This is a genomic window from Streptosporangium sp. NPDC002721, from assembly GCF_042888905.1.
In the GTDB taxonomy this organism is placed as follows: Bacteria; Actinomycetota; Actinomycetes; order Streptosporangiales; family Streptosporangiaceae; genus Streptosporangium.
Window position 1 is genome coordinate 1 of record NZ_JBIAQI010000008.1, and the last position, 55,215, is coordinate 55,215.

58 protein-coding genes and 1 pseudogene (1 of these 59 only partly in view) are annotated in these 55,215 nt (G+C 70.8%); 29 read left to right on the forward strand and 30 right to left on the reverse strand.

The features are described from left to right. Positions 1–810 precede the first annotated feature (810 nt). Positions 811–2,280: a group II intron reverse transcriptase/maturase gene (ltrA, locus tag ACFYWM_RS12265; protein ID WP_389912752.1), complete on the forward strand. Its 1,470-nt coding sequence runs from the start codon at positions 811–813 to the stop codon at positions 2,278–2,280. Positions 2,281–2,423: 143 nt separating this feature from the next. Here the strand turns inward: ltrA and ACFYWM_RS12270 are convergent, their stop codons facing one another. After that, positions 2,424–3,926 (reverse strand): ISL3 family transposase, encoded by a 1,503-nt coding sequence (locus ACFYWM_RS12270; RefSeq protein ID WP_389913599.1) that lies wholly within the window; start codon positions 3,924–3,926, stop codon positions 2,424–2,426. A gap of 334 nt (positions 3,927–4,260) precedes the next feature. On the opposite strand from ACFYWM_RS12270, the pseudogene ACFYWM_RS12275 reads away from it, so the two are divergent. Together ACFYWM_RS12275 and ACFYWM_RS12280 are read left to right on the forward strand one after the other, a co-directional pair. Beyond that, positions 4,261–4,752: pseudogene (locus ACFYWM_RS12275) on the forward strand (transposase); the annotation flags it as partial. Then, positions 4,641–5,066 carry a transposase gene (locus ACFYWM_RS12280; RefSeq protein ID WP_389912755.1) on the forward strand — a complete coding sequence of 142 codons (426 nt, stop codon included), beginning with the start codon at positions 4,641–4,643 and terminating at the stop codon, positions 5,064–5,066. The pseudogene ACFYWM_RS12275 and the gene ACFYWM_RS12280, both read left to right, overlap by 112 nt. A 293-nt stretch (positions 5,067–5,359) precedes the next feature. On the opposite strand, the gene ACFYWM_RS12285 is transcribed toward ACFYWM_RS12280, so the two are convergent. The 12 genes from ACFYWM_RS12285 to ACFYWM_RS12340 all read right to left on the reverse strand — a co-directional run bounded on the left by ACFYWM_RS12285 (position 5,360) and on the right by ACFYWM_RS12340 (position 15,898). Then, positions 5,360–5,818 (reverse strand): hypothetical protein, encoded by a 459-nt coding sequence (locus ACFYWM_RS12285; RefSeq protein WP_389912758.1) that lies wholly within the window; start codon positions 5,816–5,818, stop codon positions 5,360–5,362. Positions 5,819–5,986: 168 nt separating this feature from the next. Next, on the reverse strand, positions 5,987–7,171 hold the full coding sequence (locus ACFYWM_RS12290; RefSeq protein ID WP_389912760.1) for a helix-turn-helix domain-containing protein: 1,185 nt from the start codon (positions 7,169–7,171) through the stop codon (positions 5,987–5,989). A gap of 405 nt (positions 7,172–7,576) precedes the next feature. Beyond that, positions 7,577–7,879, reverse strand: a complete 303-nt coding sequence (locus ACFYWM_RS12295) for a hypothetical protein (RefSeq protein ID WP_389912762.1) — start codon at positions 7,877–7,879, stop codon at positions 7,577–7,579. 176 nt (positions 7,880–8,055) lie between these two features. Beyond that, positions 8,056–9,297 (reverse strand): hypothetical protein, encoded by a 1,242-nt coding sequence (locus tag ACFYWM_RS12300; protein WP_389912764.1) that lies wholly within the window; start codon positions 9,295–9,297, stop codon positions 8,056–8,058. 19 nt (positions 9,298–9,316) lie between these two features. Beyond that, positions 9,317–9,601 carry a hypothetical protein gene (locus ACFYWM_RS12305; RefSeq protein ID WP_389912767.1) on the reverse strand — a complete coding sequence of 95 codons (285 nt, stop codon included), beginning with the start codon at positions 9,599–9,601 and terminating at the stop codon, positions 9,317–9,319. 371 nt (positions 9,602–9,972) lie between these two features. Further along, complete coding sequence (locus ACFYWM_RS12310) at positions 9,973–10,347, reverse strand: hypothetical protein (protein ID WP_362684189.1); 375 nt, start codon at positions 10,345–10,347, stop codon at positions 9,973–9,975. Positions 10,348–10,875: 528 nt separating this feature from the next. Further along, positions 10,876–11,025, reverse strand: coding sequence for a hypothetical protein (locus ACFYWM_RS12315; protein WP_389912770.1), 150 nt, complete (start codon positions 11,023–11,025; stop codon positions 10,876–10,878). A 142-nt stretch (positions 11,026–11,167) separates the two neighbouring features. Beyond that, positions 11,168–12,640, reverse strand: a complete 1,473-nt coding sequence (locus ACFYWM_RS12320) for a recombinase family protein (protein WP_389912773.1) — start codon at positions 12,638–12,640, stop codon at positions 11,168–11,170. Then, positions 12,637–13,179, reverse strand: a complete 543-nt coding sequence (locus ACFYWM_RS12325) for a recombinase family protein (protein WP_389913602.1) — start codon at positions 13,177–13,179, stop codon at positions 12,637–12,639. Before ACFYWM_RS12325 ends, ACFYWM_RS12320 begins: the two co-directional genes overlap by 4 nt. 270 nt (positions 13,180–13,449) lie before the next feature. Beyond that, complete coding sequence (locus ACFYWM_RS12330; protein ID WP_389912776.1) at positions 13,450–14,244, reverse strand: ABC transporter substrate-binding protein; 795 nt, start codon at positions 14,242–14,244, stop codon at positions 13,450–13,452. Beyond that, entirely contained in the window at positions 14,241–15,098 is an 858-nt protein-coding gene (locus ACFYWM_RS12335) for an ABC transporter ATP-binding protein (protein WP_389912779.1), read from the reverse strand. The genes ACFYWM_RS12330 and ACFYWM_RS12335 overlap by 4 nt, the downstream gene beginning before the upstream one ends. Then, positions 15,071–15,898 carry an ABC transporter permease gene (locus tag ACFYWM_RS12340; protein ID WP_389912782.1) on the reverse strand — a complete coding sequence of 276 codons (828 nt, stop codon included), beginning with the start codon at positions 15,896–15,898 and terminating at the stop codon, positions 15,071–15,073. The genes ACFYWM_RS12335 and ACFYWM_RS12340 overlap by 28 nt, the downstream gene beginning before the upstream one ends. 166 nt (positions 15,899–16,064) lie before the next feature. On the opposite strand from ACFYWM_RS12340, the gene ACFYWM_RS12345 reads away from it, so the two are divergent. After that, positions 16,065–16,547, forward strand: coding sequence for a cation:proton antiporter regulatory subunit (locus ACFYWM_RS12345; protein WP_389912785.1), 483 nt, complete (start codon positions 16,065–16,067; stop codon positions 16,545–16,547). Positions 16,548–16,555: 8 nt separating this feature from the next. Next, complete coding sequence (locus ACFYWM_RS12350) at positions 16,556–17,713, forward strand: cation:proton antiporter (RefSeq protein ID WP_350967605.1); 1,158 nt, start codon at positions 16,556–16,558, stop codon at positions 17,711–17,713. 73 nt (positions 17,714–17,786) lie between these two features. On the opposite strand, the gene ACFYWM_RS12355 is transcribed toward ACFYWM_RS12350, so the two are convergent. The 5 genes from ACFYWM_RS12355 to ACFYWM_RS12375 all read right to left on the reverse strand — a co-directional run bounded on the left by ACFYWM_RS12355 (position 17,787) and on the right by ACFYWM_RS12375 (position 23,237). After that, a complete protein-coding gene (locus tag ACFYWM_RS12355; protein ID WP_389912789.1) occupies positions 17,787–18,158 on the reverse strand; it encodes a VOC family protein in 372 nt (123 codons plus the stop codon). A 255-nt stretch (positions 18,159–18,413) separates the two neighbouring features. Continuing rightward, entirely contained in the window at positions 18,414–19,547 is a 1,134-nt protein-coding gene (locus ACFYWM_RS12360; RefSeq protein WP_389912792.1) for an MsnO8 family LLM class oxidoreductase, read from the reverse strand. Continuing rightward, on the reverse strand, positions 19,544–20,710 hold the full coding sequence (locus ACFYWM_RS12365) for an LLM class flavin-dependent oxidoreductase (protein WP_389912795.1): 1,167 nt from the start codon (positions 20,708–20,710) through the stop codon (positions 19,544–19,546). Before ACFYWM_RS12365 ends, ACFYWM_RS12360 begins: the two co-directional genes overlap by 4 nt. Then, positions 20,707–22,032 carry an NtaA/DmoA family FMN-dependent monooxygenase gene (locus ACFYWM_RS12370; protein WP_389912798.1) on the reverse strand — a complete coding sequence of 442 codons (1,326 nt, stop codon included), beginning with the start codon at positions 22,030–22,032 and terminating at the stop codon, positions 20,707–20,709. The genes ACFYWM_RS12365 and ACFYWM_RS12370 overlap by 4 nt, the downstream gene beginning before the upstream one ends. Continuing rightward, positions 22,029–23,237 (reverse strand): LLM class flavin-dependent oxidoreductase, encoded by a 1,209-nt coding sequence (locus ACFYWM_RS12375; protein WP_389912800.1) that lies wholly within the window; start codon positions 23,235–23,237, stop codon positions 22,029–22,031. The genes ACFYWM_RS12370 and ACFYWM_RS12375 overlap by 4 nt, the downstream gene beginning before the upstream one ends. Before the next feature lie 270 nt (positions 23,238–23,507). On the opposite strand from ACFYWM_RS12375, the gene ACFYWM_RS12380 reads away from it, so the two are divergent. After that, a complete protein-coding gene (locus ACFYWM_RS12380; protein WP_389912803.1) occupies positions 23,508–24,500 on the forward strand; it encodes a hypothetical protein in 993 nt (330 codons plus the stop codon). On the opposite strand, the gene ACFYWM_RS12385 is transcribed toward ACFYWM_RS12380, so the two are convergent. Continuing rightward, positions 24,484–24,846: an MmcQ/YjbR family DNA-binding protein gene (locus ACFYWM_RS12385; protein ID WP_389912806.1), complete on the reverse strand. Its 363-nt coding sequence runs from the start codon at positions 24,844–24,846 to the stop codon at positions 24,484–24,486. The two genes, ACFYWM_RS12380 and ACFYWM_RS12385, sit on opposite strands and share 17 nt — an antisense overlap. Beyond that, positions 24,843–25,274, reverse strand: coding sequence for a MarR family winged helix-turn-helix transcriptional regulator (locus ACFYWM_RS12390; protein ID WP_389912808.1), 432 nt, complete (start codon positions 25,272–25,274; stop codon positions 24,843–24,845). The genes ACFYWM_RS12385 and ACFYWM_RS12390 overlap by 4 nt, the downstream gene beginning before the upstream one ends. A 79-nt stretch (positions 25,275–25,353) precedes the next feature. Between ACFYWM_RS12390 and ACFYWM_RS12395 the strand changes: the two genes are divergently transcribed. After that, on the forward strand, positions 25,354–25,770 hold the full coding sequence (locus ACFYWM_RS12395) for an organic hydroperoxide resistance protein (protein ID WP_389912811.1): 417 nt from the start codon (positions 25,354–25,356) through the stop codon (positions 25,768–25,770). A 21-nt stretch (positions 25,771–25,791) separates the two neighbouring features. On the opposite strand, the gene ACFYWM_RS12400 is transcribed toward ACFYWM_RS12395, so the two are convergent. Further along, on the reverse strand, positions 25,792–26,154 hold the full coding sequence (locus ACFYWM_RS12400) for a DUF2203 domain-containing protein (protein WP_389912813.1): 363 nt from the start codon (positions 26,152–26,154) through the stop codon (positions 25,792–25,794). A gap of 118 nt (positions 26,155–26,272) precedes the next feature. On the opposite strand from ACFYWM_RS12400, the gene ACFYWM_RS12405 reads away from it, so the two are divergent. Then, positions 26,273–26,500, forward strand: coding sequence for a helix-turn-helix domain-containing protein (locus ACFYWM_RS12405; RefSeq protein ID WP_389912815.1), 228 nt, complete (start codon positions 26,273–26,275; stop codon positions 26,498–26,500). Positions 26,501–26,502: 2 nt separating this feature from the next. Further along, positions 26,503–27,114 carry a hypothetical protein gene (locus tag ACFYWM_RS12410; protein WP_389912817.1) on the forward strand — a complete coding sequence of 204 codons (612 nt, stop codon included), beginning with the start codon at positions 26,503–26,505 and terminating at the stop codon, positions 27,112–27,114. 37 nt (positions 27,115–27,151) lie between these two features. Here the strand turns inward: ACFYWM_RS12410 and ACFYWM_RS12415 are convergent, their stop codons facing one another. Together ACFYWM_RS12415 and ACFYWM_RS12420 are read right to left on the reverse strand one after the other, a co-directional pair. Further along, entirely contained in the window at positions 27,152–27,994 is an 843-nt protein-coding gene (locus ACFYWM_RS12415) for an amidohydrolase family protein (RefSeq protein WP_389912820.1), read from the reverse strand. Between the two features lie 190 nt (positions 27,995–28,184). Further along, on the reverse strand, positions 28,185–29,549 hold the full coding sequence (locus ACFYWM_RS12420) for a cation:dicarboxylate symporter family transporter (protein WP_389912823.1): 1,365 nt from the start codon (positions 29,547–29,549) through the stop codon (positions 28,185–28,187). 87 nt (positions 29,550–29,636) lie between these two features. On the opposite strand from ACFYWM_RS12420, the gene ACFYWM_RS12425 reads away from it, so the two are divergent. The 3 genes from ACFYWM_RS12425 to ACFYWM_RS12435 all read left to right on the forward strand — a co-directional run bounded on the left by ACFYWM_RS12425 (position 29,637) and on the right by ACFYWM_RS12435 (position 32,611). After that, on the forward strand, positions 29,637–31,517 hold the full coding sequence (locus tag ACFYWM_RS12425) for an ATP-binding protein (RefSeq protein WP_389912826.1): 1,881 nt from the start codon (positions 29,637–29,639) through the stop codon (positions 31,515–31,517). Then, entirely contained in the window at positions 31,514–32,185 is a 672-nt protein-coding gene (locus ACFYWM_RS12430; protein ID WP_389912829.1) for a response regulator, read from the forward strand. Before ACFYWM_RS12425 ends, ACFYWM_RS12430 begins: the two co-directional genes overlap by 4 nt. 81 nt (positions 32,186–32,266) lie before the next feature. Then, a complete protein-coding gene (locus tag ACFYWM_RS12435; protein ID WP_389912832.1) occupies positions 32,267–32,611 on the forward strand; it encodes an anti-sigma factor antagonist in 345 nt (114 codons plus the stop codon). On the opposite strand, the gene ACFYWM_RS12440 is transcribed toward ACFYWM_RS12435, so the two are convergent. Together ACFYWM_RS12440 and ACFYWM_RS12445 are read right to left on the reverse strand one after the other, a co-directional pair. Then, positions 32,612–32,839 (reverse strand): HGxxPAAW family protein, encoded by a 228-nt coding sequence (locus ACFYWM_RS12440; protein ID WP_389912835.1) that lies wholly within the window; start codon positions 32,837–32,839, stop codon positions 32,612–32,614. It lies immediately after the preceding gene. A 37-nt stretch (positions 32,840–32,876) separates the two neighbouring features. Next, entirely contained in the window at positions 32,877–33,323 is a 447-nt protein-coding gene (locus ACFYWM_RS12445; RefSeq protein WP_389912838.1) for a MarR family winged helix-turn-helix transcriptional regulator, read from the reverse strand. A gap of 79 nt (positions 33,324–33,402) precedes the next feature. Between ACFYWM_RS12445 and ACFYWM_RS12450 the strand changes: the two genes are divergently transcribed. The 17 genes from ACFYWM_RS12450 (at position 33,403) to ACFYWM_RS12530 (ending at position 50,781) form a co-directional block, all read left to right on the forward strand. Beyond that, entirely contained in the window at positions 33,403–33,585 is a 183-nt protein-coding gene (locus ACFYWM_RS12450) for a hypothetical protein (protein ID WP_362873986.1), read from the forward strand. Positions 33,586–33,897: 312 nt separating this feature from the next. Then, entirely contained in the window at positions 33,898–34,101 is a 204-nt protein-coding gene (locus ACFYWM_RS12455) for a DUF5302 domain-containing protein (protein ID WP_389912841.1), read from the forward strand. 147 nt (positions 34,102–34,248) lie between these two features. Further along, a complete protein-coding gene (locus ACFYWM_RS12460; protein ID WP_389912844.1) occupies positions 34,249–34,692 on the forward strand; it encodes a type II toxin-antitoxin system PemK/MazF family toxin in 444 nt (147 codons plus the stop codon). A 175-nt stretch (positions 34,693–34,867) separates the two neighbouring features. Next, the gene (locus tag ACFYWM_RS12465; protein ID WP_389913605.1) at positions 34,868–35,410 is read left to right on the forward strand and encodes an RNA 2'-phosphotransferase; all 543 of its coding nucleotides are present in this window, start codon (positions 34,868–34,870) and stop codon (positions 35,408–35,410) included. Between the two features lie 331 nt (positions 35,411–35,741). Further along, positions 35,742–36,503, forward strand: coding sequence for a DeoR/GlpR family DNA-binding transcription regulator (locus ACFYWM_RS12470; RefSeq protein WP_389912847.1), 762 nt, complete (start codon positions 35,742–35,744; stop codon positions 36,501–36,503). A gap of 139 nt (positions 36,504–36,642) precedes the next feature. Further along, positions 36,643–37,584 (forward strand): 1-phosphofructokinase, encoded by a 942-nt coding sequence (pfkB, locus tag ACFYWM_RS12475; RefSeq protein WP_389912849.1) that lies wholly within the window; start codon positions 36,643–36,645, stop codon positions 37,582–37,584. Between the two features lie 64 nt (positions 37,585–37,648). Further along, positions 37,649–38,755, forward strand: coding sequence for a mannitol-specific PTS transporter subunit IIC (gene mtlA, locus ACFYWM_RS12480; protein WP_389912852.1), 1,107 nt, complete (start codon positions 37,649–37,651; stop codon positions 38,753–38,755). Positions 38,756–38,758: 3 nt separating this feature from the next. Continuing rightward, positions 38,759–39,067 (forward strand): PTS lactose transporter subunit IIB, encoded by a 309-nt coding sequence (locus ACFYWM_RS12485; RefSeq protein WP_389912854.1) that lies wholly within the window; start codon positions 38,759–38,761, stop codon positions 39,065–39,067. Further along, complete coding sequence (locus ACFYWM_RS12490) at positions 39,060–39,518, forward strand: PTS sugar transporter subunit IIA (RefSeq protein WP_389912857.1); 459 nt, start codon at positions 39,060–39,062, stop codon at positions 39,516–39,518. The genes ACFYWM_RS12485 and ACFYWM_RS12490 overlap by 8 nt, the downstream gene beginning before the upstream one ends. Next, positions 39,515–40,546, forward strand: coding sequence for a zinc-dependent dehydrogenase (locus tag ACFYWM_RS12495; RefSeq protein WP_389912859.1), 1,032 nt, complete (start codon positions 39,515–39,517; stop codon positions 40,544–40,546). Before ACFYWM_RS12490 ends, ACFYWM_RS12495 begins: the two co-directional genes overlap by 4 nt. Positions 40,547–40,739: 193 nt before the next feature. Further along, positions 40,740–41,024, forward strand: a complete 285-nt coding sequence (locus ACFYWM_RS12500) for an HPr family phosphocarrier protein (RefSeq protein ID WP_389912862.1) — start codon at positions 40,740–40,742, stop codon at positions 41,022–41,024. Then, on the forward strand, positions 41,017–42,696 hold the full coding sequence (gene ptsP, locus ACFYWM_RS12505) for a phosphoenolpyruvate--protein phosphotransferase (RefSeq protein ID WP_389912865.1): 1,680 nt from the start codon (positions 41,017–41,019) through the stop codon (positions 42,694–42,696). The genes ACFYWM_RS12500 and ptsP overlap by 8 nt, the downstream gene beginning before the upstream one ends. A 318-nt stretch (positions 42,697–43,014) precedes the next feature. Continuing rightward, a complete protein-coding gene (locus tag ACFYWM_RS12510; RefSeq protein ID WP_389912868.1) occupies positions 43,015–45,903 on the forward strand; it encodes a LuxR C-terminal-related transcriptional regulator in 2,889 nt (962 codons plus the stop codon). Positions 45,904–46,216: 313 nt separating this feature from the next. Then, entirely contained in the window at positions 46,217–47,089 is an 873-nt protein-coding gene (locus ACFYWM_RS12515) for an alpha/beta hydrolase family protein (protein ID WP_389913609.1), read from the forward strand. A gap of 450 nt (positions 47,090–47,539) precedes the next feature. After that, positions 47,540–48,361 carry a DUF3152 domain-containing protein gene (locus ACFYWM_RS12520; RefSeq protein WP_389912870.1) on the forward strand — a complete coding sequence of 274 codons (822 nt, stop codon included), beginning with the start codon at positions 47,540–47,542 and terminating at the stop codon, positions 48,359–48,361. Positions 48,362–48,511: 150 nt separating this feature from the next. Then, positions 48,512–49,561, forward strand: coding sequence for an SDR family oxidoreductase (locus ACFYWM_RS12525; RefSeq protein ID WP_389912873.1), 1,050 nt, complete (start codon positions 48,512–48,514; stop codon positions 49,559–49,561). Between the two features lie 149 nt (positions 49,562–49,710). Continuing rightward, a complete protein-coding gene (locus ACFYWM_RS12530) occupies positions 49,711–50,781 on the forward strand; it encodes a DUF72 domain-containing protein (RefSeq protein WP_389912876.1) in 1,071 nt (356 codons plus the stop codon). Here the strand turns inward: ACFYWM_RS12530 and ACFYWM_RS12535 are convergent. The 5 genes from ACFYWM_RS12535 to ACFYWM_RS12555 form a co-directional block, all read right to left on the reverse strand. After that, on the reverse strand, positions 50,774–51,046 hold the full coding sequence (locus ACFYWM_RS12535) for a WhiB family transcriptional regulator (protein ID WP_389912879.1): 273 nt from the start codon (positions 51,044–51,046) through the stop codon (positions 50,774–50,776). The genes ACFYWM_RS12530 and ACFYWM_RS12535 overlap by 8 nt on opposite strands. A 276-nt stretch (positions 51,047–51,322) precedes the next feature. Beyond that, complete coding sequence (locus tag ACFYWM_RS12540; protein ID WP_389912882.1) at positions 51,323–52,981, reverse strand: catalase; 1,659 nt, start codon at positions 52,979–52,981, stop codon at positions 51,323–51,325. Between the two features lie 277 nt (positions 52,982–53,258). Next, a complete protein-coding gene (locus ACFYWM_RS12545; RefSeq protein ID WP_389912885.1) occupies positions 53,259–53,651 on the reverse strand; it encodes a ChaB family protein in 393 nt (130 codons plus the stop codon). A gap of 35 nt (positions 53,652–53,686) precedes the next feature. After that, positions 53,687–54,727: a DNA topoisomerase IB gene (locus tag ACFYWM_RS12550; RefSeq protein WP_389912887.1), complete on the reverse strand. Its 1,041-nt coding sequence runs from the start codon at positions 54,725–54,727 to the stop codon at positions 53,687–53,689. 264 nt (positions 54,728–54,991) lie between these two features. Then, positions 54,992–55,215 carry the end of a DUF2268 domain-containing protein gene (locus ACFYWM_RS12555; protein ID WP_389912889.1) on the reverse strand. The gene runs 688 nt beyond the window's last position, so only the last 224 of its 912 coding nucleotides appear in the window; the start codon falls outside the window, past its right edge; it ends in the stop codon at positions 54,992–54,994.

Sequence of the window (55,215 nt, forward strand, 5' to 3'; positions counted from 1 at the left end):
GGAGCTTCGGCACTGCCTCACCGCCCATCAACGACCTACTGGGCACTGATCGTACGCCTGATCTTGCCGCCCAAAAAGGAACAAAGCACTAGACGACCTGTCAAGGTGACACCGCTTCCAGGAAGGCCCGGACCACCCCAGGACATGGCAAGGCCCCCACCGCTGCGGACGCTGTTGGTAAATCCGGGGCCTGCGTGATGAGGGACTGTACGGTTTTCGGCGTGCGCCGTGAGGCGTTGTGTTTCGAGTGGAGGTGAAAGACCTTCGCCGCTTGCCCTGTCGTAGCAGGGAAGTGGAGCTGGGGGCAGCCTGATCCGGGTGGTGCCGGGGAGGGCGGGAGCAGCCCCGACAAAGCCGGGACGTGCCAGTACTGCCAGATGGTGCGGGTCTGGTGAGCGGGATGGAGAGGAGTACGCGAGGAACCGGCGTCGTAACGTCCCTCAAAAGTACACCGGCTCGAACCTGGCGGATCAGGGCCGGAGGCGGTGCGCACCCATCTTCGTGTGGGATGGGGAACTCCTGGGGTGCTTGCCGATGGCACCAGGGAGGCCATGAGGAAGGACTACGGCGTACTCATGGCGATGCCGCTGGGACAAAGCCGGGCTCCTCCTTCATCGAGCGAATCACAGCGAACACGGGAACCGTCCCGGATCTGGCCCGCAACCTCGTGACCAGCGAGGAGAGACGGGCTGAGCGCACCGACCGCCGATCGGTCCGGGACGGGGCGGAGCCGCCGTAGTAGTCCGAGGCCGGGAAAGCCGGTCACATGGCCAAGGGCGGCAGCGGGAACGCGAAGGGATGGATGCTGCAATGCCGAAAGACGCGCCACCGAATGGCGGCGCCTGGCCGGAGGCGGTCCCGCTCGGGCCGCGCCGTCGGGTATCGGAGATGCAGGCCAAGCTTCACCGTTGGGCGGCGGCCGAGCCCGGCCGCAGGTTCGACGACCTGTTCAACCTCGTGCACGATCCGGCGACGCTGCTGGTGGCGTTTGACCGGGTCGCGGGCAATGCCGGGTCCCGCACTCCGGGCGTCGATCGTCTGACGGTCGCCGACGTCGAGGAATGCATCGGGATCACGGGGTTGCTGGACGACCTGCGAACTCGCCTGAAGCAGGGTTCGTTTCGGCCACTGCCGGTGCGAGAGCGCGTGATTCCCAAGCCCGGCGGGTCAGGGAAGGTGCGCCGCCTCGGGATTCCGACGGTGACTGACCGGGTCGTGCAGGCGGCGCTGAAACTGGTGCTGGAACCCATCTTCGAGGCCGACTTCCAGCCGGTCTCGTTCGGGTTCCGGCCCCGGCGACGAGCCCAGGACGCAATCGCCGAGATCCATCATTTCGGCACCCGCGGCTATCAGTGGGTGCTGGATGCCGACATCGAGGCGTGCTTCGACTCGATCGAGCATGCGGCCCTGATGGACCGCGTGCGCGGCCGGGTGAAAGACAAACGCGTTCTGGCGCTGGTGAAGGCGTTCTTAAAGGCCGGCATCTTCACCGAGCTTGGCCAGCTCAAGGACACCCCCACCGGCACGCCGCAGGGCGGCATCTTGTCCCCGCTGCTGGCCAACACCGCCCTGTCGGCGCTCGATGAGCGCCTGCACGGGCCATGGGCCGATGGTGGGGCGATGTCTACCGAGAGTCGGCGCGCGACCCGCCGCCGAAAGGGCCTGCCGACCTGGCGGATCGTTCGTTACGCGGACGATTTCGTGGTCTTGGTGCATGGCAGACGGCAGGACGCCGAGGCGCTGGGTGAGGAAGTCGCCAACGTGCTCGCACCTTTGGGGTTACGGCTGTCACCGGCCAAGACCCAGGTCGTGCACCTGAGCGACGGGTTCGACTTCGTCGGGTTCCACATCCGGTGGCGCCGCAAGCGAGGGACGAACACCTGGCACGTCTACACCTTCATTGCTCAGCGGCCCATCCGCTCGGTGAAGGCGAAGATCCGTGCCCTGACATACAGGAAATCGCAGCAGGATCTGGGGTCCGTGCTGAGACGACTTAATCTGATCATGCGCGGCTGGGCCAACTACTTTCAGCATGCCGTGGCCAAACGCGTCTTCGAAGACCTTGCCCGGTTCACCTGGCGCAGGCTCATCACGATGCTGATGGTCCGGCACCGCTGGAGGTGGAAGGACGTACGCCGATGGCTGATAGCTCCCGGCGGGAGCTGGCGGCCCATCACGGCGGCCGGGATCGAGCTGTTCAATATCGCCAGCACGCCGGTCACCCGATACCGCTGGCGCGGCAGCAAAATCCCCAATCCCTGGATCCCCGACCACGCCTGAACGGCAGATCCCGTGGAGAGCCCGTTGCGTTGAAAGGCGCACGGCGGGTTCGGCGAGCGGCCTGGAGAAACGGACCGGGAGCAATCCCGGCACCGCGCTCCAGGCCGACTCAACTCTGTCTCTCTTTCGGTGGTGACGGAGCGTTAGGCCAAGAGGATGCGGTGGCGGAGCAAGGTGAAGCCGGCTCGGCCGTGCATCTGGCGCATGATTCGCTTGGTCTTGGTGTTCACGCCTTCGGTGCCGCCGTTGTGGAAGGGCATGGTGACGGCCGCGCGGACGGCTTCGTGGTCCTGGTCGAGGCCGCGGGTGAAGGCGTGCAGATGAGGTAGATCGGCGCCGCGCGCGGTGGTGATCCACGCGTCGAGGTGGTCAGCGTTGTCCTGGCGTGGCCGGAGCAGGTCGGCGAAGGTGCGCACCAGCCCGGCCAGGTCGATCATCTCGGGGCAGGTGGTGATGAGGTCGTCGTGCAAGCGCCGTTGGTCGTCGGTGAGGTGGTCGGGCCGGGTGAGCAGGAGTCGGGCCAGGCGGCGTGGGGAGATGGGAAGCCGATCGGCTTCGACCCTTCCTTGGGTGATGTAGCGGTAGAGCAGGTTGAAGCTGCCCTGGTAGCCGAGGGCTTTGATCTCGGTGAACAGGTGCAGGACGGGGACGGCGGGCTCATCGCCGCGGCGGCGCCGAAGGTGGTCGCGGTAGGGGTCGACAAGGGTGGGCCGGTATTGCGGGGCGCGTTGCAGCCGCTCTGGCTCGCGGGCGCGGGCGTAGCGTTTGACGGTGTTCAGACCTAGGTTCAGTCGGCGTGCGCACTCCAGCAGGCCGACGCCTTTGCCGAGGAGGTCGTGGATCTGGTGCCAGCGCTCGCGGGTGGTCTGGGCGCGTTTGCCGTCCTGCAGCGGCGGTCCGGCTTTGGCCCAGCAGGCGCTGTGTCCGGCGACTTCTCTCAAGACGGCCTCGCTGAAGTTGTGCCATAGGTGCCAGCGGTCGGCGACCTGGATGGCCTCTGGCAGGGCGCGGCGGATCGCTTCGGCGTAGGTGGCGGAGCCGTCCCGGCACACGATCTGCACTCCGGGATGGGCCTGCAGCCAGGCTGCCAGGAGATCGGCGGTGCGGCCGGGTAGGACGTCGATGCGCTCGCGTGTTTCGGCGTCGATGAGCACGGTGGCGTAGCGGTGGCGCCGGCGCAGGGCGAAGTCGTCTACTCCCAGCACTCGAGGTACCCGCGGCTGAGGTAGCGGCAGGCGCAGCAGGATGCGCAGGGCGGTATGCCGGGACAGGTGCACGGCCAGCGCGGACAAGGCGCGAGCGCCGGCACGGCCGGCCAGTTCACGGACCACCACGCCGATCTGCGAGGTCAGGCGCGGAGTGCGCCGCTGGTAGCGCTCCAGCACACCGGGAAGCTGTTCGCGGAAGGTCTGGCGGCAGCCGGGCGTGGGGCAGATGAGACGGCGAATCCGCACCAGCACCACAACGCGGCGGGCATCGATCGGGATGTCGGCCACGCTCCGCTCGTAATAGCCGTGCACCCGCGCCGCCTCGGCCCCGCAAGCCGGGCAAGTGACTGATCCATCTGGGGTCCGCGCCCACACCCGGATCTGCTCGCCCTCGTCTGCGACGTCTTCAATGACCAGCGGCGATAAGCCCGAAAACACCGTATGCACAAGCTCATCGACATCACGCACGACTCAGCGTGACCTATCGGCACCTTCCGTCACCACCGAATACGAGACAGAGCCGTTAACTGGACAGACCCTCTCATTGGTCTGGGCGGTGCTGGAGCGCGCCGCCCGCGGCTGGCGCGGTTTCACCATGACCTCCAAAGGCCTGCGCACCCTGCAGGACCTGCGCCGAGCCCTGCTTACCCCACCCAGCCTGCTCCGCCCGACAGCCACCCCGGCCACCGACTCGACACCCCAAACGGCAGCCGCTTAAGATCAACCCACGGCACCTACCTCGTCGAGCCTTTTACACCGCTCCGAGGACGCGACCACCGGGGCGAAGCGGGACCTGGGCTGGTCCGGCTACAAGGTCCACTTGAGTGAGACCTGTGAGCCCGACGCTCCGCACCTGATCACGCATGTCCACACCACCCCGGCGCCGGTCAACGACGACGCCGTCTTGGAAGACATCCACTCGGCCCTGGCCGAGCAGGGGCTGGTGCCCGGTGAGCACCTGGTAGACGCTGGATACGTCGATGCCGAACAGATCCACCACGCCCGCCGCGATCACGGCATCAACCTCGTCGGACCAGTCGGGAAGAACACCAACCGGCACCAGGCCAGCGGTGACTTCTTCGACAGCACCCGTTTCACCATCAACTGGGACCAGCGCCAGGCCATCTGCCTCGGCGGCCAGACCAGCGTTCAATGGCGCGAAGCCCAAAGCCACCGGGGTACCCCGTCCGTTTCGCCGCCCGGCACTGCGGCCCTTGCGAACTGCGGCCCTCGTGCACCGACTCACAAACCGGCCGCAACCTGACCTTGCGGCCGAGGGCCGAGCACGACATCCTCCAGCAAGCCCGCACCGAGCAGGACACCGACCACTGGCGTCGCCGTTACGGCCACCGCGCCGGCGTCGAAGGCACCATCTCGCAGGCCGTCCAGGTGTTCGGTCTTCGCAGATCTCGCTATCGCGGTCTCGCCAAAACCCGGCTGCAACACCACCTCACCGGTGCCGCCATCAACCTCGCCCGCCTTGATGCCTGGCTTACCGGCGTACCCCTGGCCCGCACCCGAACCTCACCCTTCGCAGCCCTCCGCCCCGTTGGATGCGATCCAACGGGGCAGAATTAACCAACAGCGTCCGCTGCGGTGGGGGCCTGGATTCCGTGGCGGCGCCTCCGCGCCGAGGCAGCGATCGAGCCGCGGAACCCTACGAGCATCAGCTGCCATGTCGGCTCCTGGAGGCTCGCACGTTCATAAGAGGAAGAGCAGATTTCCTGTTTCGTGGGAAACCCGCCAGCGGATGTGACACGAATGCAAAGGGAGGGCGGCGCCCTGCCGCACATCAGGTGTGGATCTGGGAGATCCCAAGGCGTCGCCCTTCCCTCGCCGTGCCCTGGACGCGCAGCAGGCGCTCGACGTACTCAGACGGTGGACGGCTCGCCGTCAAGGCTCAGGACGTACGCAATCTGGTCGGCCGCCGCCTCGATGTCGTCCGCGTCGGCGAGACGCTCCAGCTCGTCGGATGTCCCTGTTTCAGGAAGGCGATCGCCCTTCCACCACCAGTACCAGGCCAGGCCGACCGGCTTGCCGTCGGCCCGCGGCCGAGCGTCCTTCATGAGGACGACCAGCTGAGACAGGCCGGTGAAAAACGATCGGGCCACCGCCTGGTCCTGGGCTCCGGCGGCTTCGCTGTAGTCGGCCGGCCGGGAGAAAAGCAGGATCGCGTTGGCGACCTGCCGGACGGTCAGGCCACGCGCGTGGGCGGCTTCGGTGAGCCGCTGGGTCAGCTCCGCAGGACTAGGGGGAACCTGCGGCGCTTTAACATCTTTCACATGTTTTTTTGTCATATGTCGGCTTTCGAGGGTGGTGGATGTATACACGACCTTTCGATCAGCTCAGCGTCACGTCTCGTCGACGAACGGATCGCGCCGACGATGACCGCAGAGTGATGTGGAACACATTCCGACCGTAGGTCGTCCACCACCGAACGTCACTGACAGTTTGGTTCAGCGAAAAACGCAACTGTCAGTGGCTGTTATCTTCCCTGGTCAGTAGGCCAAACCGACAGCATCGGCAAGCTCACGCATCTCCGAGCTGAGCTTCCGCTTGCGCTTGGCGACGAGGCGGCCAACGATGTCGTGGGCGTACCGCTGCTTGGCCAGCCACTCAGGCGAGACGCGGACGAGATCCTGCAGCACAGCGAACGACTCGTTGGTCTTCCTCATGGACAGCAGCGCTGAAGCGACATCGAGCCGGTGGCGGTTCCGGCTGGCCGAGTGCGCGTACGGCAGATCAGCCGGGATGCGCTCGGCGATCGCCAGCACCCGATCCGGCTGGTTCAGCACCGCGGCATTCTCCGCAGCGATCATGGCGACCGTCACCGGCCCGAACGTGCGGGTCGTCGAGGTGTCCGACAGCGCCTCGTGGCCGATGCCGGCGGCGGCCGCCCGTGCCAGCCTTATCGCGTCCGCGGCCTCCCCGGGCCGGTTGTCGCGCACCCCGGCGTTGGAGATGCCGAGCAGCAGACGCCCCCACAGGGCCAGTTCGGTCGTCGTCGCCCGCGAGAACCGCGGCTCGATGTCGTCGGCCCACCGCGTCGCGAGGGTCCGCGCCTGGTCGAGCTGGCCTTGCCGCAGGTGCAGCCAGACCCGCGTGTTGACGGCGGCGGCCGCGTCAAGCCGGTCGTCGGCCAGGTCGATCGCCCGGTCCAGCGTGGGCTCGGCCATGCCGAACTGCCTGGTCTGGGTGAGAACCCAGCCGGTCGCGTTCAGCAGCCGCGACCGCACGGCGCGGCCGTTGCCGTTGAGCGCCTCCGCGTCCCGCAGCAGCGGCGGCAGCAGCGTGGCCAGCTCCTTGTACCGGTTGTCGGCCAGGAGCGGCTTGAGCGCCCTCAGGCCGTCGGCCACGCCGTCGACGGTCGGTTCCTCGTCCGGCTGCTGCATCCGGCCGAGCAGCGCCCGGTAGGTCTGCTCCCACACGACCCGGTCAGGTGCGGCTTCCTGCTCGGTGTCACCTCGCCCACCGATCAGGAGACTGGTGGTCACCTGCAGCGCCTCCGCGATCTTACGGACGGTCTCTACGCGCACTTCACCATGGTTGCCCTGCTCCAGCTTGGCCACGTAACTCTCTGACAGGCCACTCAGTTCGGCGAGAGCTTTCTGAGACAGCCCGCGCCTTTTCCTGACCTCGCGTACCCGTGTCGGAAGCTCGCTCACCGTGTTACGTTCGGGCATGGCCCCGCCCTTTCCTGTGACGTAGACACTCTCAGGCTAAGCGTGCGGGGCTCACTTGTTGGCGGAGACGCCCAGGTGTTTCCCCACCGCGCAGCCCCGGCACTGCCGCGGGATACCTCGCATCTGCCCGTCCGGAGTCATCCGGTTCCATCCGGAGATAGGGCACCGCCTCCCGAGCGCTGTCGGCGGAAGCTACGCTGAAAGCGCTCCTCACCGCGTGCGAGGGGTGGGCGATTCCGCCAAGAACGCTGTGTGCGGCCTGACATGCACCAGGCCACTAGGGGGCTGGTGCATGTCAGGCCGTTCGCATTCCCGCCGCCCACCTAGCCGTTCACACCGCCCCCTTGACGTGCTCCAGACATGGCGACCGACGTGCGAGCTGCTGGCCATGCGGGAGGTGTGCCCCTACGGCGCGACGGCGCGAGCGGCGAGTTCCTTCTGGCGCCGCTCCTCAAGCACGCGGCGCATCTGTTCGGTGTTGGCGCTTTCGATGTAGCGGCTCAGGCTCTTGCCCACGCCCAGCCGACATTCGACCTCGCTACGCGCACCGGGGCGAAGCAGGCCGTCCGGCTGCCTCAGCAGTCGCTGCGCCAGCTCGTAGAACGCGATCTGGTCCAGGTCCGCCTGGTAGCGGCTGTCCTGCTTCTTCTGCAACGCGTCACGGGCTTTCTGCCACTCCTGCTCGGAGGGCTCGGGCGGCAAAATCACGATCGGATTGTAACGGTGGTGGTGCGCGGCGCCCACGGACTGTCACCGCCCCTGCGCAGCGGTGAGGACGCTCGCCGCCTGGTCGGCCGACGTGCCGCAGGCCGCGACGAGCGGCTGGGCCGCCGCGGTGCTTGCTTCGCACGGGGCGGCATGGGCCGCCAGGGTTCCGACGGTCGTCATTGCGCCTGCCCCTCGGTCTCGTCGCTTTCGCTGTCGTCGAGCTGGCCTCGCATGACCGCTCTCACCTTCTGGGTGCGGGCCCTGCCCCACGACTCGGACATGCCGTAGTGCGTGCCGAGCAGGCTGCCGGGGATGGTGACCCCGTCGAGGCGGGCCTGCCGATAGGCGTCCTCGGCTGACTCGCGCTTTTCGTGATCACTGGCCATCGCCGCGACCTCGTCGCGCGTCGGCAGGTACCGGCCCGGGTTCGGGGCGCCGCTGGGGAGTTCCTGCTGTTGCTTACGGTCCAGCGCCTCGGCCCGCTTGGCGGCGGTCTTGGCGTCGCGTCTCCTCTGTTTGTCGGTGAGGTGCTCGACGGCGACACGGTACGCGCTCTCAGCGTCGGCGATCTTGTAGCGGACGGCTTGCCGCTTGGCCGCGAACGTCTCGGGGAGCCACAGGAGCCATTGCAGGGCGTCGAACGAGGCGACCGGCTTGCCGCCCGCGTGCTGCTGCGTGGCGGCGCTTGGCGCACGCCCGTCAACCTCCAGCATGGAGGCTGTTTCGGCGTAGCGGGCGGCGGCGTACCAGGCCCACAAGACCGGCGACAGAAGCGACAGGATGGCAAACGGGATCGCGAGGGCTTGCTGCCCCTGCGTCGCCGACCAGTGCCCGTAGTTCAGGCCGGCGACAACCCCTGCGAGCAGGGCGGCCGCGATGAACTGGAGCCTGTAGGGGCGCCCCTGGCGGCGGGCGGCGAGGCCGTAGTCCAGCACCGTGACGGCGACCAGTTCCAGCCCTGCGGCGAGCATGACGGCCGCCAGCACGGGCAGCTCCTGCTGCTCGATGAAGAAGCGGGCCTGCCCGAATCCTGCCGCCCCGTTCACGATCAGGTTGACGATCAGCCGCCGGGCCCGCCCGCTGTACTCGGCGATCAGGGTGCGGGTGTGGTTGCCGCTTTCGCGGCGCTTGCTGCGCTGTGCCGCAACCTTCGCCACCCGTGCTGCTTCAGCGTCACGGATGCGCTTGGCTTCGGCCGCGCGCTGCCGTTCGTCGGTGTGCAGCCTGGCTCGGTGGGTGATCGCCGCGATTTTCGCGTCGGCCTCCGCCTGGGCGACGGCGGCCGCCGCGAGGATCTTGCAGCGCTCGGAGTCGGCGCGTGCGGCAAGAGCAGCAGCCTCGGCATGCTCGGCCTCGACGAGCGGGTCGACCGGCTCGGGGGCGGGTTGTCGGCGCAGCCGCGCCAAGAGAGGGATCATGTTGAATCCTCGGGACGGGTCAGAGGGCGATGTAGGCGATGAAGGCGCCGGCCGCGCAGAGGTAGCGAAGAAGCCGGAGCGCGACCGGGTTCGTCGAGTGGGTGCAGGCGTACAGCGCGGAGACAGCGGCACACCCCATGCCGATCAGGAGGAGGAGCGACAGGGCTGCGAGGTGGAGCGGGTGCTGGGAGTAGGGGAAGCGTGTGGCGGCGACGCATGCGGCGGCCAGGGCCAGCAGCGTCTCCAGCCATGAGACCGCCAGGCGTCTTCCGTGGATCTCGGCGGCCTCCGGCGTTCGGTGCATGAGCGCCCTTCCGTTGGTGGCAGTCGGTGATGGTCGGCGTTCGGTTCCGGCCGGGGGGACCGGGCGGCTGGGCCCTGCCCGGCAGCTGGGGAATCGCCGGTGCGGGGAGGTCCTGGTGAGGTGTGAGCGGGGCCCGGACGGGCTCATCGCTCGTGTGGTGCCTGAGCCGGTCTGTGCCGGCGGGCTCGCTCGAAGGGGCATCCCTTAGGCAACGAGTATGGGATCAGTGCATCATTGTTCCCTCCTAGGTGTAGGGCGCAGCATACTACGCAGCGTGGCCGGGAGGTCACGATTGAACATGACGGGGTGAGACACAGAAAGCCCCGCCGCTGCGGCGCGACAGCGGCGGGGCTTTCGAGATCGAGGCCAGGTCAGCCGGTGGCTACGAGCCTTCCTTCCAGGCGGTTGCTCGCGGGACCTCCGGCGACAGGGGTGGCCCCGGCGGCCCCGGCGGCCGCGGCGGCCTGGGCCTCGATCGTCTGGCGGCTCCCGGCGGCCGGGTACGGCGCAGCGGGAGCGGGACCACGCAGTTCACCACCGAAGGTGGGAACGTGCGGAGCCCAGTGGGCGGCGCTGTGGAGGGGGGTGGCGAACACCTCGCCGCCGCGGTCGTCGAAGAACGACAGGATTCGCCCCTCATGCGTCAGGCTGTAGCTGGCCGCAGTGATCTGTGTGTCCTTCACGCTCGGGTCGCGGAAGCTGATCGTCCAGAGCACCATGAGCATTTCTCCTCTTCCCCTGTCCATGTCATGATCCATTCGCGGAGCCATGCTCCTGGGGGTGGGAACATGTGGCGCGAGACATAGGGAGACGGATCGTCACTGTCACCCCATTGCTGTAGCTGGCTACACACGGTACAGATCCAGCAACTGCCTGCGATGGAGTTCGAGGAAGACAGAACATCCCTTGCCTCTTCGGCCAGCCTGTTCGCACGTCCCGGCCTCACGCTCGCGCCGGCCGCGGCAGCGGCAGCGGCAAGGGAGTCGCCTGCGCCGCGGCGGCGACCGGCGCGACGGGAGAGCCCTGAAGATGGAGGGGGCACGATCTGGACGTGGCGAGATCGCGCCACCTGTCACGCTCGGCGTGATGGAACTCCGCAACGAACGCAACTCTTATACGACAGGTAGATGTCTAGCAATAACGTCCGTTACATTACGGGTGCTGAGGTGAGTGAGCGCGCAGAAAAGGCCGCGGAACCTTTCACAGGTTCTGCGGCCTTCCGCGTGTCGCGCTCCACCAAGGGGTGGACCGAGCGGGGTGGTCTTCCCGCAGGTTCACGCCACGGCGGGAAAGGCCGACGTAGGGGCCGCATCGGCTCCGATGATCAGGGCCGCAGCTTCCACCACGCTGTCGCTCATCTCGATATCCGGCTCACAGGCCAGGAGCTCTGCGATTCGGGCGGCGAGGCGGTCGACGTCATCCACAGGACCCTCCGGTACGTACGGTGAGGGCAACCCTACGGGCGATCTCCCAGGATCACTGTCACCCACGGTAGGCGTACAAGCGCGCAGCGCGCAGCCGAAGAGGCAGATTCACGACACCTGATCGTGTTCGCCCCGATCGTCGTCAATCACGCCACACCCAGTTCAGCCGCGCCAGGTCCAATCCCCGGAATCCCACTCTGGTCGTCGGCCCGACGGAGATGTGGTCGAGCACCGCCGCCACCAGGTCTCGGCGCCGCTCCAAGGGAGCGTCGGCCCACCACTGGGCGAGTTCACGCGGGCCGAGGCCTTCGGGCAGCGTTGAAAGGCGGTTGGCCTGGTTGATCTGCGCGCGCAGTTTGGTGATCTCGTTTTGCGTGGTGCGGTCAGCCGCCTGGAACGCCTCCTTGGAAATCTTCCTCGCGACCCAGTCGCTGGCGAGGCTGACGATGTTCTCCTCGTGTTCCTTGATCTGGTCGAGGATCTGCTCTTCGCTTTGCGCGCTCATCGCGCTGTGAAGGCGGCGTGCGACGACCGGTGAGGCGAATCGGGCCATGACACGCGCGGCCACTTCCTCCTCCAGCGCCTCGGCGGCGATTCGGATACGGCCGCACCCGCCGTTGGGCGGGTTTTTGCGGCACACGTAGCCTCGGGATCCGGCGTTGCTCGGCTGGGACTGCAGGGGTTTTCCGCAGCCGGGCATGCCGCAGGCCAGCAGGCCACCCGACAGCAGGTACTTGCGGACCGAGAGGTTTCCGCCGCCACCTGTGTTGCGGATGGGGTCGGCGAAGAGGGCCACGAGTTTCGCCTGGGTCTCGTCGTCGATGATCGCGTCCCATGTGCCTTTGGCGACCTTCTCGCCGTTGAGGGTGCGCCAGCCGGCGAGCTTCGGATTCTGCAACGCCCGGCGCAGTGTCACCGCCTGCCACGGCCCGCCGGTTGACGTGCGGATCCCCCGGGCGTCCAAATCGGTGACGATCGAGCGCAGCGATTGCCGTTTCAAGACACGCTTCGCGACTTCGCGGAGTACCTCGGCTTCCGATTCAACGACGGTCTTGCCGTCTTTCTCATATCCGTAGGTGCGCATTCCGCCGTACCAGCTTTCACCTCGTAGTGCTTTTTGCCGATTGGCAGCCTTCTGCCGCTCGGCTTTGTGCTCGACCTCTCGGCGGGACGCCGCCGCGAACATGCGGGCCGACATTCTGCCCGTCGACGTTCTCAGGTCGATATCTCCGTGAACCGCACTGAACAATGTGCCGAGTTTCTCGGCGTAGGTGCACAGGTGTTCCAGTTCCAGGTTGCGTCGCGTTACCCGGTCCAAATGCCAGCAGCCGACTGCGGTGACCGCGCCCGCTTCGATGTCGGCAAGCATGCGCTCGTAATTCTTGCGGCGCTTTCGCGTATTACTGGCGCTCATGTCGTTGTCGTCGTAGACATCGACGATCACGGCGTCCGGGTCGAGGCGGTGGATCATCTCGCGGATCTCGGTCTCCTGGCGCTGCACGCCGAGCCCGGCACCGATCCGGTCCCGTGAGATCCGCACGTAGATCGCCCAGCGGTGGCCGGTGTAGCCCAGTGTCATCGACGCGTACGGTGCGCCGGTCCACAGCATGCTCATCGGCCGCTCCGAGGTCGGCGGCGCGGCCGGGCCGCAGCCGCGCCGAGCCGGGCGGCTGCGCTGGTCAGGGCGATGAGGGGGTCGTCGACGTCCTGGCCGGTCTTCGCGAGGGTCACACCGACGCCGAGGCCGCGCAGGGTCTCCACCGTCTGCGCCGCGGCATCGTGCTGACGGCCGAGCTGGTGCAAGTCCCACACCATGACACGGTCGACCCGGCCCTGGCGGGCGGCGTCGATCAGCTGGCTCCTGCCGGCCCCCGCCAGGCCCAGGTCACTGAAGCGGGAGACGATCGTGCCGCCAAGCCGGGCGACGGCGTCCTCCATGACGGCGAACTGCTGCGCGGCCTGTGCCAGATCTCCGCCCCCAGATCGCGCGTAGAGCGCCCAGCGAACACCTGGGGAAGGCAGATGACCCGCCGGGAGGGTTTTGGCGCTCTCCGGCGGCCTCAGAGGCGCAGGAGGGCTATGGGGACGATGGTCGTCGGTTCCCCTGATGGTCGCTCCCAAGACGAGGCGCCCGCGTCCGCGTGAGGCGCGCATGAAGATACCCACGCCTGTGTGCCCCCTCCCAGACAGCGCAACGCCCCCGCGCTGTGGCCGGGAGCGTCCATATGTCAGCCAGCTGTATGGCGTCGTGACAATCGCGGCCACGAGATCCAGCGGGTCATACAGCGAAGTTATTCCGTGCTGGACGACGACAAGAGTACGACGGCAACTCACCCCTGGCCAGTCGCTCACTGTCCCCCGACAGCTCCCCGGTCAATCACCCACGTCGAACACGCCACATCGTGGCAGGTCAAACCTATATGACTAAATGACAATCGCGCACTCGTCCTGGTTGTCGTTGGCCCACTTGTGCGCCTTGCGGATCCGCGTCACCCAGTCGCCCAGCGCCGCCGTGCGGGCCGGGTCGGCCAGGGTGTCCCTGCCGGTGATCTGGAACTCGAAGCCGTTGGCGTAGCCCTCGCCGTCGATCAGGATGCGCGCCTTGGTCTGGACCTCGGCCTGGGCGGTGTAGGGGTCCCAGATGGCCCAGGCGTCGATCTTGCCGGAGGAGAGCGCGGCGAGGGCGTCCGGCGGCTGGAGGTACTGGGGCTGGATGTCCTCGAAGCTCAGGCCCTCCTTCTTCAGCACGGCCAGCAGGTGGAAGTTCGAGGAGCTGCCCTTGGCGACGGCGACGCGCTTGCCGCGCAGGTCGGCCGGGGCCTTGATGGGCGAGTCGGCCGGGACGACGATGGCCTGGCCCCCGACCTGCTTCTCCGAGACCGCGACGATGGAGATCTTCGCCCCGGCGGACGCCGCGAAGACCGGCGGGGCGTTGCCCACCGCGCCGAAGTCCAGGGAGCCGGCGTTGATGGCCTCCAGGAGCGGCGGCCCCGAGGTGAACTGGGACCAGGTCACCTTGTACTTGACGTCGTCGAGCTGGCCGGCCGCGGTCAGCAGCGCCTGCAGGCCCGTGCCCTTCTGGTCGCCGACGCGCAGCGTCACCTGGGACAGGTCGACCGAGCCGTCGGCGCGTACGGCCTGCTCCTCCCCCGCCCCGCAGGCGGCGGTGACGGTCAGGAGCAGGGCCGCGGCGATCAGGGCGGTGATGCGATGTTTCATGCGGTTCCCTCCGGGATGACGCCTAACCGGTCGAGCAGGGTGGAGCGCAGTGCGACGAGATCGGGGTGGTCACGGTGGCGGGGCCGGGGCAGCTCGACCCTGGACTCGTGGGCGATGACGCCCCCGTCGAGCACCAGGACACGGTCGGCCAGCAGCATGGCCTCGTCCACGTCGTGGGTGACGAGCAGGATTCCGGGCCGGTGCCTCGCCCACAGGTCGAGCACGAGCCGGTGGATGGTGATGCGGGTCAGCGCGTCCAGGGCGCTGAACGGCTCGTCCAGCAGGAGCAGGCCTGGCTCGCGGACCAGCGCCCTGGCCAGGGAGGCCCGCTGGGCCTCGCCGCCCGACAGGGTGAGCGGCCAGGCGCCGCGCAGCGCGCCGAGGCCGACCTCCTCCAGCGCGGCCAGCGCGGCGGCTCCCGGGTCGGGGGCGCGCAGGCCGAGGGCGACGTTGGCCAGGACCCGCCTCCACGGCACGAGCCGGGGCTCCTGGAAGGCCACGGCGACCGTGCCGCCCACCTCGACCCCACCCTCGGCGCCGGGGTCGAGCCCCGCGAGCACCCGCAGGAGGGTGGACTTGCCAGAGCCGCTCCGGCCGAGCAGGGCGACGAACTCGCCCTGACCGATCTCCAGGTCGATCCCGTCGAGGACCTTCCGCTCGCCGAACGCGCGGGTGAGCCCCCTGACCGCCGCCGCCGGAGCCACCGTACGGGACGGGATCTCGCCGGAGGGCCGGCCCCCCGCGGCGGACCGGGCCTCGGTACGGGCAGAGGTCCCGGTGCGGGCGGGGATCTCGGTGTGGGACGGGGTCTCGGTGTGGGGCGAGGTCAGCGTGACAGGAAGTTCTGCCGCCATGACAGGGCCCTCCTCTCCAGCAGGCGTACCACGGCGTCGGTGAGCAGGCCGAGGATCGCGTAGACGATCAGGCCGACGACGACCACGTCGGTGCGCAGGAACTCCCGGGCATTGTTGATCATGTATCCCAGCCCGGCGTCCGCGTTGATCTGCTCGGCCACGATCAGCGCCAGCCAGGCCACGCCCAGGCTCTGCCGCAGGCCGACGAGGGTCTGCGCCAGCGCGCCCGGCAGGACGATCTGGGTGACCGTCTCCGTGCGGCTCAGCCGCAGCACCCGGGCCACCTCGGCGAGCTTGCCGTCGACGCCGCGGATCCCGGAGAAGGTGTTGAGGTAGAGCGGGAAGAGCACGCCGAGGGCGACCAGGGCCACCTTGGGGATCTCCCCGATGCCGAACCAGAGGATGAACAGCGGGATCAGCCCGAACAGCGGGAGCGCCCGCAGCATCTGCAGCGGGGGGTCGACGGCGTTCTCGCCCACGCGGCTGAGCCCGGCGACCAGGGCCAGCCCGATCCCGGCGACGGCGCCCAGGGTGAAGCCGATCGCGGCCCGCTGGAGCGAGACGGCGATCGCCTCGGGCAGGACACCCTCCTGGACGAGCCCCGCGGCGGTGGTGAGGATCTTCAGGGGTGAGGCGAGGAGCCGTTCCGGGAGGAGCCCGGTGGCGCTGGCGACCTGCCAGACGACGACGATGACCAGGGGGCTGACGAGACGCTGCCAGGCGGCGGAGGACAGGGGGACGCGCGACCGTGCCGGCACGGCCCGCTGTCGCATCCCCGCGTCGACGGCGGGAGCGGACAAGGAGAACCTCATTCACGGCGGGAGGTTGGATTCCCGTTCATCGTGCGGCAAATAACCCACAAAGTCAATCGGAAATACAGGGTTTAGTCGGTAACGTGGCTCCGGCCCATGATTGGTAGGTTTTCGGTAAAGGACGAACGCACACGCAAGCGGAGGAGCTGGCACGGTGGAGGTCGAGCAGACGGCACTGCCCGGTATAGGACTGCGGCACGAGTTCACGACGCGGTCGGGCAGGCGCATCGGGATCGTCTCTCACCGCACCGGACGGCGTGACCTGGTGATATACGACCCCGACGATCCCGACCGCGCGTGCGAGACCGTCAAGATGAACGACGAGGAGGCCGACGCGCTCGCCGAGCTGCTCGGCGCCCCGCGCATCGTGCAGCGCCTCAACGACCTGCACCGCGAGGTCGAGGGCCTGGTCAGCCTGCAGCTGCCGATCCTGCCCGGCTCCCCGTACGCCGGCCGCCCGATGGGTGACGCGCGCGTCCGCACCCGCACCGGCGCCTCGATCGTGGCCGTGGTGCGCGACGGCCAGGTGTTCGCCAGCCCCGCCCCCGACTTCGGGCTGGCCGAGGGCGACGTGGTGGTCGTGGTGGGCAGCCCCGAGAGCACATCCGCCGTCTCCGACATCCTTTCCGGCGGGTAGGGCACCGGGTGCACACTGCGATTCTCTTCCTTGAGCTCGGTGCTGTCCTTCTCGGGCTCGGCATACTCGGAGCACTCGCCCTGAAGGTGGGCATCTCGCCCATCCCCCTCTACCTCATCGCCGGCCTGGCCTTCGGCACCGGCGGCATCCTGCCCCTCGCCACCAGCGAGGAGTTCATCGCGGTCGGCGCCGAGCTCGGCGTCATCCTGCTGTTGCTCACCCTCGGCCTGGAGTACAACGCCGACGAGCTCGTGACGAGCCTGAAGGGCAACGCGCGCGCGGGCGTCGTCGACCTGGTGCTCAACGCCGCGCCGGGCGCGATCGCCGCGCTGCTGCTGGGCTGGGGTCCGGTGGCCGCCATCGCGATGGCCGGTGTCACGTACGCGACCTCCTCGGGCATCACCGCGAAGGTCCTGTCCGACCTGGGGTGGATCGGTAACCGCGAGACGCCGGTGGTGCTGTCGCTGCTGGTCTTCGAGGACCTCACGATGGCGATCTACCTGCCGGTCCTCACCGCGGTGCTCGCCGGGCTGAGCCTCGCCAGCGGCGCGGTCACCGTGGCGATCGCGCTGGCCGCGGTCAGCGTCGTGCTGCTGGTCGCGCTCCGCTACGGCAAGGCCATCGAGGCGTTCGTCTCCAGCCCCAACTCCGAGGTGCTGCTGCTGAAGGTCATCGGGCTCGCGCTGCTGGTCGCCGGGGTGGCCCAGCAGCTGCAGGTCTCGGCCGCGGTCGGCGCCTTCCTGGTCGGCATCGCGCTCTCCGGGGAGCTGGCCGAGGACGCCCAGGCGCTGCTCACCCCGATCCGCGACCTGTTCGCCGCGGTGTTCTTCGTCTTCTTCGGCCTGCAGACCGACCCGACCAAGATCCTGCCGGTCGCCGGGCTGGCCGCGCTGCTCGCGTTGATCAGCATGATCACGAAGCTGCTCACCGGTGCCTACGCCGCCCGCCGGGCGGGTATCGCCAAGGCGGGCCAGGCGCGGGCCGGCATCGCGCTCATCCCCCGGGGCGAGTTCAACATCGTGATCGCCGGGCTCGCGGTGGCCGCCGGGGTCCATCCCGACCTGGGGCCGCTGGCCGCCGCGTACGTGCTCATCCTCGCCGCGTTCGGCCCGCTGGCCGCGCGGCTCGTCCAGCCCTTCATCACCGCCATCGCCAAGCGCGCCTGAGATCCGCCGGGCCCGCCGTCCCGGCGGGCCCGGCGGGATCCGTCAAGGGCCGGCGGGATCCGTCAAGGGCCGGTCATCGCCGCGCGGCGGCGAGATACTCGCGGCTGAGCTCGATGATCTGGAGATAGTTGCCGTCCGGGTCGACCAGCGTGCCGAACAGCCCGGCCTCCCGTCTCTCGACCTCGACCAGCCAGGTCACCCCCAGACCGTCGAGGTGCGCGGCCGTGGCGCGGGCGTCCTCCACGTGGAAGTTGAAGATCACCCGTCCGGGCTCGGCGGCCGCCGGGGCGACGTCGTCGCGGGCCTCGAAGAGCACCCGGACACCGCCGAAGTCGATGAAGCCGTCCCCGAAGTGCTCGGGTCGCAGCGCGGCGAGATACCAGGCGTGCAGCCTGGCCGGGTCGGCGCTGCCGAACAGGATGCTGCCGAGGGCAGGGGTCTTCACGGCACTGTCCTTTCCCGCCCCCGAGGGGACGGTTCCTCCGGTTCTCCTCCGCTGACGGAGATCTCCCCCGATCGGGGATTCCTTCCGGTCAGGGACTCTCTCCGGTGACTGATCGGGCGTCCCCGGCGGGGCGCCTCACCGGGGACGTCGGAGCCCGCGACGCGTTCTCGACGTCTTTCGTACCGGATTCCCGGAAAAACTTCCGGCACCCGGCGGTGACCGCCGGGTGCCGGAAGAGGCGTGGGTGGAGCGGGTTCAGTCCGTGACGGTGCCTCCTTCCCATTCCGCGGCGAGCAGTTCGTAGGAGCGGACCCGGTCGGCGTGGTCGTGGGTGATGGTGGTGACGAGCAGCTCGTCGGCGCCGGTGACGTCGCGCAGCACGCGCAGCCTCTCCGCGACGGTCCGCGGGGAGCCGACGAACTGGGTGGCGAGCCGGTCGGCGACCAGCGCGCGGTCCTCCTCCGTCCACTCGTGGGCCGCCGCCTCGGCCGGTGTCGGGAACGGGATCGCCCCGGCGCCGGTGCGGATGCTGCGGACCCAGAGCCCGTACGGGGAGGCGAGCTCCCTCGCCGTCTCGTCGTCCTCGGCCACGACGACGTCGGCCGAGACGACCAGGTAGGGCTCGGCGAGGACCTCCGAGGGCTTGAACGCCTCCCGGTAGGCCTCCGCGGCCTCCAGCACCCCGGACGGGCTGACATGGTAGTTCGCCGCGAAGGGCAGTCCGCGCTCCCCCGCCACCTGCGCGCTCTGCCCGCCGCTGCTGCCCAGGATCCACAGCGCCAGGTCCGCGCCCTCGCCCGGCGTGGCGTGCGCGGCCACCCCGTCGGGGGAACGGTAGGTCCCGGCCAGCAGTGCCGCGATGTCGTCGACCTGGTCGGCGAAGTCGGGGCTCTCCGCGCCGGGCTGCTGCAGCAGCGCGCCGTACAGGGAGAACAGCGGCGACCTGGCGAGCGCCGCGAAGGAGAAGGGCTCGGGGATGAGCAGCCCGTCCACGACCCTGGCGGGCTTCAGCGGGGGCGGGGCCTTCCTCGCCAGCTCCGCGAACTCGGCCTTGCGCTGGCCGGAACGGCCCAGGCCGAGGTCGATGCGGCCCGGGTGGAGGGCGTCGACGAGACCGAACTGCTCGACCACCGACAGCGCGGTCTGGTGACCGAGCTGGACGGCTCCCGAGCCGACCCTGATCGTGCTGGTCGCGGCGGCCACCAGGGCGATGAGCACGGCGGGGGCGGCGCTGGCGACGCCGGGCGCGAGGTGGTGCTCGGCCACCCAGTAGCGGTGGTAGCCGAACCCCTCGGCCCGCCGGGCCAGGTCCAGGGTGTTGCGCAGCGCGTCGCCCGCGGTGCCGCCGGAGGGGATGGGGGCGAGGTCGAGGATCGACAGGGAGGTCATGCCCGTCCCCCGTCCCGCGCGTCCTCGTGCCGCGAACCCTCGGGGCTCGGGCTCCCGGATTGTTCGGCGTTCCCGTGTTCGGCGTTCCCGTGTTCGGCGTTCCCGTGTTCGGCGTTCCCGTGCCGGGGGAACGGCCTGCTGGGGATCTCCGCGCGCAGCACGGGGGCGATGTCGCTCTGGAAGAGTTCCAGGGCCGCGCGGTGCTGCTTGTCGGTGAGGCCGTCGGCGTCGGCGTGCAGGTGCATCACCTCGTGCCCGAGCCGCTCGTGGTAGCGGTGGACCTTGTCGATGATCTGCTGCGGGCTGCCGACCAGGATGGAGCTGCGTTCGATCGCGTCCTCCAGGGTGTGGAAGACCGGGGTCACCCCGACCTTCTTGAACAGCTCCAGCCGGGCGTTGAAGATCGGCCGGTAGGTCTCGATCGCGTCCTGGGAGTTCTTCGTCGCGTAGTAGCCCGCGGTGCCCGCGCCCACCAGCGCGTCGGCGGGGTCGTGGCCGTGGAACTCCCAGCGCTCGCGGTAGTGGCGGACCAGTTCCTCGTACGGCTCGACGGGGTTGCTGACGTTGGCGGAGAAGAGGGGGTCGCCGTACAGGGCGGCGAGCTCCACCGACTCCTTGCTGGTGGCGCTGCCGTGCCAGACGCGGATGGGCCTCTGCAGCGGGCGCGGCCAGGTCTCCGCGTCGGTCAGGGACGGCCGGAACCTCCCCGACCAGGTCACCCTGTCCTCCCGCCACAGGCGGCGGAACAGCTCGTAGCCCTCCCGGTTGCGGTCCCACTGGTCCTCGCCGGTCACGTGGAACAGCTGGGCCTGCGCGGCGCCGTTGCCCTTGCCGATGATGAGTTCCAGACGGCCGCCGGAGAGGTGGTCGAGGGTGGCGTAGTCCTCGTAGGCGCGTACCGGGTCCAGCAGGCTCAGCGTGGTGACCGCGGTGAACAGCCTGATCGCCGACGTCCTGGCCGCGATGTGGCTGAGCACGACCGGCGGGGAGGAGGAGATGAACGGGCGCTCGTGCCGCTCCCCGACGCCGAAGCCGTCGAAGCCGAGCTCCTCGGCGAGCACGGCGTTCTCGACGACCTCGCGCAGGCGCGCGTTGGTCGACTTGAGCTCGCCGGTGATGGGGTCGGGGCCGTGGACGATCAGGGTGATGGCCAGAAATTTCATCGTTCGTTCTCCAGGCCCAGGTGGCCGCGCAGCGTGGTGGTCTCGTACTCGGCGCGGAGGACCCCGCGCTCCTGCAGCAGCGGTACGACCCGGTCGACGAAGTCGTCCAGGCCGCCGGGGGTGAGGTGCGGCACCAGGATGAAGCCGTCGGAGGCGTCGCCCTGCACGAACTCGTTGATCTCCTCGGCGACGCGCGAGGGCGAGCCGATGAAGGACTGCCTCCCGGTCACCTCGATGATCAGGTCGCGGATGCCGAGCTTCTTGGCCTCGGCCAGGGCCCGCCACTCCGCCGCGGTCTTGAGCGGGTCGCGGGACATCCGGGTCCGGCCCTTGATGATCGAGTCGTCCGAGACGTCCGGGTCGATCTCGGGCAGCGGGCCCTCGGGGTCGTAGGCCGACAGGTCTCGGTTCCACAGCTGCTCCAGCAGCAGGATCGCGGTCTGCGGGCTGACCTGCTGGCGGCGGATGTGGTCGGCGTTCTCCTGGGCCTCGGCGTCGGTGTCGCCGAGCGCGAACGTGGCGCCGGGCAGGATCTTCAGGGAGTCGGGCGACCGGCCGTGCGCGGCCAGCCTCGACTTGACGTCCCGGTAGAAGGCCTGCCCGTCCTGGAGCCTGCTGTGCCGGGAGAAGATGGCGTCGGCGGTGGCCGCGGCGAAGGCCCTGCCGCCCTCGGAGTCCCCGGCCTGGATGGTGAGCGGGCGCCCCTGCGGGCTGCGCGGCACGGTGAAGTGGCCGCCGATGTCGAAGTGGGTGCCCCGGTGGGCGAACTCCCCCGCCTCCCGCCTGGCGAACGTGCCCGCCCCCGGGTCGGCGACGAGGTCCTCGGCGGCCCACGAGTCCCAGAGCTCGTTGACGGTCCGCACGAACTCCTCGGCCCGCTCGTAGCGCTGCGCGTGCTCCAGGAAACCGCCCCTGCGGAAGTTCTCCCCGGTGAACGCGTCGGAGGAGGTGACGACGTTCCACCCGGCCCGGCCGCCGGACAGGTGGTCGAGGGTGGCGAGCTTGCGGGCGAGCTCGTACGGCTCGTTGAAGGTGGCGTTGATCGTCCCGGCCAGGCCCAGGTGGTCGGTGACCGCGGCGAGGCCGGAGAGTACGGTGAGCGAGTCGGGGCGGCCGACCACGTCGAGGTCGTGGATCTTCCCGCGCTGCTCGCGCAGCCGTTGCCCGTCCGCGAGGAAGAAGAAGTCGAACCTCCCGCGTTCGGCGGTCCGTGCCAGGTGGGTGAAGGAGGCGAAGTCGATCTGGCTGCCCGAGGCGGGATCGCTCCAGACCGTGTGGTTGTTCACGCCCGGGAAGTGGGCGGCGAGGATGACCTGCTTCATCGTCGGCTCCCTGCGTAGCGGCTGGCGGGTCGGGGCAGGCGGAGGTGGCCGCGCAGCGTGTCCGCCTCGTACGCGCGGCGGAAGGCGTCGCGCGCCTGGAGCTCGGGCACCAGGCCGCGCGTGATGGCGTTCAGGTCGGTCGGCAGCACGGCGGGCCGCAGCCTGAAGCCCTCCAGCCCGGCCGCGCGCCACTCCAGGAGCAGGTCGGCGAGCTCGCCGGGCGTGCCCGCGAAGACGGCGGCGTCGGAGGTGTAGGCGGCACCGTCGAGCTCGTCGAGCCGGGCCCTGCGCTCGCGGGCGTCGTCCCCGCCCTCCCCCAGGAACACGACGAGGTCCGCGAAGATCTTCAGCTCTCCGGCGTCCGGGTCACGCACCTCGCCCTCGATCTCGCGCACCTCACCCACGATGGCCCGTACCTGCCCGGTGTCGTGCGGCGTGACGTAGACGACGTCGGCGCCGCGAGCGGCGAACTCGTACGGCAGCCGGGCGTGGGCCAGCGCGGTGACCAGCGGCTGGCCCTGGGGCGGGCGCGGCACGATGGAGGGGCCCTTGACGGTGAAGCGCTCGCCCTCGAAGTCGACGTAGTGCAGCCTGTCGCGGTCGACGAACCGGCCGGTGGCCACGTCGCGGATGACCGCGTCGTCCTCCCAGCTGTCCCACAGGCGCCGCACCGCCTCGACGGCGTCGGCGGCGTCGCCGAACAGCTCTCGCACCAGGGGGGACCTGGCGATGTCGGCGAGGTCCTCCGGTCTCAGCTCGGGAACCTCCCGGCGGCCGAAGTGGGCGGCCTCGGTGTGGCGCCCGGAGATCTGGGGGCGCCATCCGGCCCGCCCGGAACTGACGTAGTCGAGGGTGGCGATGGAGGCGGCGACGTGGAAGGGCTCGGTGTGCGTGGTGGTGGCCGTGGGCACCAGCCCGATCCTGCTCGTCAGCGGGGCGATCCTGGAGGCCACGAGGACGGCGTCGAGACGCCCGCGTACCTGGTCGGTACGGCCGTCGTGGCCGTCCAGGCGCGTGGTCTGCAGGGCGAGGGAGTCCTCGATGGTGACGAAGTCGAGGAGGCCGTGCTCGGCCTCGGCCACCAGGGCGGCCCAGTAGGCGGCGGTGAACAGGTCTTTCGGGGAGGCGGCGGGGTCACGCCAGGCCGCGGGATGCCATCCGGCGCCGTCGAGCGCGACGGCGAGATGCAAGGGAACTGCCGACATATGACGACAATAACACCAAAACCCTTAATCTCTACATGTTTAGTCGGTTATATCGCCGGAGCCTGCTCGCCGAAGCTTGTCGAAGCCTGTCCGCCGGAGCGCTCGCGTCCGGGACGGGGAGATCCGAGGAGGGCGTCTCCCTGACGTCGGCACCGGGATCTGATAGGCATTTGTCCCGTGACGCGTCTTCTGGCAGTACTCGCACTGACTCTTCCCCTCATCGCGGCCACGGCCCCGGCTTCGGCCACGGCCCCCGCTTCGGCTTTGGCTTTGGCCACCGCGCCAGGGAAGCCACGCGTCCCGGCCGGGGTGACCGCCGGGTACGTGGTCTTCGACCGGCAGGCGGGGAAGGTGACCGAGTACCGCAACGCGCACCGGAGATTCCGGTCGGCGTCGGTGGTGAAGATCCTCATCGCGATCGACCATCTGGAGTCACGCAAGAGCGTTCCCTCGCGCGACCTGGCGCTGCTCAAGGCCATGCTGCGGGTGAGTGACGACAACGCGGCGACGTCCTTCTGGACCAGGGGCGGCCAGGGGAGGATCGTCCAGCGGATGGCACGCAAGCTGCGGCTCACCGACACCGCTCCCCCACCGGCCGACAAGCCCGGCTTCTGGGGTTACACCTCGCTCAGCGCGATGGACGTCGTCAGGACCTACCGCTATCTGCTCGACCGGGCCGACCCCGGGGTCCGCGACCTGATCCTGGGCCACCTGCGCAGGTCGGGGCAGTGCGGCTCCGACGGGTTCGACCAGTACTTCGGCATCCCGCGCGGGGTGCGCGGGCCCTGGGCGGTCAAGCAGGGCTGGTCGGGGTACGGCTCCACACCCCCGGTCCGCTGCCGCCCCGCGGCCTCCCCGGCGACCGCCTCCACGGCCGCGACCTTCGACACGTCCACACCCGCTTCCACGGCCGCGACCTTCGACACGTCCGCATCCACTTCTACGGCCGCGGCCTTTGACACGTCCGCATCCGCCGATACGTCCGCATCCGCGGCTCGGCCCGCGTCCGGCGGTGACGTCGCGCTCACCGCGCGGGTCGTGCCCGCCACTCAGACGGCCCCCGCCGCACAGGTCGTGTCCGCTCAGGCCGGGCCGGTTCCCGACCTGGGGCACCCGGTTCTGCACACCACAGGGCTCGTCGGCCCCGGGGAGCGCTGGATCATGGTCCTGCTCACCGCCCACCCGGCGGGGACCACCTGGCAGCGCTCCACCGCCCAGACGACGAAGCTGGCCCGGGAGGTCCACCTCAGCGGAACCTCCTGACCACCGGCTCCCCGAGATGGGCGACCGCGAGCCTCTTGGGAGCGACCATCCGCCAGGCCTCCTCGACGAGCTCCCGCGTCTCGGCCTCGTCGATCGCCGCGAGCCGGACCCGGACCCAGTTGTAACGCTCGTCGGAGGGCCGGGGCATGTGGAACCTCTCCGGCTCGGCCGCGACCAGCGCGGCCCGCTCCTCCCTGGGGAAGGCGAAGCCCATCGAGGTCTCGTCCGGCGAGATCGCGACATAGACGATCCGGCCCACCCGGAACGTCACCCGGTCCCTGACGAGCCTCTCCTCGGTCCTGGGCAGCGCCACGGCGACGCGGCGCACGTCGTCGGCCGTGCTCACCGTGCCGCCTCGTCGAGGGAGGCGGTGAGGCGGCGCAGGGTGTTCTGCAGGTCGACGACCTCCGAGGGGGCGAGACCGGACGCCTCGAAGATCTGGAGGGGGACGTCGCACGCCCGCTCCTCCAGCTGGGCTCCCTTGGACGTGAGCCGCACCAGCACGGACCGCTCGTCGTCGGCGCTGCGCTCCCGGCGTACCAGGCTCGCCGCCTCCAGCCGCTTCAGCAGCGGCGACAGGGTGCCCGAGTCGAGCCGCAGCTTCACGCCGAGTTCCTTGACCGTCAGCGGCTCGCGATCCCAGAGCACCGTCATGACCAGGTACTGCGGGTAGGTGAGGCCGAGCTCGGCCAGCACCTTGCGGTAGACGGCGTCCAGCGCGCGAGACGCCGCGTGCACGTCGAAACAGACCAGGTTCTCGACGGAGATCTTCACATCACGATTGTACCGAACTTGACTGTTATCAACTAAATTGCGCACAATTGAGTTGCCCAAAATTGAGAAGGAGATCCCGATGAGTGTGCTTTACACCGCCATCGCCACCGCCAACGCCGGCGGCCGGGAAGGACGGGCGGTCTCGTCCGACAAGCGCCTCGACGTGACCCTCGCCCCGCCGCAGGAGATGGGCGGCTCCGGCGAGGGCACCAACCCCGAGCAGCTGTTCGCGGCCGGATACGCCGCCTGCTTCGCCAGCGCGCTCCAGCTGATCGGCCGCAAGCAGAAGCTCGACGTCTCCGACGCCTCGGTGACCGCCGAGGTGGGTCTCGTCAAGGAGGACAAGGGCCTGGCGCTCGCCGTGACGCTGCGCGTCGAGCTCCCCGACCAGCTGCACGGGGAGGCCGGCACCGCCCTCGTCGAGGCCGCCCACCAGGTCTGCCCCTACTCCAACGCCACCCGGGGCAACATCCCGGTCAACCTCGTGATCGAGTAATCGGGCCCCAGGGGATCGCGGTCAGGGAAGGGGCCTGCGACCGGCGAAGCCGAGCTCGTCCCGGTGGTACCACACCAGCTCGCGATCCCCTTCGAGCCAGCACAGCCGCACCCGTACGCCGTCGAGCACCGAGGGGAAGTCGACCAGCAGGGGCGCGACCCCCTTGACCTCGATGCCCCGCTCCTCGAACCAGCCGAGGATCTCCTCCAGCCTGGCCTCGTAGGCCTTCGCCTCCGCCAGCCCACCGGCCTCGGAGGTGCCGGTGCTGCGGAGCTCGTACGCGAGCTCGGCCAGCTCACCCCGCATCGTCACGAACGCGGTGGCCCGCTCCAGCAGCACGGGCATCAGCGCCCGCGCCTCCTCGACGGTGAAGATCCTGTCCACCCCTGCACGCTAGCGCGTCCCCGCCCGGAACGCTGCGAGCCACCGGGAGCACCAGGCTGTACGGAAATAACGTCAGCAAATGCTGACAAAAGAGAGCGTGTCAGCTTATGCTGACGGCATGGGATCGCTGAGCAAGCTCGCCGAGGCCGTCGACGGCGAGGACCCGGTGGTGGCGCTGGCGGCCGTGGCGGCGCTGCGCAGGCTCCTGGAGGAGCTGGAGGCCGCGCACGTCATCGAGGCCAGGAGCCGGGGGGCGTCCTGGGAGATCGTCGCCGCGGCGCTCGGAGTCAGGCGGCAGACCGCCCACCGCAAGCACGCACACCGGATCACCGAGGGCGGGAGCTGACGATGTTCGCGAGATTCACCCCCGAAGCCCGGCGGACCACGGTCCGCGCCGGACTGCTGTCGCTCGACCACGGCCGCACCACGCTCGACGAGGACATGTTCCTGCTCGCCCTGGCCGAGTCCTGGCCGGTGGCGGGCTTAGTGATCACTTCGGAGGCGGTCGGCGTGGAGATCCGCGAACGCGAGGCCGCGCGAGGTCGCGCGGGCGACCGCGAGCTGCTGGCCGCCATCGGCATCGACCTGGACGAGATCAGGCGGCGCCTCCCGGCCCGGAGGGAGGACCCCCTGGCCTGGCGCCTGACGCGCTCCAGGCTCCGCCCGCTGAACGTGACGCTCAGCGGCCCGGCCGGCGACCTGCTCCTCACCGCCCGGGCGAGAAAGGTCGTCGAGGTCGCCCTGTACACCTCCGGCACCGGCTCCAGCGCAGGTTCCCGTTCAGGCTCCGGCACCGGCACCGGTTCCAGTACGGGCTCCGGCTCAGGGGTGACCGACGAGGATCTGCTGAAGGGCCTGCTGGCCGACGCCTCGAACGCCTCGGTCTCCATCCTGCGCCGCCTCGGCGTCGACGTCCGCGGCCTCGCGGCGAGCATCGGCTTCCTGCGCGAATCAGCCTGAGGACAGAGCGAGCCGACCCGGGGACGAGCGGACCCGGTCAGGCCTCGATGCCGTAGAAGCGCGCGGCGGTGCCGCCGAGGACGGCGTCCCGGCCGGCCGCGTCGAGGCCCGACAGCAGCACCCCGGTCTCCTCCCAGACCCTGGCGTAGTCACCCGCGAGGACGGCCACCGGCCAGTCGCTGCCGAACATCAGCCGCTCGGGGCCGAACACCTCGAGCGCGTGGTCGACGTAGGGACGAAGATCCTCCGCCGTCCACGTCCCGGGGTCGGCGGCGGTGTTGAGACCGGACACCTTGCCGTACACGTTGGGATGCTCGGCGGCGCGGGCGATGAGCGACGCCCACGGCTCCCAGCCCTTCTCCCTGATCGGCGGCTTGGCCAGATGGTCGATGACCAGCCGCAGCCCGGGGAGGCGCTCGGCGAGGAACGACACGTGCTCCAGGTGCCTGGGCAGCACCGCGACCACGTCGAACGGCAGCCCCGCCGCGGCGAGCAGGCCCAGGCTCTCGACCACCGTGTCCTGGACGACCCAGTCGGGGTCGGGGTCGTCGTGGATGAGGTGCCTCACCCCGGCGAACCTCGGATGCCTGCCGTAGCGCTCCAGCGCCCCGGCCGCCTCGTCGGGCCGGTTCAGCGGCACCCATCCCACCACGGCCGCGACGACGTCGTAGGCGTCCGCCTGCGCCAGCATGGCGTCGGTGTCGGCGTAGGTGTCGGCGGCCTGGACCAGCACGGTCCGCTCCACACCGGCCGCGGCGAGCTGCGGGAGGAGTTCCTCGGGGGCGAAGGTGCGGTAGAGCGGCCCCGCCTCCGGCGTCAGCCAGGAGTAGGAGCCCGTCTCCAGGTTCCAGAAGTGCTGGTGGGCATCGATGACGGCCATCCACCGCTCCCCTTCGATTCCTCGATCATTCGTCTGCGGCCTGCACAAACTAGGGCGCGGTGGCAGGGGTGTCAACGCCGCCGGCCTGCGGGAGCCGGCCGGGTGACCGCACGGGCCCTCACGCGTACGGGCCGGTGGTGGACACCCCTCCCGGAAAGGTGTCCACCACCGGCCCGTACGACCGCCGTCGCTACACCGGCGACAGGGCCGGGTCGTCCGTCCGCGAGGAGGGCGGCGCGGGCGGCGGGTCGTCGTCGCCGTGCTCGTCGTCGTCGAGGAGGGTCGTCTCGTCGAACGGCGCCCTGCCCGCCAGGACCTCGCTCGCGCGCTCCCGGTCGAACTCGCCCGTCCAGGTGCCGATCAGGACGGTGGCGACCGCGTTTCCGGCGAAGTTGGTCAGTGCCCGCGCCTCGGACATGAAGCGGTCGATGCCGACGATGAGGCCGACGCCGTCGACCAGGTCGGGGCGGTGGGACTGCAGGCCGCCCGCGAGGGTGGCCAGGCCCGCGCCGGTGACCCCGGCGGCGCCCTTCGAGGCGATCATCATGAACACCAGCAGGGAGACCTGCTCGCCGAAGGCGAGGGGGGCGCCGGTGGCGCTCGCGACGAACAACGTGGCCATGGTGAGGTAGATGGCCGTGCCGTCCAGGTTGAAGGAGTACCCGGTCGGCACGGTGATGCCGACGACGGGCTTGCTCACCCCGAGGTGCTCCATCTTGGCGATCAGGCGGGGCAGGGCCGACTCCGAGGACGAGGTCGACAGGATCAGCAGGAACTCCCTGCCCAGATAGCGCAGCAGCGAGAACAGGCCGACCCGCGCCACCAGCCAGAGCATCGGGCCGAGGATGACGAACACGAAGAGCACGCAGGTCAGGTAGAAGGCGAGCATGATGACGCCGAGGCTCCTGAGCGCGTCCATGCCGGTGGCGCCGACGACCGCGGCTATCGCGCCGAAGGCGCCGACCGGGGCGGCCCACATGATCATGGCGAGGATCCGGAAGACGAGCCGCTGGATGTGCGTGATGCCGTTCAGGATGGGCTTGGCGCGCTCGCCCATCGCCTGCAGGGCGAACCCGGTGAGCAGCGCGACCAGGAGGGTCTGCAGCACCTGGCCCTCGGTGAACGCCGACACCAGCGTGGTGGGGATGATCCCGAGCAGGAACGACACCGTGTCGGTCTCGCCGCCCTTGGCCGCCTCGGCCTCGGCGGCCTTGCGCAGCTCGTCGGTGAGCTGCAGGCCCTGTCCGGGGTCGACCAGGTTGCCCACGAGCAGGCCGATGCCCAGCGCGACGGTCGACATGGCGATGAAGTAGCCGAGCGCGAGGCCGCCGACCCGTCCGACCTTCGCGGCCTTGGTGACCGATCCGACGCCGAGCACGATGGTGCAGAAGATGATCGGGCTGATCATCATCTTGATCAGGGCGACGAAGGCGGTGCCGAGCGGCTTCAGGGCCACGCCGACGTCGGGGGCCGCGAACCCGATCGCGATCCCGGCGACCACGGCAGCGATGACGGCTATGTACAGGTAATGTGTTTTGTCTCGGGCCGCGCTCATGCGTGCTCCACCGCGCTAGAGGAAAAATCCGGTCGAGCGACTATCTCCGGCCCTGTGATCTAAGTCACCATTGCGTACATTTCGTTCGTGAACTTGCGGAAACTTCCCAGACGCATCCGCGACTGGAGTCTGGCCAGGCAGATGCTGGCCCTCCAGATCGTCGTCGTAGGCGTCACCGTGACCGGTGGCGCCCTGCTGGCGTTCCTGCAGATGCGTGAGCTGCTCGTCGAGGAGGCCACCGGCACCGCCAGGGCGGTGACCGTCAGCGTGGCCGACTCCCCCTCCGTCCTCGCCTCCCTGGACGACCCGGCGGCCCTGCAGCCGTACGCGGAACGGGTGCGGCGGGAGACCGGGGTCGACTTCATCACGATCATGAGCCTCGACGGCGTGCGCTACACCCATCCCAACCCCGCCGAGATCGGCCGCCGTTTCCTCGGCAACACCGCGCCCGCCCTGGCGGGGCAGGTCTTCACCGAGACCTACACCGGCACGCTCGGCCCCTCGGTCCGCGCCGTCGCCCCGGTCCGCGACGCCCGCGGCGAGGTACGGGCCCTGGTCAGCGGGGGCATCACGATCAGCAAGATCAGCGTCAGGCTCCGCGGGCAGATCACCGGCGCCGCGCTGATCGGCCTGCTCGGCCTGTCCGTCGGCGGGGCGGGCACCTACCTGGTCGGGGCCCGGCTGCGCCGCCAGACACACGGGATGGGCCCCGCCGAGCTGAGCCGGATGTACGAGTACCACGACGCGATCCTGCACGCCGTACGGGAAGGACTGCTGCTCGTCGACGACGCGGGCACGGTCACGCTCTGCAACGACGGGGCCAGGGAGCTCCTGGGACTGGCGGGCGAGGTGAACGGCAGGCACGTCACCCGTCTCGGCCTTCCCCCCTCGCTGGGCGAGCGGCTGGCGGCGGCCGAGAACCGCAGCGACGAGATCCACATGACCGGGGAGCGGACGCTGGTGGTGAACGTGGCGGTGGTGCGCTCCGGCAACCGCTCGCTCGGCACCGTGGTCACCCTCCGCGACCACACGGAGCTGCAGTCCCTGACCGGGCAGCTCAACGCCGAGCGCGGCTTCGCCGACTCCCTGCGGGCCGCCGCGCACGAGTCGGCCAACCGGCTGCACACGGTCATCACCCTCGTCGAGCTGGGCCGCGCCGAACAGGCGGTGGCGTTCGCGACCGAGGAGATCAAGGCCGCCCAGCAGCTCACCGACCGGGTGATGGGCGCCGTACGCGAACCGGTGCTCGCCGCGCTGCTGCTGGGCAAGAGCGCGGAGGCCGGGGAGCGCGGGGTGGAGCTGTCGATCACCCCGGACAGCGAGCTCGACGACCTCGGCCTGGACACCCGCGACCTGGTGACGATCGTCGGCAACCTGATAGACAACGCGGCGGACGCGGCCACGTCGGGCACGTCGGGCACCCGGCCCGCGCGGGTGGAGGTGCGGCTGCGCGCCGACGACACGACCTTCGTGATCAGCGTGGCGGACAGCGGGCCCGGCCTCGACCCGGCGACGGCGGGCGAGGCCTTCCGGCGGGGATGGACCACCAAGGGCGACGGGCGCGGCCTCGGCCTGGCCATGGTCGGCCAGGCGGTCCGCCGCATGGGCGGGACGATCGAGGTCGGCGGCACGCCCGGCCCGGACCGCACGGACGAGCCGGACCACACGGACGAGCCGGGCCGGGCAGACGAGGTAAGCCGGACAGACAAGGTGGGCCGGGCGGACGCCCTGAGCCGGACGGACGAGGTGGCGCGGGCCGAAGCGGGACGGGCCGAAGCGGGACGGGCCGAGGCGAAGCGGGCCGAGGCGGGACGGGCCGAGGGGGCGACGGCGGCCGGGGCGGGCATGGCCGTGGTGGCCACCCGTGCCGTCACGGGTGAGGCAGGTGCCGGGCGACCGGCGGAGAGCGGGACGGGCGCGGTGTTCACCGTACGGCTGCCACTGCGGCGGGGGAAGGGCGTCTCATGATCTCGGTACTGGTCGTCGAGGACGAGGAGATCACCGCCGAGGCGAACCGGGTCTTCGTGGAGCGGGTGCCAGGCTTCCGGGTGGCGGGGGTGGTCAGGTCCGGCGGCGACGCGCTGCGCTTCCTGCGCAGGCACCCCGTCGACCTGATCCTGCTCGACCTCTACCTGCCGGACATGCACGGGCTGGAGGTGTGCCGGGCGCTGCGGGCGGCCGGGGTGATGTCGGACGTCATCGCGGTCACCTCGGCGCGTGACCTGTCGGTGGTCAGGTCGGCCGTCTCCGTCGGCGTGGCCCAGTACCTGCTCAAGCCGTTCACCTTCGCCTCGCTGAGCGAGAAGCTCACCCGCTACGCCGAGTTCCGGTCGTCGGTGGAGGCCACGGGGGAGGCGAGCGGCCAGGGCGAGGTGGACCGCGCGCTGGCGGCGCTGCGGGGCCCGGCGCAGAGCCCCCTGCCGAAGGGGATGACGCAGGCTACCCTCGACGCCGTACTGGCGGAGCTGCGCGGGGCCCCCGGCGGCCTGTCGGCCCAGACCGCGGGGGCGGCGATCGGCGTCTCCCGGGTGACCGCCCGCCGATACCTGGAGCATCTGACGGAGAGCGGGGTCACGCACCGGGTGCCCCAGTACGGTGGACTCGGACGACCCGAGCTGCTGTACCGGATCATTTGAGACCCCGCCGGGGCACGAGGGTCCCGGAACTGGTAGTAAAAAGGCAGCCCGCCCTGCCACCCGCGGGCAAAGGAGCGCAGCATGGCCTTTTTCACGGTCTCATCGAGCCTGCTCGAGACGGGGTACGTCGTCCGGGTGCTCGGAGAGCTCGACTACCGGCATTCCCCCGCGCTGCGCGCGGAGTTGGACAAGGCGTGGGCCGCCGAGACGCCCTCCGTGGTCGTGGCCGACGTCACGGGCCTCACCTTCTGCGACTCCACCGGGGTCGCCGAGCTGATCCTGGCGCTCCGGCGGAGCCGCGCCCTGGGCGTCCGGCTCGCCCTCGTCGGCGTGCACGGCACCCTGGAGCGGATCCTCGCCATCACCGGCCTGCGCACCTCCTTCGAGGTCTTCACCTCTGTCGAGGAGGCGCTGCAGACGGCCTGATCAGCTGTGGCCCTGGTCCATCGGCACGCGGGGCGCGTCGATGATGACGTCCGAGAAGATGTCGACCATCAGGGCGATCACACCGCCGATCGCGATGATCCCGGCGCCGACCCAGAAGAACGTCCAGTTGGGACCGAGGCAGAGGGCGACGCCCCCCACGGTGAACCCCAGCAGAATGACGATCACCGCGAGCCAAGACTTGGGGCTTCCCCCGTGACTTCCGGCCATGAGCCTTTCCTCTCCCTGTCCTCTGATTCTTCGCGAATCAGTGATGCGCGCCGTCCGCCGCGGCGATCACCTGTGTCAGCGACCGGTGGAGCTCCCGGAGCTCCTCCAGGTTCATACCCAGACGACCGACGATCGCCGGCGGAACCTTCTCCGCCTCGTCCCGCAGCCTGCGGCCCTCCGGTGTGAGCGAGACGGCCAGGACACGCTGGTCCTGGCTGTCACGCCGCCTCCGGATGTAGCCGACGGCCTCGAGACGCTTCAGCAGCGGGGACAGCGTACCGGGGTCGAGTCTCAGTAGCTTGCTCAGCTCCTTGACCGACAGCGGTGCCCGCTCCCAGAGGGCGAGCATGACCAGATACTGGGGGTGGGTGAGGCCCATCGGATCCAGCAGGGGCCGGTAGAGCCCGATGACGTTCCGCGAGGCGATCGCCAGGGCGAAGCACACCTGGCTTTCCAGGCTCAGGGGATCGACCGTGTCACTCACGCGCACCTCCAACCGACATAGTACGATAATTAGTACACAAACCATTATCGCCCCAATCGTCGGCGAGCAAAGGATCCCCATGTTTCACAGCAAGCCGATCGAGGAGCGGATCGCCGAGCGCCAGGCCAGGCGTTCCACCCTCAAGGAGGGCCGGCACTTCGAGCACGGCCCGGCGAAGTTCGTCTTCGTCTTCGTGATCGTCTTCGTGGTCGTCGGCCACCTGGCCGGCCTGCTGCTGATGATGGCCCTGGGCATGCACTGACCCGGAACGACGGCCTGGAGACGCGTCGACGCGGGACGACGGCCCCGGGCACGCACCGGCACGCACCGGCATGGCGGGCGACGCACCGGCGCGGTCACGGCACGCGCCCTCCCCTCCCGGAACCCCTCGCCCCCTTCCCGGAGCCCCCGCCCCCATCGAGGAGCTCCCCCTCGGGGCCTCCTTCCTCTCAGAGCCGGAGTCTCCTTCCTCTCAGAGCCGAAGCGGGGGGCCTGCACGCCGGAAGGGTCCGGATGAGAGGATGATGATCCTGTTGGTCGGGGTTGGACCGCCCGATAGATCAGGAGGTCTGTAATGTCTGACGTCACGCCGGAGCCCGAAGGCTCCGAAAGTTCCGACGAGGAGCTGAAGCGCAAGTTCCGCGAGGCACTGGAGCGCAAGAAGCTCGCCCAGGCGGACGCGGGCGCCGGGGGCAAGGGGAAGAACTCCTCGAAGATCCACGGTGCTCACGGCCCGGCTGCGGCCAAGCGCTCCTTCCGCCGCAAGAGCGGCGGCTGAGCCGTCCGCGAACCAGGTTCGGCCCAGGGCATCCGCCCCCCGGATCTCGGCCGCCCCGCTGGCTCCCGGCCAGCCGGGCGGCACGCTCCCTTCCCCGGCTTCCCGCGACCCCTTGGACGGCACCCGGCTCTGCAATAGGCTGTACGCGTGCGTGATCTTGGTGAGGACCCCCGGCCGGCCCGAGGCGCGGTCAGCGAGGTCTACCGCGTCGACCGGGCCGCGACCCTGAGCTACTCCCCCGACCTCGACGGGCTCGCCGACCCCGGTGAGATCGTCTGGGCCTGGGTCCCCTACGAGGAGGATCCCGACCGGGGCAAGGACAGACCGCTGCTGGTCGTCGGCCGCCACGGGCGCAAGCTGCTCGCGCTGATGCTGTCCAGCCGGGGCGGCGGTGGCGACCCGGGCGACTGGCTGGAGATCGGCCCCGGCCAGTGGGACCGCGAGAACCGGGTCTCCTACCTGCGCCTGGACCGGGTCTTCACCCTCGCCGAAGGCGACATCCGGCGCGAGGGCTCCGTCCTCGACGGCGCCCGCTTCGCCCGCGTGGCCGCCGTCCTCAAACGCACCCACGGCTGGGCCGCCGACGGCTGAGCTCACCCCGCACCGGCCCCGGACGACCTTTCGGCGGAAGGTACGGAGGCAGGGTTCACGAACCCGCCCGGACACGCGGCCGGACATGCGGCCGGGCCGGGGCGCCGGGCGTGAATCCGGTGGAAAACGGCGGCGCGGGTCATCATCCTGGTGACCCATGGACGACAGACGGCCCATGGACGACGAACGGCTCGTCCGGGTCTCCAAATACCTCTCCAAGCATCTCAGGCACCAGCCCGAGCGCATCGGGCTGGTCCTCGACCCGCAGGGCTGGACAGACGTCGACACCCTGCTGGCCGCCGCCGCGCGGCACGGCTTCGCGATCACCCGTGACGAGCTCGACCTGGTGGTCGCGGGCAACGACAAGCGGCGCTTCACCGTCGAGGGCGACCGGATCCGCGCCAACCAGGGCCACTCGACAGGCGTCGACCTGGGCCTTCCCCCGGTCGAGCCGCCCGAGTTCCTGTTCCACGGGACCGTGGGCGCGTACGTGACCGCCATCCGGCAGGAGGGCCTGCGGCCGATGACCCGGCACGCCGTGCACCTGTCACCCGACAGGGAGACCGCGGTCCGCGTGGGCGCGCGCCGGGGCAGGCCGGTCGTGCTGGTCGTCCGCTCGGGGGAGATGCACCGGGCGGGCCACGAGTTCCGGGTCAGTGCCAACGGCGTCTGGCTGGCCGCCCACGTGCCGCCCGCCCACATCTCGTTCCCCGGCTGAGGGAATCTCGGACCGAGGGACCCCGGGCTGAAGGGGACCCTGGGCCGAAGCAGACCCCAGGCTCCGCCCCTCGCGGCGCGTAAGCCCCGAAACCCCACATCACCTCACCCAAGAGCCACATCACCCCGTGTCGGGAGCCGCGTCGATTCCAACGCGTTCCAAAATCCAGGCCAACCGCGGCCCCGCTCTCGCTCGCACCCCCATCCCCAGGTAAATACCTGGGGTTTTTCAGGTTCTTGCCGGTTTAGGGAGAAGTCAACCCATTGACGTTCCAACACACTCGGGTGTAAATAAAGCTGAAACAACACTGAAACGGTGGTGAATCAACAGCATGTACGCCGAGGAGCGGCAACAGGAGATTCTGCGCCGGGCGCGGACCGTGGGCCGGGTCGACGTGGTGACACTGGCGGAGGAGTTCGCCGTCACCACGGAGACCATCCGCCGCGATCTGACCGCGCTGGAGCGCTCCGGGATGCTGCGACGCGTGCACGGCGGCGCGATCCCGGTCGAGCGGCTGGGGTTCGAGCCCGAGCTGGCCGCCCGCGACGAGGTGATGATCTCGGAGAAGGAACGCATCGCCAAGGCGGCGCTCGCCGAGCTCCCCGAGGACGGCGCGATCATCATCGACGCCGGCTCGACGACAGGCAGGTTGGTGCAGGCGCTCCCGGTCGATCGGGAGCTGACCGTGATCGTGAACTCACCGCCGCTGGCGACGGCGATGGCCACCCGCCTCAACCTGACGGTGATCATGCTGGGCGGGCGGGTGCGCGGGCGGACCCTGGCCACCGTCGACGACTGGGCGCTGCGCCCGCTCGCCGACCTGCACGTGGACGTGGCGTTCATGGCCGCCAACGGGTGCTCGGTGGCCAAGGGGCTGACGACACCCGACCCGGCAGAGGCCGCCATCAAGCGGGCGATGATCGACGCGGCGCAGCGGTGCGTGCTGCTCGCCGACCACACCAAGTTTCCCAACACCTACCTGGCGCGCTTCGCCTCGATCCAGGAGATCGACGTTGTGATCAGTGACACCGGGCTCGACCCCGCGGTCGCGGCCGAGATAACCGCCGCCGGCCCGGAGGTGGTACGGGCGTGATCCTCCCCTCCCCCCCTGCCCCCGCCAGGACCGCGCAGGCGATCCTCCCCTCCCCTCCAGCCCCCGCCAGGACCGCGCGGGCGATCGTCCCCTCATCCCCCGCCCCCCGCCGGGACCGTACGACCGAGGCGGCCCCGGCATGATCGTCACCCTCACCCTCAACCCCAGCCTGGACCGCACCATCGAGGTCGGGTCACTGACCCGCGGGGCCGTCATCCGCGCCGCCGCCGCCCATCTCGACCCCGGCGGCAAGGGCGTCAACGTCTCCCGGGCACTGCTGGCCAACCAGGTCCGCTCGTGCGCGGTCGTCCCCTTCGGCGGCGACGAGGGACGGCGGCTGGTCACCCTGCTCTCCGCCGAGGGCATCGAGATGATCACCGTCCCCGTCGGCGGGGCCACCCGGTCCAACGTCGCGCTGGCCGAGCCCGACGGCACGGTCACCAAGATCAACGAACCGGGGACGGCCCTGTCGCCGACCGAGCTCGACACCATCGCCGAGGCCGTGCTCGGCGCGGCCAGCTCCGCGGACTGGGTGGTCGCCTCGGGCAGCCTCCCGCCCGAGGTGCCCGCCGACGTCTACGCCCGCCTGTGCGAGAGGTTCAGCGAGGCGGGCATCAACGTCGCGGTCGACACCAGCGGCCCCGCGTTCGTCGCGGCGCTCGCCGAGTCCCCCGCCCTGGTCAAGCCCAACCGGGAGGAGCTGAGCGAGGCCACCGGGATCGCCATCTCGTCCCTGGGCGACGCCATCAAGGCCGCGGAGAACCTGCGGGCGCGAGGCGCGGGCACCGTCCTGGCCAGCCTGGGCGCCGACGGCGCGATCCTCCTGCAGGACGACCAGATCTGGCACGGCCAGTGCCCGGTGGCCGAGCCGCGCAGCACCGTCGGCGCCGGCGACGCCATGCTGGCCGGGTTCCTCGCCGGCGGGGCGCGAGGCGAGGGCGCGCTGGTCGAGGCGCTGGCCTGGGCCACCGCCGCGGTCGGGCTGCCGGGCAGCCGGATGCCCTCCCCCCACCACATCCACCGTGACGACGTGCGCGTCACCGGAGCCGATCCCACCTTGCCGCTGCGGTTCGAGGGCTGACAGCGACATAGATCCACCCCCCAGGCCGGCCCATTCGCCGACCCCCCAGAAGGAGCAAAAGCACATGAGTGAATACACCCCAACAGTCACAGGGACAGGGGCAAGAGCCACTATTCAGCGTTTCGGTGGATACCTCGCCGGAATGATCATGCCGAACATCGGCGCGTTCATCGCCTGGGGTCTGATCACCGCCCTGTTCATCCCCACCGGCTGGCTGCCCAACGAGGAGCTCGCCGTCCTGGTCGGGCCGATGGTCTCGACGCTGCTGCCGGTCCTGATCGGCTACACCGGCGGGCGGATGGTCCACGGCCAGCGCGGCGCCGTGGTCGGTGCCGTCGCCACCATGGGTGTCGTCGCCGGCGCGGACAGCCCGATGTTCCTCGGCGCGATGATCATCGGCCCGCTCACCGCGTACCTCCTGAAGCTGTTCGACGGGCTCGTCGCCGACCGCGTCAAGTCCGGCTTCGAGATGCTGGTCGACAACTTCAGCGCCGGCATCATCGGCGGCGCCATGGCTCTGGTGGGCCTCAAGGCCATCGGCCCCGTCGTCGCCGGGATCACCAGCGTCGCGAGCGACGCGGTCGCCTGGCTGATCGGCAACAACCTGCTGCCGCTGGCCTCGATCGTCATCGAGCCCGCCAAGGTGCTCTTCCTCAACAACGCCATCAACCACGGCGTGATGGGCCCGCTGGGCGTGGCGCAGGCGGCCGAGACGGGCAAGTCGATCCTGTTCATGCTGGAGTCGAACCCCGGCCCCGGCCTCGGCTTGCTCCTGGCCTTCATGTTCTTCGGCCCTCGCGCGCTGCGCCCCAGCACCCCCGCCGCGATCATCATCCACTTCTTCGGCGGCATCCACGAGATCTACTTCCCGTACGTGCTCATGAAGCCCCGCCTGATCCTCGCGGTCATCGCCGGTGGTGCCACCGGCGTCCTGGTCTTCCTCATGACCGGGGCCGGGCTGGTGGCCACGCCGTCGCCCGGCAGCATCTTCGCCTTCCTCGCGGTGACCCCCAAGGGCGGATGGTTCGGCACCCTCGCCGGCGTGCTCGCCGCGACCGTCGTCTCCTTCGTCGTCGCGGCCGCGCTCCTCGGCTTCGGGCGGGGCAAGGACGACAGTGAGGAGGAGACCACCGAAGAGCCGCAGACCGCACCCACCGTCAAGGAGGCCTGACCGATGCCCAGCATCGAGAGCAAGGACATACACAAGATCGTCGTCGCCTGCGACGCGGGGATGGGCAGCAGCGTCATGCTCGCCAGCCAGCTCCGCAAGCAGCTGAAGGCGCAGAACATCCACGTGGAGCACACCCCGGTCAACACGATCCCCGCCGACGCCGACGTGGTGCTCTGCCACGCCGGCCTGGCGGACCGGGCCAGGGCCGGGGCTCCGGGTAAGGTCCTGATCCCCTTCCAGGTCTTCATCGGGGACCCGGCGGTGACCAAGCTGCTCAGCACGATCAAGAGCGGTGGCACCGTCAATGCCTGAGACGGCGCCGTTGCCGCTGGACCCGCGCGCCATCCGGCTGGCGGCCTCGGCCGCCGGCCGCGACGACGCGATCCGTCAGTGCGGGGAGGCCCTGCTCGCCGTCGGCGCGGTGGAGAGCTCCTACATCGACACCATGCTCGAGCGGGAGCGGTCGATCTCCACCTACGTCGGCGAGGGGGTCGCCATCCCGCACGGCACCCTGGCCGCCAAGGACGCCGTCCGGCACGACGCCATCAGCGTCGTGCGCTTCCCGGACGGCGTCGACTGGGACGGCGAGGAGGTGACGGTGTGCATCGGCATCGCCGCCAAGGGCGACGGCCACGTACGGCTGCTCGCCGAGCTCGCTCAGATCCTGATGGATCCCGACCAGGCCAGGGCACTTCGCGAGGCGACGGAGGTCTCCGAGGTGATCCGGCTGCTGCAACCGAACGAAGAGGACGAAGAACAGTGAAGGTCGCCCGTTTCTACGCCCCTGGCGACATCCGCGTCGAGGAGGCGCCGGAACCAGTCGCCGGGCCAGGCGAGATCAAGATACGCGTGCGCAACTGCTCGACCTGCGGCACCGACGCGAAGATCCTCAAGCACGGTCACCACCACATCAAGCCGCCCAGGGTCATGGGGCACGAGATCGCCGGCGAGGTGGTCGAGGCCGTCGACGCGGGCGAGTGGGCGCCGGGTGACCGGGTGCAGGTGATCGCCGCGATCCCGTGCGGGACGTGCCCGGAGTGCCTCCGGGGCCGGATGACCGTCTGCCCGAACCAGGAGTCGATGGGCTATCACTACGACGGCGGCTTCGCCGAGTACATGATCGTCCCGGCGAAGGTCCTCGCGGTCGACGGCGTCAACCGCATCCCCGACGAGATCGGTTTCGCCGAGGCGTCGGTGGCGGAGCCTCTGGCCTGCGTGCTCAACGGCCAGGAGCTGGCCCGCGTGGGCGAGGGCGACGACGTGGTGATCATGGGCTCGGGCCCGATCGGCTGCCTGCACGTGCGGCTGGCGCGGGCGCGGGGCGCGGCGCGCGTCTTCCTCGTCGACATCAACGCCGGGCGGCTGGAGATGGCCGCCAGGCTGGTCCACCCGGACGCGGTCATCCACGGCGAGGACGTCGTCGAGCAGGTGCTCAAGCTGACCGACGGCAGGGGTGCCGACGTCGTCATCACCGCCGCCGCCTCGGGAGCGGCCCAGGAGCAGGCGCTTCGAATGGCGGCCCGCCAGGGGCGGATCAGCTTCTTCGGCGGCCTGCCCAAGGACAACCCGATCATCCAGTGCGACTCCAACCTGGTCCACTACCGGGAGCTGACCATCGTCGGCGCCAACGGGTCCAGCCCGGCGCACAACGCCGAGGCCCTGCGGCTGATCGCCGACGGCGCGGTGCCGGTCGCCGACCTGATCACGCACCGGCTGCCGCTGGCGGAGGTCCTGGAGGGCATCGACATCGTCAGCAGGGGCGAGGCCATCAAGGTGACCGTCGAACCCTGACCGTCCCATCGGTCCCCTCCCTCCGCGCCCGGCGGGAGGGGACCGGCACAGGCCGGCACACCCAGGCCACACAAGCCCACAAGGCCCGGCGCGCACAGGCCCACAGGCCCGGGCAGAGCGCCAAGCCCGCACACCACTCGCACCACTCGTACCACTCGCAGAACGCGCGGAACGCGCAGAAGGAGAACCGGAGATGCCGGAGAGGACAGTGGTCGTCGCCTCAAGCACGGGCCTTCACGCCCGGCCCGCGAAGATCTTCGTGCAGGCCGCGGCCAAGCAGGGGATACCCGTCCGCATCCGCGTCGGGGACGGCAAGGCCGTACCGGCCAACAGCATGCTCGCCGTGCTGGCCCTGGGCGCCACGCACGGCACGAAGGTCACGATCGAGGCCGAGGGACCGGGGGCCGACGAGGCGCTCGACTCCCTGGCCGAACTGCTCGCCCGCGACCTCGACGCCGAAGAGGACTCCCGTGGCTGAGACACTCAGGGGCCTGGGTGTGAGCTCGGGCCTGGCCGCCGGACGGGTCTGCCGGATGGCGGGCCCGCCGGAGCTGCCCGCCCCCTCCCTCGTCACCGACGCCGACGCCGAACTCGACAGCGCGCTGAACGCGCTGCGCGCCACGGCCTCCGAGCTGGCGGAGCGGGCGGAGAAGGCGCCCGACGCCGACGCGAAGGCGATCCTGGAGGCGCAGTCCTTCATCGCCGACGACCCCGGCCTGCACGAGTCCGTGGAGACGAGCGTCAGGTCGGGCAAGAACGCGGCGCACGCCGTCGACGAGGCCTGCGCCCACCACCGTCGCGCGCTGCTGGCCGCGGGCGGCTACTTCGCCGAGCGCGCCGCCGACCTCGACGACATCCGCAACCGGGCCGTGGCGGCGGTGCTGGGCCTGCCCGTCCCCGGGGTACCCGACCCCGGCCACCCGTTCGTCCTGGTCGCCGGGGACCTCTCCCCCGCCGACACGGTGAACCTGGACCCCGGATCCGTCCTCGCCCTCGTCACCGAGAAGGGCGGACCCACCAGCCACACGGCCATCCTGGCCCGCGCCCGCGGCCTGCCCGCCGTGGTCGCCTGCCGGGGGGCGGACGACATCGCCGAGGGGACGTGGGTCTCGGTCGACGGCCAGCGGGGCGAGGTGGAGGTCGGCATCGGCGAGGAGACCGCCGCCGAGGTCCAGAGCCGGGCCGAGGCCGACCGCCGCCGGAAGGGCACCAGCCGGGGCCCCGGCCGGACCTCCGACGACCACCCGGTCAAGCTGCTGCTCAACATCGGCTCGGCGGCCGACCTCACACCGCCCGGCCGGGTCCCCCCCGCCGAGGGGGCGCCGGGAGTGGACGGCGAGGGGGTGGGGCTGTTCCGCACCGAGTTCCTCTTCCTGGACCGGCGCGAGGAGCCCGGCTACGAGGAGCAGGTGGCCGCCTACGCCGCGGTCTTCCGCGCCGCGCCCGGCGGGCACGTCGTGGTCCGTACCCTCGACGCGGGCACGGACAAGCCGCTGCCGTTCCTCGGGCTGGCCGAGGAGACCAACCCGGCGCTGGGCGTACGGGGGCTGCGGGTCTCCCGGGTCAGGCCCGAGGTGCTCGACGTCCAGCTCGACGCCATCGCCGAGGCGGCCCGCGAGACCGGGGCCGAGCCGTGGGTGATGGCGCCCATGGTGACGACGGTGGGCGAGGCCGCCGACTTCGCCGGGCGGGCCCGCGCCCGGGGGATCGTCCACGTCGGGGCGATGGTGGAGGTCCCCGCCGCCGCGCTGCGCGCCGGGCACCTGCTGAAGGAGCTCGACTTCCTGAGCATCGGCACCAACGACCTGAGCCAGTACACCTTCGCCTCCGACCGGCAGCACGGGGAGCTCGCCGACCTGCTCGACCCCTGGCAGGCCGCGCTGCTCCAGCTGATCGCCGACTGCGCGGCGGCCGGGCAGGCGGCGGGCAAGCCCGTCGGCGTGTGCGGCGAGGCGGCGGCCGACCCGCTCCTGGCGACCGTCCTGGTCGGGCTGGGCGTCACCAGCCTGTCGATGTCGGCGCCCGGGATTCCCGCGGTACGGGAGAGCCTCGCCGCCCACTCCCTGGAGCAGTGCCGTGAGAACGCCCGGCTCGCCCTGGCCTCCGACGACCCGGGAGAGGCCAGGAAGGCGATCGTCCCGGCTCACTGAACACCCCGGCTCCACCTGCGGCCGGGCCAGAACCCCCTCTCTGGCCCGGCCGTCTTCCCGTCTCGCGTCCGCTGCCTCCGCTCGCTCCGCGTCCAGCCGCTTCTCGCTCCGCGTCACCGTCCCGCTTCCGTCCGGCCCCCTCGCCCCTCACCTCCGGCCGCGTCGCCTCGACGCCCGCCCGGATTCGCCCTGGCGCGCATCGGTGAAATCACCGGTCTTCACGAGGCCGCCGGTACACCGGCGCAGGCCAGCGGGGGCCGGTGGGGAACCCCGCGACCCGCTCTTTCCAGGCGCGACACACGCGCGTAACACTGAGGCATGCCCTCCCCCTCCGCCGCCACCCGGTCACCGGCGCTGCACGGCCGTGACACGGAGCAGGACGCGCTGCTGCGATTACTCGACGCCGCCCGCGGCGGCTCCGGGGGCGCGGCGATCCTGCGAGGTGCGCGGGGAACGGGAAAGACCGCGCTGCTCGACCTCGCGGCGGCCCACGCGAGCGGCACCGGCACCGGCGACACCGGCCACGCGGGCAGCACGAACGGCCCCGGCACCGGCGACACCGGCCACGCGAGCGGCCCCGGCCACGCGAGCGGCACCGGCCACGTGAACGGCACCGGCGGCTTCGTCGTGCTCAGGGTGCGCGGCACCGAGGCGGAGTCGCACCTGCCCTACGCCGGGCTGCACGGGCTGCTCCGGCCGATCGCCGACCGGCTCCCCGCCCTCCCCCCGGCGCAGGCGGAGGCGCTGACGCGAGCGCTGGAGCTGGGCGCGGCGGACGGCGGGCTGGCGCTTCCCGCGGCGGTACTCAACCTTCTGGCGGCCACCGGCGGCCCGGTGCTGGCCTGCGTCGACGACGTCCACCATCTCGACGCGCCCAGCCGCGAGGCGCTCTTCTTCGCGGCCAGACGGCTCGCGGGAGAGCCCGTCGCGCTGCTGTTCGGGACCGACGACGGCGACGGCGCCACCGTGCCCGACGACATACCGGCGTTCGAGCTGGGCGCCCTGGACGAGGAGGCGGCCAGGCGGCTCGCCGGTGACCTGGTGCCGGGGCTGGCCGACGACGTGCGGGCGTCGCTGCTGGAGATCGCCCACGGCAACCCGCTGGCGATCGGGGAGCTCGCCGGGTCGCTGAGCCCCGAGCAGATCTCCGGCGCCGTCGCCCCGCCCGGCACCCTGCCGAGGAGCGGGCGGCTCTGGCGCGCGTACGCCGACCGGCTGGCGCGGCTGCCCGGCGAGACCGCGGACGTTCTCCTGCTGCTCGCGGCCGATCCGGACCTGGAGACGGTCACCCTGGCCGGCGCCGCGGAACCGGCGTGCGCGCTGAGCGCGCTGGAACCGGCGGAGAGGGCGGGCGTGATCGTCCATGTCGCCGACGGCGACGGTGACGGTGACGGTGACCGCTACGACTTCCGCGAACCGGCGATGCGGACGGTCGTCTACGCCGGAGCCTCCCTCGCCCGCCGCCGCGCCGCGCACCGCCTGCTCGCGGGCCTGTTGCGCCACGACCACCAGCGGCTGCGGCGGGCCTGGCACCGGGCCGCCGCGATGGACGGCCCCGCCGAGTCGCTCGCCGACGAGCTGGCCTCGGCCGCGGCGGCGGCGGGCTCCCACGGCGGCCACCCGGCGGCCTTCCTCGCCTTCGAGCGGGCGGCCGAGCTGACCGCGCACGGCGACGTCAAGGCCGCGCGCCTGGCCGCCGCCGCCAACCGCGCCTGGCACGCGGGCCTGCCCCGGCGTGCCCGGTCGCTGCTCACCCGCCTGCAGTCGCTGACGATCTCCGAGGAGGTACGCAGCCAGGCCGAGCTGATCCGCGGCAGCCTGGAGCTGCGCAGCGGGAAGGCCGGCAGCGCCGGGGACGACCTGCTGGCGGCGGCCGAGTCGCTGCTGGACAGGGACCGGGGACAGGCCGTCCGGGTGCTCATCCGCGCGGGCGAGGCGAGCTACATGGCCGGCGACAACCCTCGCTATCTGGACATCGCGCGGTGGGCCGCCACGCTGCGCCGCCCGGACGACCCGGCGGCCACCCAGCTGATGTTCGAGTACCTGGCCGGTACGGCGGCGACCTTCGACGGCCGTCACCGGGAGGCGGCCGACCCGCTCCGCCGGGTGCTGGAGCTCGCGCCCTCGGTCCGCACCCCCTCGGTGCTGGTGTGGGCGGGCGTGGCCAGCCTGCTGCTCGGCGACGACGCGCAGGCGACGAGGCTGTGCGGCCGGGCGGTGGAGACCGCGCGGGCCCGCGGGGCGGTCTCCACAGTGCCGCAGGTCCTGGAGTTCATGATCCACGCCGAGCTCTGGATGGGCCGCTACGCCTCCATCACGGCCAGCGCCGTCGAGGGGCTCCGGCTGGCCCAGGAGCGCGGCCGGCCCAACAGCGCGGGCCAGCACCTGGGCTGGCTCGCCCTCACCGCGGCCGTCGAGGGCGACGAGGAGACCTGCGCGATCAGGGCGGCGAGCGCCATCGAGCTGGCGGGCGCGCACGGCGTGTGCGTGGCGGGCGCGCTCGGCAACTGGGCGCTGGCCCACCTCGACCTCGCGGCGGGCCGCCACGCCGACGCCGCCAAGCGGCTGCGGACCACGGCCAGGGCCGACGGGACCAACGGCCACCTCGTCATGCGGGTCATGTCGACCCCGCTGTTCGTCGAGGCCAGCGCCCGTACGGGTGACCGGGAGCGGGCCGGGGAGGCGCTGCGGGTGCTCGACCGCTGGGTGGGCAGCACCCGCAGTCCCGACCGGCGCGCGCTGGCCGCCCGCTGCCACGCGCTGCTGGCCGCCCCCGGTGACGCCGAGGATCACTTCAGGGCCGCGCTCGACCTGCACCACCAGGGGTTCTCCGAGTTCGAGACGGCCCGCACCCAGCTGCTCTTCGGCAGCGCGCTGCGCAGGAACCGGCGTCCGGGCGCGGCCAGGGAGCACCTGCACAGCGCGCTGGAGACGTTCGAGCGCTCCGGCGCGCGGCTCTGGGCCGAGCAGGCCCGCACCGAGCTGCGCGGGGCGGGGGAGGCCGTCCGGTCACATCGCCCGAGGGCCACCGCGAAGCTCACCGCGCAGCAGTACCAGATCGCGCGCATCGTCGCGGACGGCGCCACCAACCGGGAGGTGGCGGCCCGGCTCTTCCTGAGCCCGCGGACCGTCGAGCACCACCTCAGGAACATCTTCGCCAAGCTCGACATCCGCTCCCGGGTGGAACTGGTGCGTTTGATGTCGTGATTCACCGGTTGATTCGGTTATTCCCGGTGTTAACCATCGCGATGGAGTACGGGTGATTTCACCGATGCACTCCGGGGCTGACAGGGAGAAAGTGGCGTCTGTCAGAAATCCGAGGAGGCACCCCGGTGACGCTGACCGTACCGCCGCCGTTCCCCGGTGGCGGGCCGACGCGCGACGAACGGCCGTCAGCACCGACCGCCGTATCGCCGTGGTTCCCCCCACAGGAACGGAGTACAGCAACGTGCAGCCGTACGGCACCACCCCCCAGGCCCCCGCGCCCAGGCGTTCCCGCCGGGCGACGACGGTCGCCACGCTGACCCTCGCACTCGCTCTGCTCGGCACCGGCGGGACCCTCGCGCCCGCCGCGCAGGCCGTCGCGGCCCCGGCCGCGCAGGCCACCTCCGCCGGTCCCTACGACCGCGGCCCCGACCCGACCGTCTCCCTCATCGAGGCGGCCAGGGGACCGTTCGCGATCTCGGAGACCACCGTCTCCTCGCTCCGGGTGACCGGCTTCGGCGGAGGCACGATCTACTACCCGACGTCCACCGCCCAGGGGACGTTCGGCGGGGTCGCCATCGCCCCCGGCTACACCGCGAGCAGGTCCACCATGGCCTGGCTCGCCTCGCGGCTGGCCTCCCACGGCTTCGTGGTCTTCAACATCGACACCCTCACCCGCTCCGACCAGCCCGCCAGCCGGGGACGGCAGCTGCTGGCCGCGCTCGACTACCTCACGCAGGAGAGCACGGTCGCGAACCGGGTCGACGCGAGCAGGCTCGGCGTCGCCGGGCACTCGATGGGCGGTGGCGGCACGCTGGCGGCCGCCAACAGCCGGCCGCAGCTGCAGGCGGCCATCCCGCTGACCCCGTGGCACACGACCAAGAACTGGTCGGGCGTGCGGGTCCCGACGCTGGTCATCGGCGCGGAGAACGACGCGATCGCCTCGGTGAGCGCGCACGCCAGGCCGTTCTACAACAGCATCCCCGCCTCCTCCGAGAAGGCCTTCCTGGAGCTCAACAACGCCGGTCACACGGCGCCCAACGTCTCCAACACCACGATCGCCAAGTACAGCGTCTCGTGGATGAAGCGGTTCATCGACAACGACACCCGGTACGAGCAGTTCCTGTGCCCGGCACCCCGGGTCGACCTGAACATCTCCGAGTACCAGGACACCTGCCCGCACTCGTAGGACCCCGGGAGGCGCGGCCGGGTCATGCCCCCGGTCCTGGCCGCGCCTCCCGCCGGCGGCCGGTGATCCCCGGCGAACGCGGGGCCGCGAACCACCTGACAGGTCCGCGACACCCCTGACCCGACGGCGGCCGCGCCACGCGGCCGCCGTCGGCGTATCCCCGGCAGTCCCCCGGGAGCCCTCGCAGTCCCTCGCAGTCCCTCGCAGTCCCTCGCAGTCTCCCGGGGTCCCTCGCAGCCCTCCGCAGTCCCTCGCAGTCCCCCGGAGTTCACCCGCGTTTCCCGGAACTCCCCCGGAGCCCTCCTGGACCCCCTCCGGAGCCCCCCGGAGTGCCGTCATATGACGGCACTCCGGGGGGCTCCGGAGTGCCGTCATATGACGGATTTTTTCCTGGTTTGATTAGCTACCGCCCAGGGGCAATAAGGTTTACGGTCTATGTCCAGGAACGCAATGAGACGTGACCCTAAGCCCGTTCTGTGGCTTCTCGCGCTGAGCATCGTGGTCACCTTCACGGCCGGTGGGGCCACGGTGCTGAGCGGTCACCTCGAACCCGTTCCCGACAGGTCCGCGCCTCCCGACGCCGCCCCGCCCGGGATACCCACGGTGCCCGCGACGCCGACCCCGCCGCCGCAACCCCAGGACACCCAAGGCACAGCCGGGCCCGCGAACTCCACAGGTCCCACGACCCAGCCCCCGGCCAAGGAGCCCCTGCTGCTCGCCAACGGCCGGCAGCAGCCGCTGAAGGTGAAGGTCCCCCGGACGGCCAAGGGCCGCTACGCCGTCGCCCCCGGCGAGGCCCGGCCCCCCAAGGGGAAGGGCAAGGTGATCCGCTACGCGGTGGAGGTCGAGCGGGGGCTGCCCTTCGAGGTGGAGGAGTTCGCCGCCGAGGTGCACCGCATCCTCAACGACCGGCGCGGCTGGGGGTACCGGTTCAAGCGGGTGGCACGTGGCCCAGTGAAGATCAGGGTCTCGCTGACCAGCCCCGGGACGACCGACAGGCGGTGCCTGCCGATGCGGACCATCGGCATACTCTCCTGCTGGAACGGCGAACGCGCGGTCATCAACGCGGTCCGCTGGAACAGCGGGGCGACCGGCTACGGCCGCGACGTGGCCTCCTACCGCGAGTACGTCATCAGCCACGAGGTCGGCCACGGCCTCGGACACGGCCACGTGCCCTGCCCGGGACACGGCCGCAGGGCGCCGGTGATGCTCCAGCAGACCAAGTCCCTGTACGGCTGCCGCCCCAACCCCTGGCCGTCCCCCCGCCGCTGAACCGGTTCCACGGGGGCGGCTCCGGGAAGCCGCCACGCGTACGGCCGGGTCGGCCGGAAGCGGCGGTCGCACGTCACCGGATCGTCTCCACGTACGGCAAAGCCGTCGCGAAGATTGGTTCGCCGGGTCCCCCCGGGGCAGGCGATAGGCATGCGAGTAGTAGTGGTCGGCGCGACGGGAAACGTGGGCACGAGCGTGGTGTCCGCCCTCGCGGCCGATGAGGACGTCACATCCATCGTGGGCCTGGCCCGCAGACAGCCGGACTGGAATCCGCCCAAGACCACCTGGCGGACCGCCGACATAGCCGGCGACGACCTGGCGCCGCACATGGAGGGGGCCGACGCGGTCGTCCACCTGGCGTGGCTGTTCCAGCCCACCCGCGCCCCGGTGACGACCTGGCGGAACAACGTCCTGGGCAGCATGAGGGTCTTCGAGGCCGCCGCGCGGGCGGGGGTCCCCAAGCTCGTGCACACCTCCTCGGTGGGCGCCTACTCCTCCGCGCCCAAGGACCGGGCCGTCACCGAGGACTGGCCGACCCACGGCTGGCCCGATGCCGCCTACGGCCGGGAGAAGGCCTACGTGGAGCGGGTGCTCGACGTGTTCGAGCGCGACCACCCGGACATCGGGGTGGTGCGGTTGCGGCCGGGCTTCATCTTCAAGCGGGAGGCGTCGGTGGGGCAGCGGCGCCTGTTCGGCGGGCCGTTCGTGCCGCAGCGGCTGGTACGGCCGGGGTTGATCCCGTTCGTGCCCGACACCCCGGGGCTCCGCTTCCAGGTGGTCCACAGCGACGACGTCGGCGAGGCCTACCGGCTGGCGGTCACCCGGCCGGTGTCGGGTCCCTTCAACATCGCCGCCGACCCGGTGATCGAGCCCTCGGTGCTGGCCGACCTGCTCGGTGCCCGGCTGGTCCCCGTCTCGGGCTGGACGCTCAGGAGCGCCGTCGCCGCCGCCTGGCACCTGAGGCTGGTCCCCGCCTCCCCCGGCCTGGTCGACCTGGTGCTCAGAATGCCGATCATGGACATCGGCCGCGCCCGCGCCGAGCTGGGCTGGCAGCCGCGCTACACGGCGACGGAGGCGATGTGCGAGATGTTCAAAGGACTGCGGAGCGCCGAGGGCATGGAGACCCCGCCGCTGTCACCGCACACCGGCGGACCCGCACGCCTGGGCGAGCTGGCCAGCGGGGTCGGCCGGAAGCCGTAGCGGCCCTCGCCCCCCAGGGCCGTCGCCTTCTCCAACGAGGAACGGAAGCTCGGAACTCAGGAATCAAAGGCCGGGACCCGGGCAGCGGGAAACGAGGAACGGAGTTCAGGGCTCGGGCGGGTGGCGGGCCGGTCAGGGAGGGCGCGAGTATGGGCAGGATCCTCGTGGGCACGGCCTCGTGGACGCACCGGTCGCTGCTGGAGTCGGGCTGGTACCCCGCCGACGCCTCCACCCCCGCGAAACGCCTGGCCTACTACGCGACGAGGTTCCCGATCGCCGAGGTGGACGCCACCTACTACCACCCGCCGTCGCTGAGCACCGTGGAGGCGTGGCGTGACCGTACGCCCGCGGGGTTCACCTTCGACGTCAAGGCGTTCTCCCTGCTGACCGGGCACCCCACCCGGCCCGCCTCCCTCTACAAGGACCTGCGGGAGGAGCTCGGCGCGCCGCCGCAGCGCAACCTCTACCCCAAGGACGTGCCCCCCGAGATCGCCGACGAGGTCTGGCGGCGGTTCCTCGGCGCGCTGGAGCCGCTGCACGAGGCGGGCAAGCTGGGGGCGGTGCTCTTCCAGTTCCCGCCGTGGTTCCCGATCGGGGAGGGCAACAGGCGCTACATCCTGGAGTGCGCCAAGCGCTGCGCGCCGATGCGCGTCAGCGTCGAGTTCCGCAACCACACCTGGATGGACGAGGGGAACCGCGAGGCCACCCTGGCCTTCCTCGCCGAGCACGACCTCGCGTACGTGGGGGTCGACATGCCGCAGGGGCACACCTCGTCGATCCCGCCGATCCTGGCCGCGACCTCCGGCCTCGCCGTGCTGCGGCTGCACGGGCACTCCGACAAGTGGACCAGCAAGAACATCGACGAGCGCTTCGCGTACATGTACTCGGAGCCGGAGCTCGAGCGGTGGGCCGCCAGGGTGAGGGAGCTCGCGGAGGGCGCCGAGGTGACCCATGTGCTCTTCAACAACTGCTGCGCGGACAACTCCCAGCGCAACGCCACCCGGTTCCGCGCCCTCGTCGGGGAGCTCGGTGAACCCGGTGAGATCGGCGAACCCGGTGAGTCTGGAGAACCCGGGAAGCTCGGCGGGCCCGATGAGCCCGGTTGCCCTGGAGAATCAGGCGGACCGGACACACCGGAGCGGGTGCCGGGCGGACGCGGCGGGGCGGGCGGGAACCACAAAGGGCGGAAGGCGGCCCGAGGCGGGAGAGCCGCTACCTGACTCCCCGTCTCGCCCCGGTCATGGTGGCCCTGCGCTCCTCAGGGGTGGTGCCTCCCCAGACGCCGTACATCTGCTGGGTGCTCAACGCGTACTCCAGGCAGCGCCCCCGCACCGGGCACCGGCGGCACACCGCCCTGGCGCGCTCGTACTGCTCACGGCCCGGTCCCTCGTAGGACACGGGGAAGAACAGCTCGGGGTCCTCACTGAGGCACGACGAGCGGCGGGACCAGTGGATGATCGGAATAACGTTGCTCTTAGCAGGCATGGCAGTCCAAATGGGAGTCGGAAAGGCTCAGGTACTGGCGGCTCGGGTTGAGGATCGCGTGCCCGCTGTAATGGCATTCATACCTTTTAAGCGGAAAAATCGGGCGACCTTGACCGAGGGTTTCTTCCGGCCGTGAATCCCCTGGTCAGCGAGTTCCCGGGGCCGGTGGACCGTTTTCCCACCTCCCCGGGACACCCTTCTCGCGCGGTGGTCCCCCGCTCACGTCCCCCGCCCCGCCGGGCCGGAGCACGGCTCGCTCCGGCCCGGCGGCGGTTCCTACGTCTCGGCTCTCGCCCGCTCGTCGGGCACGCAGTGGGTCATCTTCAGCCCCTTCACGTCACGGGGTCCGTTCTTGCCGAGTCTGGACATCCGCTCGCGGTCCTCGTCGTTCAGGTCCTGGCTCGCCAGCGGCTCCAGGTGGGAGACGTCGTCGGGGCCGATCCCGAGTCCCTCCCCGACCCTGAGGCCGAGATCGTCCTCGACCATCAGGAAGTGCCAGACCATGCGCTCCTGGACCGGTCGCGCGGCCTGGGACAGCATGTCGACGAAGTTCCGGACGAGATCGTCGCGCTCCCACTCCTCCATCAGCAGGTAGCGCTGGCCCGCCTGGGTGTAGTCGTTCGTACGCGGGATGCGCTTGCGGGTCACCTGCCCCGAGACGATCGGCCCCTGCTCGTCGTAGGTGGGGTACTGCCCCTCCCGGAGCCCGCCGGTGATGGACGGCTCGTAGTTGACGTGCGGGTTCTCACCCGCCCCGTCGACGTGGTAGGTCATCAGGCCGTCGCGCTGGTTGGTGCGCACCTCGGCGTGCTTGGCCTGGTTGACCGGCAGCTGCAGGTAGTTGGGGCCCACCCGGTGGCGCTGGGTGTCGCTGTAGGAGAACGTGCGGCCCACCAGCATCTTGTCGTCGGAGAAGTCGAGACCGTCGACCAGGACCCCGGTACCGAAGGAGATCTGCTCGTTCTCGGCGAAGTTGTTGGCCACGTTGCGGTCCAGGACCATCCTGCCGACCGGCATGGCGGGGAACTCGTTCTCCGGCCAGACCTTGGTGTCGTCCAGCGGGTCGAAGTCCAGCTCGGGGTGCTCGTCGTCGCTCATGATCTGCACCAGCAGCTCCCACTCGGGGAACTCGCCCCGGTCGATCGCCTCGTGCAGGTCCTTGGTGGCGTGCCCGAGCTCCCGCCCCTGTACGGCGGCGGCGTCCTCGGCGGTCATGCTGCGCACGCCCTGCTTGGGGATCCAGTGGTACTTGACCAGGCGGGTGACGCCCTGCTCGTTCACCCACTTGTAGGTGTTCACGCCGAAGCCCTGCATGTGCCGGTAGTCGGCGGGGATGCCGCGCGGGCTGAACAGGTTGACGATCATGTGCATGCTCTCCGGCGTCTGCGACATGAAGTCGAAGATCCGGCCGGGCTCCTGCCTGAACGTCACCGGGTCCGGCTTGAGCGAGTGGATCACGTCGGGGAACTTGATGGCGTCCCTGATGAAGAAGACCGCCAGGTTGTTGCCGACGAGGTCCCAGTTTCCGTCCTCGGTGTAGAACTTCACCGCGAACCCGCGCGGGTCGCGGGCGGCCTCCGAGGAGTCCCTGCCGCCGATCACCGTGGAGAACCGCACGGCCACGTCGGTCCGCTTCCCGGCCTCCTGGAAGAGCTTCGCGCGCGTGTAGCGGCCGATCGGCTCGTCGCCGAACCTGCCGTAGGCCTCGAAGTGGCCGTAGGTGGTCACCCCCCGGGCGTGGACCACCCGCTCGGGGATGCGTTCGCGGTCGAAGTGACTGATCTTCTCCAGGAACTGGTAGTTCTCCAGCGTGGCCGGGCCCCTCGCGCCGACCGTGCGCTGGTTCTGGTTGTCGTAGACCTGGTGCCCCTGACGGTTGGTCAGGACCGGACGGTCATCGCCCGGCTGGGGTCCCATGCTCGACACATCCGTCATGACGACGCTTCCTTTCCCTGCCACGGTCGCTGTCGGCGTACCGATCCACATATCGGCTCACGGCCTCCTTATCCGACATATAGCGCCTTATAGCGACAAAGGGCAGGAATCTTCGCAAAGAAGGACAGCAATTTACACATGGCGATGCCCGCCCGGGGACGCGCTCCCCGGACGGGCATCCGGTGCTCAGGAGCTCAAAGGCTCAAGGGCTCAGGGCTCAAGGGCTCAGGGCTCAAGGGCTCAGGGCTCAAGGGCTCAGGGCTCAAGGGCTCAGGGCTCAGCGGGCCTTCGCCGTGGCCCGCCGGTTCGCCTTCTGGATGGCCGAGACCAGCTCCTCCTTCGACATCGTGGACCGCCCCCTGACGTCCAGGCGCCTGGCCACGTCGTAGAGATGCCGCTTGGAGGCGTTGGCGTCCACCCCCTCGGCGGTCTCGCCCCCCGTGGGCCCGGTCCGGGCGGCGCGGGCGTCGGACGGCCCCTTGCGGCCCTTGGGCTCCCAGTGGTCGCCGACCTTCTCGAAGGAGTGCTTCAGCGCGGCGAACGCCGTGCGGTGCGCCCGCTCTCCCTCCCCGTAGGTCTCCACCGCGGAGTCATGAGCCTTGATCCACGTCTCCCGCGCCTTCTTCGGCGAGCGCCGCAGGGTGGTCGGGATCTCCTCACGTGCCGGCATGGCGTGGTCACCTCTCCTTTTCGCGGGTCACGATCTCAACCGCGGACATGCCCGCCCCGCCGCCGATCATGCCGTCGCCTCCCGCCCAGCAGCGACATGACGGCCTCTTCCACGGGGCCGTGCGTGGCGAGCCGGCCGAAGCCGGTGTCGGCGCCCAGCCGGTCGAGCGCCGACGCGACGGTCCTGCCCCTGTTGTACGCGTCGATGACGCGCGGGTCGATGTAGGAGGCGCGTGCGACGGCCGGGGTGTTGCCCAGGTACTCGGCCACCTCGGCGACCACCCGGGTGATCGCCTTCCTCCTGCCCGTCCTGGACCGGGCCCGGGAGGAGACGGCCAGGCCCACGGCGGCCAGGACCGTCGCGTGCCAGGTCCTGAAGTCCTTGGCGGACACCTCGATCTCCAGCGTCTCGCGCAGGTAGGCGTTGATGTCGTCGCTGCGCACGTCCACCCAGCCGGAACCGCCCTCGTAGCGCAGCAGCTCCCCCTCCTCCGCGGAGTCGCACAGCGTGGTGATCACCTCGCACACATCCGCGTCGGTGATCTTCAGCTCCCTGAACTTGCCGCCCTTGGCCGGGTAGGCGCACGCGACGCGCCCCTCCGAGCAGGTGACGTGTTCCACCCTGAGCGTGGCCAGCCCGAAGGACTCGTACGACTCCCCGCCCACCCGGAAGAACCCGATGTCGAGCATCCGCGCCGCGGCCGCCAGCACCCGCTCGCGCGCCAGCCCGTCCTGTCCCAGGTGCTCGGCCACCCGCTCCCTGAACACCGGCAGCCGCTCGGCCATCCGCCGCACCCGCTCGAACTTCGCCAGGTCCTGCTCCTCGCGCCAGACATCGTGGTAGCGGTACTGGCGGCGCCCCGCGGCGTCGGTGCCGATCGCCTGGATGTGCCCGTCCCGCGACCGGCAGATCCACACGTCGGTCCACGCGGGCGGCAGGGCCAGCCCTCTGATCCGCGCGAGGACACGGCGGTCGCGTACCTGCGTGCCACCGGAGTACTGATAGCTGAAACCCTTGCCCCTGCGCCGCCGCAGGATGCCGGGCTCGGCGGGGTCGCTCTGCCGGAGTTCGGTCACGCCCGGCCCCTACCCCGTGAGGCCGCTCCCATGAGAGCGGCGACCGGCCGCGTGGGGAGGGAGGCGTGCGGGCGAGCCGGTGGCGCCTCGGGAACGACGTCCACCCCTGCGAATCGGGCCTCGTCTCCCTCCCCGCCCTCCCGGAAACTCCCCGCGCCGCCACCCCGGAGACCCCCCGGAACGGCCAGAAGGGCCGGGACGCCCAGGACGCCCAGGACGTTCACGACGCCCGGGAGGCTGGGAGGGCCAGGACGGCTGGGAGGGTCAGGACGGCTGGGACGGCTGGGGCGCCTGGGACGGCTGGACGGTCACCCCGGCGTTGCGCAGGATCTCCTCCCCGGGCAGTACCGTGCTCCGCGCGACCGTCAGGCCGGACGCGGCCAGGTGGGCGTCGACGATGCGCAGGCCCACCCCGTAGCCGGCCATGTCGGGGACCCCGACCGGTTCCCGGCCGAACCGGCTCATGGCCGTGTCGCCCAGCACGTAGG

Excerpts from the sequence above, each read along its gene's own strand:
- ACFYWM_RS12300 (WP_389912764.1), bottom strand. The coding sequence starts at position 9,297 with ATGATCCCTCTCTTGGCGCGGCTGCGCCGACAACCCGCCCCCGAGCCG.
- ACFYWM_RS12530 (WP_389912876.1), top strand. The coding sequence starts at position 49,711 with ATGGGCAGGATCCTCGTGGGCACGGCCTCGTGGACGCACCGGTCGCTG.
- ACFYWM_RS12435 (WP_389912832.1), top strand. The coding sequence starts at position 32,267 with ATGGCCTTTTTCACGGTCTCATCGAGCCTGCTCGAGACGGGGTACGTC.
- ACFYWM_RS12470 (WP_389912847.1), top strand. The coding sequence starts at position 35,742 with ATGTACGCCGAGGAGCGGCAACAGGAGATTCTGCGCCGGGCGCGGACC.
- mtlA (WP_389912852.1), top strand. The coding sequence starts at position 37,649 with ATGAGTGAATACACCCCAACAGTCACAGGGACAGGGGCAAGAGCCACT.
- ACFYWM_RS12535 (WP_389912879.1), bottom strand. The coding sequence starts at position 51,046 with ATGCCTGCTAAGAGCAACGTTATTCCGATCATCCACTGGTCCCGCCGC.
- ACFYWM_RS12365 (WP_389912795.1), bottom strand. The coding sequence starts at position 20,710 with ATGAAATTTCTGGCCATCACCCTGATCGTCCACGGCCCCGACCCCATC.
- ACFYWM_RS12320 (WP_389912773.1), bottom strand. The coding sequence starts at position 12,640 with ATGAGCATGCTGTGGACCGGCGCACCGTACGCGTCGATGACACTGGGC.
- ACFYWM_RS12455 (WP_389912841.1), top strand. The coding sequence starts at position 33,898 with ATGTCTGACGTCACGCCGGAGCCCGAAGGCTCCGAAAGTTCCGACGAG.
- ACFYWM_RS12430 (WP_389912829.1), top strand. The coding sequence starts at position 31,514 with ATGATCTCGGTACTGGTCGTCGAGGACGAGGAGATCACCGCCGAGGCG.
- ACFYWM_RS12450 (WP_362873986.1), top strand. The coding sequence starts at position 33,403 with ATGTTTCACAGCAAGCCGATCGAGGAGCGGATCGCCGAGCGCCAGGCC.
- pfkB (WP_389912849.1), top strand. The coding sequence starts at position 36,643 with ATGATCGTCACCCTCACCCTCAACCCCAGCCTGGACCGCACCATCGAG.
- ACFYWM_RS12540 (WP_389912882.1), bottom strand. The coding sequence starts at position 52,981 with ATGACGGATGTGTCGAGCATGGGACCCCAGCCGGGCGATGACCGTCCG.
- ACFYWM_RS12440 (WP_389912835.1), bottom strand. The coding sequence starts at position 32,839 with ATGGCCGGAAGTCACGGGGGAAGCCCCAAGTCTTGGCTCGCGGTGATC.
- ACFYWM_RS12465 (WP_389913605.1), top strand. The coding sequence starts at position 34,868 with ATGGACGACGAACGGCTCGTCCGGGTCTCCAAATACCTCTCCAAGCAT.
- ACFYWM_RS12330 (WP_389912776.1), bottom strand. The coding sequence starts at position 14,244 with ATGAAACATCGCATCACCGCCCTGATCGCCGCGGCCCTGCTCCTGACC.
- ltrA (WP_389912752.1), top strand. The coding sequence starts at position 811 with ATGCCGAAAGACGCGCCACCGAATGGCGGCGCCTGGCCGGAGGCGGTC.
- ACFYWM_RS12525 (WP_389912873.1), top strand. The coding sequence starts at position 48,512 with ATGCGAGTAGTAGTGGTCGGCGCGACGGGAAACGTGGGCACGAGCGTG.
- ACFYWM_RS12490 (WP_389912857.1), top strand. The coding sequence starts at position 39,060 with ATGCCTGAGACGGCGCCGTTGCCGCTGGACCCGCGCGCCATCCGGCTG.
- ACFYWM_RS12305 (WP_389912767.1), bottom strand. The coding sequence starts at position 9,601 with ATGCACCGAACGCCGGAGGCCGCCGAGATCCACGGAAGACGCCTGGCG.
- ACFYWM_RS12510 (WP_389912868.1), top strand. The coding sequence starts at position 43,015 with ATGCCCTCCCCCTCCGCCGCCACCCGGTCACCGGCGCTGCACGGCCGT.
- ACFYWM_RS12410 (WP_389912817.1), top strand. The coding sequence starts at position 26,503 with ATGTTCGCGAGATTCACCCCCGAAGCCCGGCGGACCACGGTCCGCGCC.
- ACFYWM_RS12420 (WP_389912823.1), bottom strand. The coding sequence starts at position 29,549 with ATGAGCGCGGCCCGAGACAAAACACATTACCTGTACATAGCCGTCATC.
- ACFYWM_RS12415 (WP_389912820.1), bottom strand. The coding sequence starts at position 27,994 with ATGGCCGTCATCGATGCCCACCAGCACTTCTGGAACCTGGAGACGGGC.
- ACFYWM_RS12325 (WP_389913602.1), bottom strand. The coding sequence starts at position 13,179 with ATGCGCGCCTCACGCGGACGCGGGCGCCTCGTCTTGGGAGCGACCATC.
- ACFYWM_RS12545 (WP_389912885.1), bottom strand. The coding sequence starts at position 53,651 with ATGCCGGCACGTGAGGAGATCCCGACCACCCTGCGGCGCTCGCCGAAG.
- ACFYWM_RS12290 (WP_389912760.1), bottom strand. The coding sequence starts at position 7,171 with ATGCCCGAACGTAACACGGTGAGCGAGCTTCCGACACGGGTACGCGAG.
- ACFYWM_RS12310 (WP_362684189.1), bottom strand. The coding sequence starts at position 10,347 with ATGGACAGGGGAAGAGGAGAAATGCTCATGGTGCTCTGGACGATCAGC.
- ACFYWM_RS12280 (WP_389912755.1), top strand. The coding sequence starts at position 4,641 with ATGGCGCGAAGCCCAAAGCCACCGGGGTACCCCGTCCGTTTCGCCGCC.
- ACFYWM_RS12375 (WP_389912800.1), bottom strand. The coding sequence starts at position 23,237 with ATGTCGGCAGTTCCCTTGCATCTCGCCGTCGCGCTCGACGGCGCCGGA.
- ACFYWM_RS12360 (WP_389912792.1), bottom strand. The coding sequence starts at position 19,547 with ATGACCTCCCTGTCGATCCTCGACCTCGCCCCCATCCCCTCCGGCGGC.
- ACFYWM_RS12485 (WP_389912854.1), top strand. The coding sequence starts at position 38,759 with ATGCCCAGCATCGAGAGCAAGGACATACACAAGATCGTCGTCGCCTGC.
- ACFYWM_RS12370 (WP_389912798.1), bottom strand. The coding sequence starts at position 22,032 with ATGAAGCAGGTCATCCTCGCCGCCCACTTCCCGGGCGTGAACAACCAC.
- ACFYWM_RS12335 (WP_389912779.1), bottom strand. The coding sequence starts at position 15,098 with ATGGCGGCAGAACTTCCTGTCACGCTGACCTCGCCCCACACCGAGACC.
- ACFYWM_RS12395 (WP_389912811.1), top strand. The coding sequence starts at position 25,354 with ATGAGTGTGCTTTACACCGCCATCGCCACCGCCAACGCCGGCGGCCGG.
- ACFYWM_RS12500 (WP_389912862.1), top strand. The coding sequence starts at position 40,740 with ATGCCGGAGAGGACAGTGGTCGTCGCCTCAAGCACGGGCCTTCACGCC.
- ACFYWM_RS12405 (WP_389912815.1), top strand. The coding sequence starts at position 26,273 with ATGGGATCGCTGAGCAAGCTCGCCGAGGCCGTCGACGGCGAGGACCCG.
- ACFYWM_RS12520 (WP_389912870.1), top strand. The coding sequence starts at position 47,540 with ATGAGACGTGACCCTAAGCCCGTTCTGTGGCTTCTCGCGCTGAGCATC.